The organism is Mesorhizobium sp. P2_B5, from assembly GCF_056404775.1.
The window spans coordinates 1-57,671 of sequence record NZ_JBFUDJ010000011.1 but is presented as its reverse complement, the minus strand read 5'-3'; the positions used below and the strand labels follow the sequence as shown (position 1 = coordinate 57,671).

Annotated in this window: 48 protein-coding genes; 33 read left to right on the top strand and 15 right to left on the bottom strand. The window is 63.9% G+C overall.

Annotated features, from left to right (window positions below):
* Nucleotides 1–74: 74 nt before the first annotated feature.
* Together AC1D1N_RS26485 and efp are read right to left on the bottom strand one after the other, a co-directional pair.
* Nucleotides 75–1,535, bottom strand: coding sequence for a phospholipase D-like domain-containing protein (locus AC1D1N_RS26485; protein WP_477351990.1), 1,461 nt, complete (start codon nucleotides 1,533–1,535; stop codon nucleotides 75–77).
* 70 nt (nucleotides 1,536–1,605) lie between these two features.
* Nucleotides 1,606–2,175 carry an elongation factor P gene (efp, locus tag AC1D1N_RS26480; RefSeq protein WP_112565024.1) on the bottom strand — a complete coding sequence of 190 codons (570 nt, stop codon included), beginning with the start codon at nucleotides 2,173–2,175 and terminating at the stop codon, nucleotides 1,606–1,608.
* A 129-nt stretch (nucleotides 2,176–2,304) separates the two neighbouring features.
* Here efp and epmA point away from each other — a divergent pair, with 129 nt between their 5' ends.
* From epmA to lpxK, 7 genes are all read left to right on the top strand, one after another.
* Entirely contained in the window at nucleotides 2,305–3,345 is a 1,041-nt protein-coding gene (gene epmA, locus AC1D1N_RS26475; protein WP_477351988.1) for an EF-P lysine aminoacylase EpmA, read from the top strand.
* Between the two features lie 410 nt (nucleotides 3,346–3,755).
* Complete coding sequence (locus AC1D1N_RS26470) at nucleotides 3,756–5,099, top strand: TldD/PmbA family protein (protein WP_477351986.1); 1,344 nt, start codon at nucleotides 3,756–3,758, stop codon at nucleotides 5,097–5,099.
* Complete coding sequence (locus AC1D1N_RS26465) at nucleotides 5,086–5,886, top strand: 3'(2'),5'-bisphosphate nucleotidase CysQ (RefSeq protein ID WP_477351984.1); 801 nt, start codon at nucleotides 5,086–5,088, stop codon at nucleotides 5,884–5,886. Before AC1D1N_RS26470 ends, AC1D1N_RS26465 begins: the two co-directional genes overlap by 14 nt.
* A 67-nt stretch (nucleotides 5,887–5,953) precedes the next feature.
* A complete protein-coding gene (locus tag AC1D1N_RS26460) occupies nucleotides 5,954–6,199 on the top strand; it encodes a DUF4170 domain-containing protein (protein WP_112564945.1) in 246 nt (81 codons plus the stop codon).
* 5 nt (nucleotides 6,200–6,204) lie between these two features.
* Nucleotides 6,205–6,993, top strand: a complete 789-nt coding sequence (locus AC1D1N_RS26455; protein ID WP_352592571.1) for a lysophospholipid acyltransferase family protein — start codon at nucleotides 6,205–6,207, stop codon at nucleotides 6,991–6,993.
* Complete coding sequence (gene waaA / locus AC1D1N_RS26450; protein ID WP_192252905.1) at nucleotides 6,990–8,306, top strand: lipid IV(A) 3-deoxy-D-manno-octulosonic acid transferase; 1,317 nt, start codon at nucleotides 6,990–6,992, stop codon at nucleotides 8,304–8,306. The genes AC1D1N_RS26455 and waaA overlap by 4 nt, the downstream gene beginning before the upstream one ends.
* Before the next feature lies 1 nt (nucleotide 8,307).
* Complete coding sequence (gene lpxK / locus AC1D1N_RS26445) at nucleotides 8,308–9,336, top strand: tetraacyldisaccharide 4'-kinase (protein ID WP_477351982.1); 1,029 nt, start codon at nucleotides 8,308–8,310, stop codon at nucleotides 9,334–9,336.
* Between the two features lie 31 nt (nucleotides 9,337–9,367).
* On the opposite strand, the gene AC1D1N_RS26440 is transcribed toward lpxK, so the two are convergent.
* Nucleotides 9,368–9,601 (bottom strand): DUF2093 domain-containing protein, encoded by a 234-nt coding sequence (locus tag AC1D1N_RS26440; RefSeq protein ID WP_112564953.1) that lies wholly within the window; start codon nucleotides 9,599–9,601, stop codon nucleotides 9,368–9,370.
* A 114-nt stretch (nucleotides 9,602–9,715) separates the two neighbouring features.
* On the opposite strand from AC1D1N_RS26440, the gene AC1D1N_RS26435 reads away from it, so the two are divergent.
* Nucleotides 9,716–10,318 carry a hypothetical protein gene (locus AC1D1N_RS26435; protein WP_436259509.1) on the top strand — a complete coding sequence of 201 codons (603 nt, stop codon included), beginning with the start codon at nucleotides 9,716–9,718 and terminating at the stop codon, nucleotides 10,316–10,318.
* A gap of 17 nt (nucleotides 10,319–10,335) precedes the next feature.
* Here the strand turns inward: AC1D1N_RS26435 and AC1D1N_RS26430 are convergent, their stop codons facing one another.
* A complete protein-coding gene (locus AC1D1N_RS26430) occupies nucleotides 10,336–11,262 on the bottom strand; it encodes a LysR family transcriptional regulator (RefSeq protein ID WP_477351979.1) in 927 nt (308 codons plus the stop codon).
* 92 nt (nucleotides 11,263–11,354) lie between these two features.
* On the opposite strand from AC1D1N_RS26430, the gene AC1D1N_RS26425 reads away from it, so the two are divergent.
* Together AC1D1N_RS26425 and AC1D1N_RS26420 are read left to right on the top strand one after the other, a co-directional pair.
* The gene (locus tag AC1D1N_RS26425) at nucleotides 11,355–12,248 is read left to right on the top strand and encodes a DMT family transporter (protein ID WP_436259511.1); all 894 of its coding nucleotides are present in this window, start codon (nucleotides 11,355–11,357) and stop codon (nucleotides 12,246–12,248) included.
* Between the two features lie 145 nt (nucleotides 12,249–12,393).
* Nucleotides 12,394–13,149, top strand: a complete 756-nt coding sequence (locus AC1D1N_RS26420) for a hypothetical protein (protein ID WP_477351977.1) — start codon at nucleotides 12,394–12,396, stop codon at nucleotides 13,147–13,149.
* A gap of 35 nt (nucleotides 13,150–13,184) precedes the next feature.
* Here AC1D1N_RS26420 and AC1D1N_RS26415 read toward each other — a convergent pair whose 3' ends face one another.
* From AC1D1N_RS26415 to AC1D1N_RS26405, 3 genes are all read right to left on the bottom strand, one after another.
* Nucleotides 13,185–13,499 (bottom strand): DUF1905 domain-containing protein, encoded by a 315-nt coding sequence (locus AC1D1N_RS26415; RefSeq protein WP_436259513.1) that lies wholly within the window; start codon nucleotides 13,497–13,499, stop codon nucleotides 13,185–13,187.
* A gap of 4 nt (nucleotides 13,500–13,503) precedes the next feature.
* The gene (mutL, locus tag AC1D1N_RS26410; RefSeq protein ID WP_477351975.1) at nucleotides 13,504–15,378 is read right to left on the bottom strand and encodes a DNA mismatch repair endonuclease MutL; all 1,875 of its coding nucleotides are present in this window, start codon (nucleotides 15,376–15,378) and stop codon (nucleotides 13,504–13,506) included.
* A 265-nt stretch (nucleotides 15,379–15,643) separates the two neighbouring features.
* Complete coding sequence (locus AC1D1N_RS26405; RefSeq protein WP_477351973.1) at nucleotides 15,644–16,546, bottom strand: LysR substrate-binding domain-containing protein; 903 nt, start codon at nucleotides 16,544–16,546, stop codon at nucleotides 15,644–15,646.
* Nucleotides 16,547–16,638: 92 nt separating this feature from the next.
* Here AC1D1N_RS26405 and AC1D1N_RS26400 point away from each other — a divergent pair, with 92 nt between their 5' ends.
* The 5 genes from AC1D1N_RS26400 to AC1D1N_RS26380 all read left to right on the top strand — a co-directional run bounded on the left by AC1D1N_RS26400 (nucleotide 16,639) and on the right by AC1D1N_RS26380 (nucleotide 21,974).
* Nucleotides 16,639–18,189 carry a trimethylamine methyltransferase family protein gene (locus AC1D1N_RS26400; protein WP_477351971.1) on the top strand — a complete coding sequence of 517 codons (1,551 nt, stop codon included), beginning with the start codon at nucleotides 16,639–16,641 and terminating at the stop codon, nucleotides 18,187–18,189.
* 61 nt (nucleotides 18,190–18,250) lie between these two features.
* Nucleotides 18,251–19,900, top strand: coding sequence for an ABC transporter substrate-binding protein (locus AC1D1N_RS26395; RefSeq protein WP_477351969.1), 1,650 nt, complete (start codon nucleotides 18,251–18,253; stop codon nucleotides 19,898–19,900).
* A gap of 95 nt (nucleotides 19,901–19,995) precedes the next feature.
* Complete coding sequence (locus tag AC1D1N_RS26390; protein WP_112564970.1) at nucleotides 19,996–20,475, top strand: DUF3828 domain-containing protein; 480 nt, start codon at nucleotides 19,996–19,998, stop codon at nucleotides 20,473–20,475.
* 4 nt (nucleotides 20,476–20,479) lie between these two features.
* Nucleotides 20,480–21,082, top strand: a complete 603-nt coding sequence (locus AC1D1N_RS26385) for a YqhG/Tai3 family protein (protein WP_436259519.1) — start codon at nucleotides 20,480–20,482, stop codon at nucleotides 21,080–21,082.
* Nucleotides 21,083–21,098: 16 nt separating this feature from the next.
* Nucleotides 21,099–21,974, top strand: a complete 876-nt coding sequence (locus AC1D1N_RS26380) for an alpha/beta hydrolase (RefSeq protein ID WP_477351967.1) — start codon at nucleotides 21,099–21,101, stop codon at nucleotides 21,972–21,974.
* Nucleotides 21,975–21,981: 7 nt separating this feature from the next.
* On the opposite strand, the gene queF is transcribed toward AC1D1N_RS26380, so the two are convergent.
* Nucleotides 21,982–22,443, bottom strand: a complete 462-nt coding sequence (gene queF, locus AC1D1N_RS26375; RefSeq protein ID WP_112564976.1) for a preQ(1) synthase — start codon at nucleotides 22,441–22,443, stop codon at nucleotides 21,982–21,984.
* A gap of 140 nt (nucleotides 22,444–22,583) precedes the next feature.
* On the opposite strand from queF, the gene AC1D1N_RS26370 reads away from it, so the two are divergent.
* Entirely contained in the window at nucleotides 22,584–24,629 is a 2,046-nt protein-coding gene (locus AC1D1N_RS26370) for an oxidoreductase (protein WP_477351965.1), read from the top strand.
* 154 nt (nucleotides 24,630–24,783) lie between these two features.
* On the opposite strand, the gene AC1D1N_RS26365 is transcribed toward AC1D1N_RS26370, so the two are convergent.
* Nucleotides 24,784–25,191, bottom strand: coding sequence for a hypothetical protein (locus tag AC1D1N_RS26365; RefSeq protein ID WP_477351963.1), 408 nt, complete (start codon nucleotides 25,189–25,191; stop codon nucleotides 24,784–24,786).
* 203 nt (nucleotides 25,192–25,394) lie between these two features.
* On the opposite strand from AC1D1N_RS26365, the gene AC1D1N_RS26360 reads away from it, so the two are divergent.
* Nucleotides 25,395–25,799, top strand: coding sequence for a MarR family winged helix-turn-helix transcriptional regulator (locus tag AC1D1N_RS26360; RefSeq protein WP_436259523.1), 405 nt, complete (start codon nucleotides 25,395–25,397; stop codon nucleotides 25,797–25,799).
* A 22-nt stretch (nucleotides 25,800–25,821) separates the two neighbouring features.
* On the opposite strand, the gene AC1D1N_RS26355 is transcribed toward AC1D1N_RS26360, so the two are convergent.
* Entirely contained in the window at nucleotides 25,822–27,888 is a 2,067-nt protein-coding gene (locus tag AC1D1N_RS26355) for a putative bifunctional diguanylate cyclase/phosphodiesterase (RefSeq protein WP_477351960.1), read from the bottom strand.
* Between the two features lie 310 nt (nucleotides 27,889–28,198).
* Between AC1D1N_RS26355 and AC1D1N_RS26350 the strand changes: the two genes are divergently transcribed.
* Nucleotides 28,199–29,386 (top strand): glycine C-acetyltransferase, encoded by a 1,188-nt coding sequence (locus tag AC1D1N_RS26350; RefSeq protein ID WP_477351958.1) that lies wholly within the window; start codon nucleotides 28,199–28,201, stop codon nucleotides 29,384–29,386.
* 45 nt (nucleotides 29,387–29,431) lie between these two features.
* Entirely contained in the window at nucleotides 29,432–30,466 is a 1,035-nt protein-coding gene (gene tdh / locus AC1D1N_RS26345) for an L-threonine 3-dehydrogenase (protein WP_477351957.1), read from the top strand.
* 211 nt (nucleotides 30,467–30,677) lie between these two features.
* On the opposite strand, the gene AC1D1N_RS26340 is transcribed toward tdh, so the two are convergent.
* Nucleotides 30,678–31,121 carry a MarR family winged helix-turn-helix transcriptional regulator gene (locus AC1D1N_RS26340; RefSeq protein ID WP_477351955.1) on the bottom strand — a complete coding sequence of 148 codons (444 nt, stop codon included), beginning with the start codon at nucleotides 31,119–31,121 and terminating at the stop codon, nucleotides 30,678–30,680.
* A 123-nt stretch (nucleotides 31,122–31,244) separates the two neighbouring features.
* Here AC1D1N_RS26340 and hmgA point away from each other — a divergent pair, with 123 nt between their 5' ends.
* From hmgA to AC1D1N_RS26315, 5 genes are read left to right on the top strand one after another with little or no spacing between them, the layout of a single operon-like run.
* Nucleotides 31,245–32,558: a homogentisate 1,2-dioxygenase gene (hmgA, locus tag AC1D1N_RS26335; protein ID WP_477351952.1), complete on the top strand. Its 1,314-nt coding sequence runs from the start codon at nucleotides 31,245–31,247 to the stop codon at nucleotides 32,556–32,558.
* A 10-nt stretch (nucleotides 32,559–32,568) separates the two neighbouring features.
* Nucleotides 32,569–33,456, top strand: coding sequence for an MBL fold metallo-hydrolase (locus AC1D1N_RS26330; protein WP_477351950.1), 888 nt, complete (start codon nucleotides 32,569–32,571; stop codon nucleotides 33,454–33,456).
* Nucleotides 33,453–34,466 (top strand): fumarylacetoacetate hydrolase family protein, encoded by a 1,014-nt coding sequence (locus tag AC1D1N_RS26325; protein WP_477351948.1) that lies wholly within the window; start codon nucleotides 33,453–33,455, stop codon nucleotides 34,464–34,466. Before AC1D1N_RS26330 ends, AC1D1N_RS26325 begins: the two co-directional genes overlap by 4 nt.
* Nucleotides 34,467–34,480: 14 nt before the next feature.
* Nucleotides 34,481–34,777: a hypothetical protein gene (locus AC1D1N_RS26320; RefSeq protein WP_352559438.1), complete on the top strand. Its 297-nt coding sequence runs from the start codon at nucleotides 34,481–34,483 to the stop codon at nucleotides 34,775–34,777.
* Nucleotides 34,774–35,310, top strand: coding sequence for a DinB family protein (locus AC1D1N_RS26315; RefSeq protein WP_477351946.1), 537 nt, complete (start codon nucleotides 34,774–34,776; stop codon nucleotides 35,308–35,310). Before AC1D1N_RS26320 ends, AC1D1N_RS26315 begins: the two co-directional genes overlap by 4 nt.
* Before the next feature lie 213 nt (nucleotides 35,311–35,523).
* Here AC1D1N_RS26315 and hppD read toward each other — a convergent pair whose 3' ends face one another.
* Nucleotides 35,524–36,639, bottom strand: coding sequence for a 4-hydroxyphenylpyruvate dioxygenase (gene hppD / locus AC1D1N_RS26310; RefSeq protein ID WP_477351944.1), 1,116 nt, complete (start codon nucleotides 36,637–36,639; stop codon nucleotides 35,524–35,526).
* 139 nt (nucleotides 36,640–36,778) lie between these two features.
* On the opposite strand from hppD, the gene AC1D1N_RS26305 reads away from it, so the two are divergent.
* On the top strand, nucleotides 36,779–37,246 hold the full coding sequence (locus AC1D1N_RS26305) for an Lrp/AsnC family transcriptional regulator (protein WP_181061738.1): 468 nt from the start codon (nucleotides 36,779–36,781) through the stop codon (nucleotides 37,244–37,246).
* A gap of 95 nt (nucleotides 37,247–37,341) precedes the next feature.
* Here AC1D1N_RS26305 and AC1D1N_RS26300 read toward each other — a convergent pair whose 3' ends face one another.
* The gene (locus AC1D1N_RS26300) at nucleotides 37,342–37,680 is read right to left on the bottom strand and encodes a protein tyrosine phosphatase family protein (RefSeq protein ID WP_112565008.1); all 339 of its coding nucleotides are present in this window, start codon (nucleotides 37,678–37,680) and stop codon (nucleotides 37,342–37,344) included.
* A gap of 205 nt (nucleotides 37,681–37,885) precedes the next feature.
* Between AC1D1N_RS26300 and AC1D1N_RS26295 the strand changes: the two genes are divergently transcribed.
* Nucleotides 37,886–38,230 carry a RidA family protein gene (locus AC1D1N_RS26295; RefSeq protein WP_192252993.1) on the top strand — a complete coding sequence of 115 codons (345 nt, stop codon included), beginning with the start codon at nucleotides 37,886–37,888 and terminating at the stop codon, nucleotides 38,228–38,230.
* 116 nt (nucleotides 38,231–38,346) lie between these two features.
* Here the strand turns inward: AC1D1N_RS26295 and hutC are convergent, their stop codons facing one another.
* Together hutC and AC1D1N_RS26285 are read right to left on the bottom strand one after the other, a co-directional pair.
* Nucleotides 38,347–39,087 carry a histidine utilization repressor gene (gene hutC / locus AC1D1N_RS26290; protein WP_477351942.1) on the bottom strand — a complete coding sequence of 247 codons (741 nt, stop codon included), beginning with the start codon at nucleotides 39,085–39,087 and terminating at the stop codon, nucleotides 38,347–38,349.
* Complete coding sequence (locus tag AC1D1N_RS26285) at nucleotides 39,084–40,436, bottom strand: formimidoylglutamate deiminase (RefSeq protein WP_477351941.1); 1,353 nt, start codon at nucleotides 40,434–40,436, stop codon at nucleotides 39,084–39,086. Before AC1D1N_RS26285 ends, hutC begins: the two co-directional genes overlap by 4 nt.
* 97 nt (nucleotides 40,437–40,533) lie before the next feature.
* On the opposite strand from AC1D1N_RS26285, the gene hutI reads away from it, so the two are divergent.
* From hutI to AC1D1N_RS26250, 7 genes are all read left to right on the top strand, one after another.
* Nucleotides 40,534–41,763, top strand: a complete 1,230-nt coding sequence (gene hutI, locus AC1D1N_RS26280) for an imidazolonepropionase (protein ID WP_477351939.1) — start codon at nucleotides 40,534–40,536, stop codon at nucleotides 41,761–41,763.
* Nucleotides 41,760–43,298, top strand: a complete 1,539-nt coding sequence (gene hutH, locus AC1D1N_RS26275) for a histidine ammonia-lyase (RefSeq protein WP_436259538.1) — start codon at nucleotides 41,760–41,762, stop codon at nucleotides 43,296–43,298. The genes hutI and hutH overlap by 4 nt, the downstream gene beginning before the upstream one ends.
* Before the next feature lies 1 nt (nucleotide 43,299).
* Nucleotides 43,300–44,112 carry an N-formylglutamate deformylase gene (hutG, locus tag AC1D1N_RS26270; protein WP_477351937.1) on the top strand — a complete coding sequence of 271 codons (813 nt, stop codon included), beginning with the start codon at nucleotides 43,300–43,302 and terminating at the stop codon, nucleotides 44,110–44,112.
* A gap of 28 nt (nucleotides 44,113–44,140) precedes the next feature.
* Nucleotides 44,141–45,811: a urocanate hydratase gene (gene hutU / locus AC1D1N_RS26265; protein WP_477352166.1), complete on the top strand. Its 1,671-nt coding sequence runs from the start codon at nucleotides 44,141–44,143 to the stop codon at nucleotides 45,809–45,811.
* 11 nt (nucleotides 45,812–45,822) lie between these two features.
* On the top strand, nucleotides 45,823–46,401 hold the full coding sequence (locus tag AC1D1N_RS26260; RefSeq protein WP_477351935.1) for a HutD/Ves family protein: 579 nt from the start codon (nucleotides 45,823–45,825) through the stop codon (nucleotides 46,399–46,401).
* A 312-nt stretch (nucleotides 46,402–46,713) separates the two neighbouring features.
* Nucleotides 46,714–55,293, top strand: coding sequence for a glycoside hydrolase family 94 protein (locus tag AC1D1N_RS26255; RefSeq protein WP_477351933.1), 8,580 nt, complete (start codon nucleotides 46,714–46,716; stop codon nucleotides 55,291–55,293).
* Nucleotides 55,294–55,637: 344 nt separating this feature from the next.
* Nucleotides 55,638–57,410 carry a glucan ABC transporter ATP-binding protein/ permease gene (locus tag AC1D1N_RS26250; protein ID WP_477351931.1) on the top strand — a complete coding sequence of 591 codons (1,773 nt, stop codon included), beginning with the start codon at nucleotides 55,638–55,640 and terminating at the stop codon, nucleotides 57,408–57,410.
* The last annotated feature ends 261 nt before the right edge of the window (nucleotides 57,411–57,671 follow it).

The following is a 57,671-nucleotide window of genomic DNA, read 5'->3' as shown; positions in this document are numbered from 1 at the left end:
GTTCAATCTGTCCTGATTCCTTGTTTTATGCATATCGTTCTCTCAAAACCGGGACCACTTTTGAGCGATATGCATTAAAGATAGGGCGATCCCAGCCATAGCAACCGGTCAAAGACACGGATGACAAATGACCGCGCTTTCAAGGTTGCGAGTGTGACGGGTTTGGCGGAAGCGATTGCGGCTCCGATGCGTGCTTCGATCTCGGTGGCAAAGCCTGCATCCAGCACCTCCAGGTCGATTTCGAAATTCAGCCGCAGCGACCGGGCGTCGAGGTTGGAGGAGCCGACATAGGCCCATACGCCATCGACCGACAGCAGCTTCGAATGGTCGAACGATCCTTCATGGCGCCAGACACGGCAATAATGCTTCAGCACCTGGTCGTATTGCGCCGTCATGGCGCGGCCGACCAGGAAGAGATTGTTGACCGCCGGCACGACGATATCGATCTCGACGCCGCGCCGGGCCGCCGTGGTCAGCGCGCTGATGAATTCCCGGTCCGGCAGGAAATAGGGCGACATGATGCGGATCGATTTGCGGGCGACGGAAAATGCGCCCATCAGCAATTTGTGGTTGGTTTCGATGCTGGCGTCCGGCCCCGACGCCACGGCCCGCACCAGGATCGGCTGACCGGGCGGCGGCGAGGGTTTTTCGACGTGCCAGACCTCGTCCTTGAGGACCTCGTTGCCGGCAAAGCGCCAGTCCTCGACGGCAACCGCAAACAGGTCGGCCACGACCGGTCCAGTGACCTGGAAATGCGTATCCGCCGAACTGGCGGTTCCCGCGAATTCGGCCGAGAATCCCTTGCGGATGTTCATGCCTCCCGTGAATGCGACCGCACCGTCGACGATCAGGATCTTCCTGTGCGTTCTGAGGTTCGCATAGGGAAGTCTCAGGCCCATGACGATGTTGCCGTTGAAGAGGTCGACGGTGACGCCGGCTTCCCGGAGAGTCGTCAGGATGCTGGGCACGGAGTAGCGCACGCCGACGGCATCGATCAGCACGCGCACCGTGACGCCGCGCCGAACCGCGCCGGCAAGCGAATCGACGAAACGCTGCCCGATCTCGTCATTGTCGAAGATATAGGTCTCGAGCAGGACGCTGCGCTGTGCCTCGTCGATCGCCTTGCGCATGGCCGCGTAAGCATCGTCGCCCGTCCTCAGGATGGTGATTGCGTTTCCCGAAAGCAGCCCGCGTCGCGCCACCCTGTCGCCCAATGTCTTCAGGCCGGCAAAGCGTTGGCCGAATTCGGCTGAGATCAGCGCTTCGAGCGCAATGTCGCGGTCGTGTTTGGCCGTCTCGGCTTCGCCCGCCACGGGCCTCATGGCGCTGATCGTGGCGCGGCGGATGCGGTTGATGCCGGCGATGGCGTAGATGATGGCGCCCAGGAACGGCGACAAAATCATCACGCCCACCCAGCCTGTGGCGGCGCGCACGTCTTCCTTCGTCATGATGGCGTGGACGATGCCGATAGCGGCCATCAGCATCGGAATGATCACGAGGATCAGGGGCCAGTAGGTCACAAAGGTCTGCCACATCGGCAGGACTATCGAGCCAGCCGCCGCAGAAGGCAATGGAAGGGATTGACGAGGACTGGGGCTTGGCGCCTCAGTCCTTCGCCCGCTCCACATAGGAGCCATCGGCCGTCATCACCACCACACGGGTGCCGGCGCTGATGTGCGGCGGCACTGCGGTGCGCACGCCGTTGGACAGCACGGCCGGCTTGTAGGAGGACGAGGCCGTCTGGCCCTTGGTCACCGGCTCGGTCTCGACCACCTCGAAGGTGGCGCGCTGCGGCAGCACGAGGGCAATGGCGATGCCGTTGAACTGCGAGATCTGCACCGCCATGCCTTCGAGCAAATAGGGCGCCATGTCGCCGACGACGCTTTCCGACACCGCGACCTGATCGTAGCTCTCCGGGTTCATGAAATGATAGCCTTCGCTATCGGCGTAGAGGAAGGTGTGCTCGCGGTCCTCGACATAGGCGCGCTCGACCTGCTCGGTGGTGCGGTAGCGCTCCGAAACCTTCACCCCGTCCGAGATGCGGCGCATGTCGAGCTGGGTGACCGGCGTGCCCTTGCCAGGGTGGATGTTTTCGGCAAAGAGGATCACGTAAAGCTTGCCGTCCTTGTCGACGACGTTGCCTTTACGCAGGGAACTGGCGATGACCTTCACCACGGTTTTCAATCCTAGACTTCGTTGGCCTGAAACGATTGTTCGGCGCAAATCGGCTGCGAGAGCCGTCGCCGTAGCGCATCTTGGCGCGAACCGCCAGCCCTGTCAGCAATTCCGTTGCCCGGCAAAGCCATGACCGAGGCCTCGCCCTGGTGGACGCCGGATGTTCACGCCGACCGCCGGCCGCGGCTGATCGCCCGCAACGCCATCGCGGCCGCGATGCGTGACTGGTTTGGCGAGCGCGATTTCATCGAGGTCGAGACGGCGGCCCTGCAAATCTCGCCTGGCAATGAGGCGCATCTTTCGGCTTTCGCCACCGAGGCAATTGCTTCTGACGGCGCACGCCGGCCGCTTTATCTCCACACCTCGCCGGAGTTCGCTTGCAAGAAGCTGCTGGCCGCTGGCGAACAGCGCATTTTCACTCTGGGTGCGGTCTGGCGCAACCGCGAGCGCGGCCCTTTGCACCATCCGGAATTCACCATGCTCGAATGGTACCGGGTCGGCGAGACATATGAGAGCCTGATGGCCGATTGCGCCGAGATGCTCAAGCTGGCGGCTGAGCGGGCCGGCGCTAAAACCTTCCGCTTTCGTGGCCGCGAGGCCGATCCGTTCGCCGAGCCGGAAAGGCTGAGCGTGGCCGAAGCGTTTACGCGTTATGCGGGCATTGACCTTCTTGCCACGGTGGCCGCCGATGGCAGCACCGACCGCGCCGCGCTCCAGGAAGCGTTGATCAGAGCTGGCCTTCGCACCGCTGAGGATGACAATTGGGCCGATTTGTTCAGTCGAGTGATGGTCGAAAAGGTCGAGCCGATACTGGGGCAGGGGCGCGCCACCATCCTATACGGCTATCCGATCTCGGAGGCAGCCCTTGCCCGGCGGAGCGCCGAGGACCCGCGCGTTGCCGAGCGCTTCGAGCTCTATTGCTGTGGCGTCGAGCTCGCCAACGCTTTCGGCGAACTCACCGATGCTGCCGAGCAGCGACGGCGCTTCGCCGCCGAGATGGACGAGAAGGAGCGCGTCTATGGCGAGCGCTATCCGCTGGACGAGGATTTTCTTGCAGCGCTGGCCACCATGCCACAAGCCAGCGGCTCGGCGCTCGGTTTCGACCGGCTGGTGATGCTGGCGACGGGGGCAACCAGGGTCGACGATGTGATTTGGACGCCGGTCGCCTAAGAGGCGGGCGGGGGCGGCTATACGCCTCCGCGGCCGCTTTTGGCTGCCGTGGCGCCAGCAGGTTGGCGACGAAAAGCGGGACTATCGGATCTACACAGTTCGTTCTGAAATGGATGCGATCCGGCCGCGCTGGAATCCGTGCGCAATAAATTAAATCAACTTGATCTCTTAAAGCTGCGTTCTGTGGAAAGGGGTTGCTGTTTCGAGAAAGTTCGGAGCCTTGCCTCCGCGCAGTCGGCTTACCATCACCACCGCCTTGGCCTGGCGCTGCTGATGGGCTTTCGCGGCTCGCTCGGGCGCTATGCCGCAGCGGCGCAATTGCCCATGCGCCATTGCACAAGCCGCAGCGGGACAATAGATGGTGCAGCAGCCGCTACCGCCCGGCGCGGCTTGAAGCCAGGACCATGCGCATGACCGATACATCAGACGCAGCGAAATTGACCGACCGCGTCGCGGCTCTGGTCGAGGCTGCCAAGCGGGCCGGCGCCGACGCCGCAGATGCGGTTGCCGTGCGCGGCCGCTCGACCGGCGTGTCGGTGCGGCTGGGCAAGGTCGAGAGCACCGAGGCCTCCGAGGGCGACGATGTCTCGTTGCGCGTCTTTGTCGGCAACCGGGTGGCGAGCGTATCGGCGACGGCGGCATCGGACCCCAAGGCGTTGGCCGAGCGCGCCGTGGCGATGGCGAAAGTTTCGCCGGAGGACCCCTACCAGGGTCTTGCCGATCCGGCTTTGCTCGTCGGCAAGGTGCGCGACCTCGATTTGTTCGACGCCACCGAGGTTTCGGCCGATCAGTTGAAGGAAGCGGCCCTGGCTGCCGAGGAAGCAGCCCTTGCCGTAAAAGGCGTCACCAATTCGGCCGGCAGCGGCGCCAGCGCCGGGCTGGGCGGGCTGGTGCTCGCGACGTCGAACGGCTTTGTCGGCCACTATGTCGCCTCGCGCTTTTCGCGCTCGGCCAGCGTCATTGCGGGCGAGGGCACCGGCATGGAGCGCGATTATGAATATTCCTCGCACCAGCATTTTTCCGATCTCGATGCGCCCGAACTGATCGGCCGCAAGGCCGGTGAACGCGCCGTGCGCCGCCTCGGTGCCCGCAAGGCGGCGACCGGTCCGGTCAACGTGGTGTTCGATCCGCGCGTCGCGCGCGGCATTGCCGGCCACCTTGCCGGCGCCATCAACGGCGGCTCGGTGGCGCGCAAGACCAGTTTTTTGCGCGAGATGATGGGCAAGCAGGTCGCCTCGGCTGACATCACCGTCACCGATGAGCCGCTGCGGCGCCGCGGCCAGGCCTCGCGTCCATTCGATGGCGAAGGCGTCGAGGGTGAAAAGCTGCTGATGGTCGAAAACGGCGTGCTGAAGCACTGGTTCCTGTCGACGTCCGCCGCGCGGGAATTGGGACTGACCACCAACGGACGCGGTGCGCGCAGCGGCTCCTCGGTGTCGCCGTCATCGACCAATCTCGCTATCGAGCCGGGCGACAGGACGCCGGAAGATCTGATCAAGTCGCTGAAATCAGGCTTTTACGTCACCGAAGTGTTCGGCCAGGGCGTCGACATGGTGACCGGCGAATACAGCCGCGGCGCGTCCGGCTTCTGGATCGACAATGGCGAGCTTGCCTATCCGGTGGCCGAGGTGACTATCGCCTCCAATCTGAAGACGATGTTCCTCAACATGGTGCCGGCGAGCGATCTCGACCGCAATTTCGGCACCGCCGCACCGACGCTGCTGATCGAAGGCATGACCCTTGCCGGCGCGTGACCCGGTCATATCGGCTGCAGAAGACCTTGAGCTTTTGCGCGATGCCGCCCGCGAGGCCGGCGCCATCGCCATGCGCTATTTCGGCAAAAACCCGCAAGTATGGATGAAGGGCGGCACCTCGCCGGTCAGCGAGGCCGACCATGCGGCTGATGCCTATCTGCGCGAGACCCTGCTCGCCGCTCGGCCGGATTATGGCTGGCTGTCGGAGGAAACCACCGATGATCCGGCGCGGCTGCTGACGCGGCGCACCTTTGTCGTCGATCCCATCGACGGCACCCGCGGCTTCCTCGAAGGTCTGCGCTCCTGGTGCGTCAGCGTCGCCGTGGTCGAGGATGGCCGCACGCTCACCGGCGTGCTCGAATGCCCGGCCAAGGACGAAACCTATTGGGCGCTGCCCGGACAGGGCGCATTCCTTAATGGCAAGTCCATTGCCGTGCGTCGCTTGGGCGAGACGGTCGAGATCGGCGGTCTGAAACAGCTGATCGACCGGATGCCGGCCGAATGGCTGCGCCGGGTGCAGCGCGCTGCCCATATTCCCTCGCTCGCCTACCGGCTGGCGATGGTCGCCAACGGCACGCTCGACGCCACCTTCGTCAAGCCCAACGCGCATGACTGGGATATTGCCGCCGCCGATCTCATCTTGCGCGAGGCCGGCGGCGCCGTGCTCGACGGGCAAGGCCGTGCGCCGGTTTATGCCGGCGAGATCATCCGCCACGGGGCGCTGGTCGCCGGCAGCGGCGAGCTGCTGACCGTGCTTGCCGGCGTCATTGCCGGTACGGAAGCGTGATCGAGGTTCCAAAGTCGACGGCTTTGGTCTAGACCTGTCACAAACTCACAATATGTGAAGGACCGAAATGCCCGCGGAAGACGGAAAGAAACAGCTTTTGCACCTGGTGTTTGGCGGCGAGCTGAAGAAGCTGGGTGGCACCGAGTTCCGCGATCTCGACGCGCTCGACATCGTCGGCGTCTATCCGGACTACCAAACCGCGCACAGCGCGTGGAAAGCCAAGGCGCAAGCCAGCGTGGACAATGCCCATATGCGTTATTTCGTCGTTCATCTGCATCGGCTGCTCGACCCTGAAAGCAAGGCCGGCAGTTGACAGCGATGGAGCATGAAGCGGTGAAAGGGCAGCCCACCGGCGCCGCGGTCAGAAGAAGACGCGGCGGCAGCACGAAGACGTTCTGGCGCAAGATCCGCGAGCCATTGGCGCAGTCGCGAATCGTCAAGAGCATCATCGTGAGCCTGCTCGCCTGGTTTGTCCGCCTGGTGCGCCTGACCAACCGCATGGTCGAAGGCTCGGCGCAGTTTTCGGGCGGCGCCTACGCCAAGTTCGAGCCTGGCATCATCGCGCTCTGGCATGGCCAGCATCTGCTCACCCCGGCCTATTATCCCAAGGGACGGCCGCTGGTCGCCATGGTCTCGCGCAGTGCCGATGCCGAACTCAACGCGCTGATGATCGAGAAATTCGGCATCGAGGCGGTGCGCGGCTCCGGCGGCCGCGAAAGCTCGAAGCACCTCGACAAGGGCGGCGCCAAGGCGCTCATTGCCCTGAAAAAGTCACTCGTCGCCGGCAAGAACGTCGCCATGATCGCCGACATTCCCCACGGCACGCCGCGCGACGCGGGGCTTGGCATCGTTCTCCTGGCGCGGCTTTCGGGCCGGCCGATCATGCCTGCCGCCATCGCCACCAGCCGCCGCAAGGTGCTGGAACGGAGCTGGGACAAGACAACCATCAACCTGCCGTTCGGCCGCTCCTCGATCGTCATTGGAACGCCGGTGTTTGTGCCGGCCAATGCCGACGAGGCCGAAATGGAGCGCAAGCGCCAGGAAGTCACGGCCGCGCTCAATGCCGCAACCGCCGAGGCCTATCGCCTCGTGGACGGCAATCCATGAGCGAGCGCTGGGCGCGCGCCTTCCTGACGGCGTATCGCTTCGCCGGCGCGGCCGCCTATCCGCTGATAGGCCCCTATGTCGCCTGGCGGACATCGCAGGGCAAGGAAGATCGTAGTCGCAGTCGCGAGCGCTACGGCGTCGCCGGGCGGCCGCGTCCCGAAGGCCCGGTGATCTGGATCCATGCCGCAAGCGTCGGCGAGACCATTGCCGTCGTGCCGCTGGTGCAAAGCATCCTCGATTACGGCGTCAACATCGTGCTGACGACGGGCACGGTGACTTCGGCGCAGGTCGCCGACGAACGGCTCGGCGACCGCATCATCCATCAATATGTGCCGCTCGACCTCAAGCCGGCGGTAAGCCGCTTCCTCGATCACTGGCGGCCGGACCTGGCGATCATCGCCGAATCCGAGATCTGGCCGATGACCATCCTCGAACTCGGCGCACGTCGCGTGCCGCAGGTGCTGGTCAATGGCCGGCTGTCCGACCGCTCGTTCAAATCCTGGAAGAAGCGCGCCAACATCGCCGAGGCGCTGTTCGAGAACCTCGCCCATGTCGTTGCCCAGTCTGATGTTGATGGCGAACGGTTTCGCGCGCTTGGCGCCCGGCCGGTCACCGTGTCCGGCAACCTCAAGGTCGACACGTTGCCGCCGCCGGTCGACGAAAGGACTCTGGCGACGCTGAAGCGCCAGATCGCCGGCCGCCCGACCTGGGCGGCGATCTCGACCCATGACGGCGAAGAGGTGGTCGCCGCCGAGGTCCACGCCATGCTCTACAAGCGCCACCATGGCCTGCTGACGATCATCGTTCCGCGCCATCCCGACCGCGCCGAAGCGCTTGCCGCGCAGATTTCCGGCATGGGCCTGAAGCTGGCGCGGCGCAGCAAGGGCGACCGGATCACCGCCGACACCGATATCCTGCTTGGCGACACGATCGGCGAGATGGGGCTTTATCTCCGGCTGACGGAAATCGCCTTTGTCGGCCGCTCGCTGACCTCGGAAGGCGGCCAGAACCCGCTGGAGCCGGCCATGCTCGACACCGCGGTGCTTGCCGGCCGCAACGTCCAGAATTTCCGCGAAGCCTATCAGCGTCTGCTCGACAGTGGCGGCGCCAAGCTGGTGCGCGACCGCGACATGCTGGCCGGCGCCGTCAATTTCCTGCTGAGCAATGAAGTAGCCCGCCATGAGATGATGGCGGCCGGTGCCGCCACCGTCGACCAGATGCGCGGTGCGCTGGCGCACACACTGAAGTCGCTCGAGCCTTATATCCAGCCGCTGATCGTCAAGTCGCGCCTGAAGGGCGCCGACGGGCGCTAGGGTGGCGTCCGAAGCGCCACCTTTCTGGTGGGAAGCGCCGGACTGGCGGGTCTTCGCGCTGTCGCCGCTGTCAGCGGTCTACGGCATGGTCGCCGGCCGCCGCATGCGCCGCGCGCCGCGCGAAAAGATCGACGCGCCAGTGCTTTGCGTCGGCAATTTCACCGTCGGCGGCAGCGGCAAGACGCCGGTGGCCATCGCGCTGGCAAAGCAGGCCAGGCGCATGCAGCTCAATCCCGGCTTCCTGTCGCGCGGCCATGGCGGCTCGTTCGCGCAGCCGCATGTCGTCGACATCAATCACGACGCCGCCAAACATGTCGGCGACGAGCCGCTGCTGTTGGCCGAGCATGCGCCGGTTGCGGTGAGCCCCAACCGCGCCGCCGGCGCCAAACTGCTCCTGGAAGCCCATGGCTGCGATTTCCTGATCATGGATGACGGCTTTCAGAGCGCGCGCATCCATATCGATTACGCGCTGGTCGTCGTCGACGCCCGCTACGGCATCGGCAATGGCTGCGTCATTCCGGGTGGGCCGCTGCGCGCCAACATCGTCGATCAACTGGTCTTCACCGACGGGCTGCTGAAGATGGGCGAGGGCACCGCCGCCGACCAGGTGGTGCGCCAGGCCGCGCGCGCCGGCAGGCCGATCTTCGAGGCGCATGCCGAGCCCGGCGGCAAGCAACGCTTCGCCGGTCGGCGTTTCCTCGCCTTTGCCGGGATCGGCCATCCCGAAAAATTCTTCGACACGCTGCGCGACGCAGGCGCGGAGGTGGCGCTGAGCCGGTCGTTTCCGGACCATCATTTCTATGCCCCTGACGAGCTCACTGAGCTGGCGGCAACCGCCCGCCGCGAGGGACTGGGCCTCGTCACCACCGCCAAGGACGCCGCCCGGCTGCGCCATGGTGCAGCCTCGGCCGAATTCCTTGGCCAACTCGACGTGCTGGAGATCGACGCCATGTTCGAGCTCGACAACGTGCCCGAACGCATCATCGACGAGACGCTGGACGCGTGGAGGCAGCGCAAGCTGCGGGGCTGAGTTCGGTCCGGTCCGGCAGGAGTGGCTGGCGTCAGCGCCGGCTGCGCAGTTCCGGATGCGTTTCGATCTCGCGGCGCAGCGAGGCGGCGGCGCTGACATAGGGTTCCTGCCTGGCGACGCTCCAGTATTTCAGCTCGTCCAGCGGGATGCTCTCGCCGGTCACCGCGCAGCGCACGAATGCGCCGGGGCTGGTGACCTGGAAATCGCCGTCGAGATAGCGGATCCGGGCTTCCTTGCCGCCAGGGCCTTCGAAACGGTTCATCATCGGGTGGTGCCAGAGTTCATGCTGATTTCATCGCCATAAATTGCCGGCAAGGTCAAGCTTGACGCAATGCTGAGGCTCTATTGTCGCGCCGCAAACCATTCTCATGGGACCGGCATGGACATTTCATCGGCCCGCCTGACCGCTCTGCTGCGCGAAGCCATGGTATTGGCGGCGGTGCCGTCGGCGAACGCCGACCCGGCGAAAACGGGCCTTGTCAAGGCGCTGGCGCAACCGCCGGCGCCATCCGGTGCTCCATTGCAGCCGGCGGCGGTGCCAGCGCTGCAGGCCCAGTTGTCCGCCACCCCTGCCAAGGCGCAGCAGACAGGATCTGCCGAAATCCTGCAGGCCTATCTGGCAATTGCCGAACCAGGCGCCGGGGCGCCAGATGCTGCGGGGCGGCCGATACGGGCCGTGGCGGCAGCACCGGCAAACGACGACGCACAGCATGGTTTGCCGGCGTTGCCGCCAAGGACCGACGATGGCGCTGCCGCGAAACCCGCAGGCCTGCCATGGCTTGCCTTTCTCGTCCCTGAAGTTTCGCCGCAGTCTCGTGCCTCCGCAACCAATGCAGCGGCGAAACGAGGGCAGGCGACGCCTCGATCGAATGGCGCAGTCCAGCCCGAAAGCCAGCAAGAGATGCGTATCGGGCTGATGGCGGTGGGGACCGGGTTTTTGGCTGTCGCGATTATCGGGTTCGTCCTGCTGGTGCTTCGCTGAGCACCGAACGATCGTCGCTAGCGTTCGGCTTCGAGGAACGCTTCCATCTTTTCCATCGCCAGCCCCGCCTCGACGGCGATGCGGCGTGAAAGTTCGGCGGCAGCAGCACGCGGCCGCCCCAGCGGCCGGTCGAGCCAGTATGACACCGGGTTCAGCGCCGTGCGTTCATCGACAGCGACGATGCGGCCCGCCTCCAGCTGTTGCCCGGTCAATGGCGGCCGCGCCAGCGCGATGCCGAGCCCATAAGCGGCGGCATCGAGCACCAGATTGTAGTCCTCGAAGCGGCGGTCCTGCGGGCGCGGGCGGTAATCCATGCCATGAGCGGCAAACCAGGCGCGCCAGCCCGATGCGTCGGAATCGTTGATCAGCGGAAATTTGAGCAGCCGGGCAGGGTCGCCACGGCCGATCTCGCGGGCAAGGCCAGGTGCGGCGACGGGAAAGACGTATTCCTCGAACAGCTGCACCGAGATCCGGCCCGGAATGCCGCCGCGCCCGCAGCGGATCGACAGGTCGATGCCTTCATCGGCAAGGTCGGCCTGGCGGATGTCGACGTCGAGCACAATACGCAGCTTGCTGGGATTGTTCTCAAGCGCCGCCATGCGCGGCATCAGCCACAGCCCGCTGACCGAGGGGATCGAGGTCAGCCGCACCACGGCGGTGCCGCGCGGCTCGACCCAACGGTCGGAATGGCTGGAGATCAGCGCAAAGGCTTCCGCCGTGCGCAGATGCAGACGGTTGCCCTCGATGGTCAGCGAGACGCCGCGCGCGCCGCGGTCGAACACTTTCAGGCCCAGCCAGTCCTCCAGCTTGGCGATTTGCCGGCTGACGGCGCCATGCGTGATGTTGAGCTTCTCGGCGGCGGCCGAAAAGCTCCCGGTGCGCGCCGCCGCATCGAAGGCGCGCAGAGTCTCGAGCGGCATCATTGTGTCTGAGCTGTGATCCATAGTCACAGGTGATCCTCGATTTGATCGTTTGTCAACGGCGTCGAAAAGGCGCTTTCTGGCTTTCGAGACCCAAGAACACGGAGGACAGTGAGATGAGCGCAACGACCAGCACGTCGAATCCGACACAGCGGATGGACGCCACGGCAGCCATCGCCGTGGCGCTGACGGTGGTCGGCTGGGCGTCCGCCTTTCCCGCGATCCGCGCCGGCCTCGCCGCCTTCGGGCCGCTGGAACTCGGTGCGCTGCGCTTTGCCATCGCCGCGGTACCGGCGGCGATCTTCCTTGCCGTCAAGCGCCCGGCGCTGCCGCGGCTCGACGAAGTGTGGCGGCTCGCCTTTGGCGGCGCGATTTTCGTCGCGCTCTACACGGTCATGCTCAACTACGGCGAACTGACCGTATCGGCAGGTGCGGCCGGCTTCATCATCAATGTCAGCCCAATCTTTACCGCCATCATGGCAATGGCATTGCTGGGCGAACGCTTCTCAGGGTGGGCCTGGTTCGGCACGGCGATTTCTTTCGCCGGTATCGGCATCATCGCCGTGGCCGACGGGAATGGCTTGCACTTCGACACCGGTGCGCTGCTGGTTCTTGGTTCCGCGCTGTGCTCGGCCGTCAACACAATCGTTCAAAAGCCGCTTTTTGCCCGCCATCACCCGCTAACCATCTCGGCCTCGAACATGATCCTTGGCGCACTTTGTTTAGCGCCCTTTCTGCCAAGCGGCTTTGCGCAGGCAGCGGTCGCCAATACAGCCGGGATCGGCGCCGTGATCTTTCTTGGCATCGTGCCCAGCCTGATCGCCTATGGCGCCTGGGCAACCGCTCTGTCGCGTCTGCCGGCCGCCCGCGCTTCAAACTTCCTCTATCTGGTCTCGCCGATGTCGGCCCTGATCGGCTTCTTCTGGCTCGGCGAAGTGCCGACGCTGCTCGGCATCGTCGGCGGTGCGCTGGCGCTTGGCGGTGTCATCGTGGTGAATTTGAAGCGCTAGATCAGAGGGTTGGACGCTTTTCCCGAATCAAAATGAGAGCCGTTCCGGAGTTTCACAGCTCACGAGACGGCCGGCTGTCGCTGCGGTGCAGACATGACCCCACCGGCTGGCTATGGTGAGTTGAAATTCACACGGGGGGGTCGGGATGGTCAGGCAGTTCGTATCGGCCGTTTTTTGCTTGCTGCTGCTCAGCGGCAAGGCCACGGCTGGTTGGTATCACGTGGAAAACTACGAAGGTTCCATCGGTCCCGATCCCGTCCATCTCTCCTTGCAGACCTACAGTTTCGGCAGCGGCATCACTGTCCAGGGCAGCTACTTCTATGACGCGAAGCAAAGTCCGATCGCGCTCTACGGCAAAGCCAGTGGCGCCGGCCTTGCGCTTTGCGCGATTGCGGATGACGAGGAGTTCGAGCGCGTCATCGTCATGGGCAAAAAAACGGGCCTTGATACCGCTGGATGCCCGTTTTCTCTCGAGCTTGGTGACGGTGTCTTGACGGGCAGCTGGAGCAAGGGCGCCGATAAATTCCCCGTCAATCTCAGGAAGGTCGCGGGCCTGGACGACACCGGCGAGGGGAAGGTCGAAGGAACCGTCGAGATTCCCTTCTGGGCGCAGACGGCCACCGACCGGTTTGCCGGGATCTACACGAAAACCGACAACGGGATCTGCATGACGAAAATGCAGGTCATCAACAAGAAGCGGAAGGAGGCCATACAGACCATCAAATTCGGCGGCGACCTTTGCAATGCGGGCATGCTGATGACACCCATCTACTGGAACGTGCAGAAGCAGACAGAACGCGGCAAGGACATCATATCCGTGAATTTCTACGACGGCCGCGCCGGGTATGAGGAGGAGTATGTCTCTGACCGCAAGACCAAGAAGTATCGCCTGAAGAAGTGAACGCCTGTCAACATCATCGCCCACAGGCGGCATCATTATCGTCCGCGAAGGTGTATCGCCACGGAAGCGGAAATCGAATCGCCTGCCGTTAGATTGCACTTGCGCCGGACGTCATCCTTCAACGGCAAAAGATAGCTGCCGTCCTTGGGAAACAGCGATGTGCCGAACGTGACGCCATTGATGGTGGCCTCGACAGGTATCACCCCCCAGCCATAGGTCGCGAACTTCGCCACCTTTTTGATCTCTTCGCCATACTGCTCGGGGATTGGCGCGAAGAAGTATGGCGAAGGGCCCCGCCAGTAGATCACCTCGGCTTCGAACTGGAACCGGAGCGTCGTCTCGCCACTCACGGGCCTATCGCCGCCCGAACAGCCGCTCGATATCGGCGAGCTTGAGCTCGATATAGGTCGGGCGGCCATGGTTGCATGTGCCGGATCCCGGCGTCGCCTCCATCTGGCGCAGCAGCGCGTTCATCTCTTCGGGTTTGAGCAGGCGGCCGGAGCGCACCGAGCCATGGCAGGCCATGGTCGCCGCAATCTTGTCCAGGCGCTCCTTCAGCGTCTCGACCGTGTCATTGTCGACGATCTCGTCGGCGAGGTCGCGCACCAGTTGCTGGACATTGGTTTCGCCCAGCATCGACGGCGTCTCGCGCACCGCCACCGCGCCGGGGCCGAAGCGCTCTATGCCGAGGCCGAAGCGGGCCAGCGTCTCGGAATGCAGGGCCAGGCGCTCGGCGTCCTCTTCCGGCAGGTCGACGATTTCAGGCAAGAGCAGCATTTGCGAGGGCACGGCGCGGGAATGCAGCGCATTCTTCAGTGCTTCGTAGACCAGCCGTTCATGCGCCGCGTGCTGGTCGACGATGACAAGCGAATCCCTGGTTTGCGCGACGATGTAGTTCTCGTGTACCTGCGCGCGGGCCGCACCCAGCGCCGTGCCGAGCAGCGTCTCGGCCGCGTCGGCTGAGCCGGCACGCGCATCGGCGCTGGCAAGCGGCCCGGCATCGAACGCCGCCTGGTCGTTGTCAGCAAAGCCGTTTCGTTGCGCCCTTGCTTCGCCGTGACCCATATCCAGCGGTCGCTGTGGCGAGCGCGATGGGTCGAAGCCGCCGGAGCCAGACGGCCGGTAGGCCGCGTCATAGCTGCGGTGGCCGTTGGCCGGGCCGGCATGGGCATAGGACGCAGCGCCCGGCCGGAACGCCGCCATCATGCCGGCAGCGCCCGATGTGGCGGCGCGGATGCCGGCATTGGCCAGCGCCTCGCGAATGGCGCCGACGATCAGCCCGCGCACCAGGCCGGGATCGCGGAAGCGCACATCGGCCTTGGCCGGATGGACGTTGACATCGACGGTCGCCGGATCGAGCGTCAGGAACAGCACGGTGACCGCGTGCCGGTCGCGCGGCAGCACATCGGCAAAGGCGCCGCGGATGGCGCCGGCGATCAGCTTGTCGCGCACCGGCCGGCCGTTGACATAGGCATATTGCTGCAGCGCGTTGGCGCGGGTGAAGGAGGGGATCGAGACATGGCCGGTCAGATGCACGCCGTCACGGCTGGCATCGATGGCGATGGAATTGTCGGGGAACTCGGCGCCCATCACCTGGGCGACGCGGCGCAGGCTGCCTTCCGCGCTGTCGTCGGTGGCTGGCAATTCCAGCGTCGAGCGGTCGGAGCCGGCGAGCGTGAAGCGCACGGCGGGGAAGGCGATGGCAATGCGCTTGACCACGTCGCTGGTGGCCGAGCTTTCCGCCCTCTCGCCCTTCATGAATTTGAGCCGGGCGGGCGTGGCGAAGAACAGGTCGCGCACCTCGACCGTGGTGCCTCGGTTGGCCGCCGCCGGTTTGACCGCCGAAACCCGGCCGCCTTCGATGCCGATCTCGGCGGCAGCGTCGCCGGTGGCCGTGCGCGAGCGGATCGACAGCCGCGCCACCGAGCCGATCGACGGCAGCGCCTCGCCGCGAAAACCGAGCGAGCGGATGTCGTGGATGTTGTCGGCTAGCTTGGAGGTGCAATGGCGCGCGATCGCCAGCGACAGCTCCGGTTGGGGGATGCCTGAGCCGTCGTCGGTGACGCGGATCAGATTCAGTCCGCCGCCAGCGGTGACGATCTCGACGCGGGAGGCGCCGGCGTCGAGCGCGTTTTCGACCAGTTCCTTCACCACGCTCGCCGGACGCTCGATGACTTCGCCGGCGGCGATCTGGTTGATCATCGTTTCGGAAAGCTGGCGAATGGGCATGGGGCACTATAGGCGGATTCGAGGGGTGTGCGGAAGCATTCAGTGCATGCCGAACATCGGAGACGCCAGCGGGACAGCCCCCCCTCTGGCCTGCCGGCCATTTCCCCCGCAAGGAGGGAGATTGGCAGCTGCACCGCTTCCGCCAGCCTTTCGACGTTGAAAATTGGCGAAGGTCGAGGCGATATCCGATCTCCCCCTTGCGGGGGAGATGTCCGGCAGGACAGAGGGGGTGTGCAGGAACGCCGCCCTCATGTGTGCGCCGAACTCAAGCCTGCGCAGCCAGCCAGTCCCTGACCTTGCGCGCATTCTCGCTCAATTCGCGGTTCTTCGGCCAGACCACATAGAACGCCTTGCCGGTCTTCAGCACGTGATCCGTCACCGGCACCAGCAGGCCTGTTGCCAGCAGCCGTTCGGCCAGATGCCGCCAGCCGAGCGCGATGCCCTGGCCCTCCATGACGCCCTGGATCACCAGGCCGTAATCGTTGATGCGCAGGCCGCGTGCGGTGTCGCCGAGGCTGCCGCCGGCCGACTGGAACCATTCGTCCCAGCTTGCCGCCTCGCGGTAGGGTTCCTCGAGGTGGATCAGCCGGTGCGTGGCCAGTTCCTCGACGGTTTTCGGCATGCCGAACTTCGCGAGATAGCTGGCGCCAACGACCGGGAAGATTTCCTCGTCGGCCAGCGGCAGCGAATGATAATCGGCCCAGTCGCGCGGTTCGCCGCCGCGCACGGCAAGTGGAATGCCCTCTGCGATGATGTCGAGGTCGCGGTCGGCGGTCTGGATTCTGAGATCAATGCCCGGCAGTTCATCGCGGAACTGCTGCAGGCGCGGCATCATCCAGAACGAGCCGAAGGCGGTCGACGCCGCCAGCGTGACGTGACCGCCGGTCACCTGCAGGCGCAGATCCTCCGCCGACTTGCGGATGTGCGATAGCCCCAGCGAGACATCGGCATGGAAACGCCCGCCGGCTTCCGTCAGGATGACCTGGCGGTGACGGCGCTGGAACAGCTGGGCGCCAAGCTGCTCCTCCAGCCCGCGCACCGCATAGGAGACGGCGGCCTGCGTCATACCGAGCTCACGCCCGGCGGCGGTGAAGCTCGACAGCCGGCCCGCCGCCTCGAAGACGATCAGGCTGCCGGCCGAGGGCAGGAGGTGGCGCAGGCTTCGCATAAGCTGAGCTTATACAAGCGATCAGGATTTTCCAGCGTCACATCCATATTTCATCTCGCTAACGTGGCTGGAGAAGACGCAAGGGAGGTTCCATGAACGCACCGGCCGCTGAACTGACCGAGCAAACCCACCGCCGTGGTGGCGGCCGCCTTGGACGCAAGGCGCTGAGGAGCGCCCCCGTCACCTCGTTCCCGACGCTGGTCCGCGAGATCCCCACCTATCAGATGGTCCCGGACGAGGCGGTGGAGCTTATCCACCAGGAGTCGCTCGCCATCCTCGAAGAGGTCGGTTGCGAATTCCGCGACGACGAGGCGATCGCCATGTGGAAGGCGGCCGGCGCCGATGTGTCCGAGACACGTGTCCGCATCGACCGCGGCCTGTTGATGGAACTGGTCTCGAAGGTCCCGCCGGAATTCACCCTCAATGCGCGCAATCCCGAGCGCACCGTGCGCGTCGGCGGCAAGAACTGCATTTTCGTGCCGATGTATGGCGCACCCTACGTGCGCGACCTCGACAACAACAGGCGCTACGGCTCGCTCGCCGACCTCAACAATTTTCACAAGCTAGCCTATATGGCGCCGGCGCTGCACTCGTCGAGCTCGGTCATCTGCGAGCCGATGGAAATTGCGGTCCCGAAGCGTCATCTGCACATCATCCATTCGGCGCTGAAGCATTCCGACAAGCCGTTCATGGGCATCGTCACCTCTAAGGAACGCGCCGAGGACACGATGGCGATGGCGGGCATCGTCTTTGGCGAGGAGTTTGTCCGCGACAATCCCGTGCTGGTGTCGATCACCAACTGCAATTCGCCGCTGGTGTGGGACGCCACCATGCTGGACGCGATGAAGGTTTATGCGCGCAGCAACCAGCCGTTGATCCTGGCGCCCTTTGCGCTGTGCGGCGCCTCGACCTCGGCGTCCGCCGTCGGCGCGGTGGCGCAGGTCAATGCCGAAGCACTGGCCGGCGTCGCCTTCACCCAGCTGCTGCGGCCGGGTTCGCCGCAGATCTACGGCCAGTTCATGGTGACCGTCGACATGAAGACCGGCGCGCCGATGGGCGGCACGCCGGAAGCGGCACAGATGATGTATCTGATGGGCGCGCTGGCGCGGAAATACAAATTGCCCTGGCGCACCTCCGGCTTCCATGTCGGCTCCAAGCTCAACGACGCCCAGGCAGGCTACGAATCCAACATGCTGATGCATGCCGCGATCCTCGCCGGCGCCAATTACATCTGGCATTCCGCCGGCTGGCTCGAGGCGGGGCTCACGTGCGGCTATTCGAAATTCGCCACCGACTGCGAGCAACTTGTCGGCTGGTACAAATATGCCGGCGGCCTGCCGTTCGACGATTTCAAGGAGGCGATGGCTGCGATCCGTGAGGTCGGGCCGCAGGGTCATTTCCTTGGCACCCAACATACGCTCGAGCATTTCGAGTCCGCCTTCTTCATGCCCACCATCATGGACTTCAACTCCTACGAACAGTGGAAGGCCGAAGGCGCGAAGGACCACGACACGCGCGGCCGCGAGAAAGCTCGCAACATGCTCGCCGACTATGAGGAGCCGAAGCTGGATGAGGGCGTCGCCGAGGGCCTCAGGGAATTTATCGCGCAGCGCGAGGAGAGGCTGCCGGACAGCGTCAGCTGACAGGAAACAACGTCAATCGATAACGGGCAAAGACCCGACGGGAACCGCAAGGGAGAAAGACATGGCACTTTTCAGGAGCAACGGCGATCGCGTGCCTGATACCATCGAGACGATGGCGCAAGAGACGCGTGCGGGCCGTGTGGACCGGCGCGAATTCCTGGCGCTGGCAAGTGCGTTCGGCGCCTCGACGGCGCTGGCCTACGGCATGATCGGCCTCGCCGCGCCGGGACAGGCCTTTGCCGAGGAGCCGAAGAAGGGCGGCACGCTGCATATATCGATGTCGGTCAAGGCGCAGAAAGATCCACGCACCTATGACTGGGTGGAGCTCGCCAATATTTCACGCTGCTGGCTGGAGCCGCTGGTCCGCTACACCAGGGAATTCACCTTCGAGCCGGTGCTGCTCGAAAGCTGGGACGTCAATGACGACGCCACCGAATACACGCTGCATGTGCGCAAGGGCATCACCTGGAACAATGGCGATGCCTTCAACGCCGATGACGTGGTCTTCAACGTGACCCGCTGGTGCGAGAAGGCCGTCGCCGGCAATTCCATGGCCGCGCGCGTCGGCGGGCTGATCGATGAAAAGTCGGGCAAGGCGAGGGACGGCGCAATCACCAAGGTCGACGACTTCTCGGTCAAGCTGACGCTCGGAGCGCCCGACATTTCGCTGATCCCCAACCTCACCGACTATCCCGCGCTCGTCGTCCACCGCAATTTCGATGCCGACGGCGCCGATCCGGTCAAGAAGCCGATTGGCACCGGGCCCTTCGAATTGGTGTCTTACGATGTCGGCCAGAAAGCGGTGGTCAAGCGCCGCGAGAACGGCAAATGGTGGGGCGGCGAAGCGCCGCTCGATAGCGTCGAATTCATCGACTACGGCACCGACTTCAACGCTTCCGTGAACGCATTCGAATCCGGCGAGATCGACCTCAACTTCGAATCGCCGGCTGACTTCATCGATATCCTCGACAAGATGGGGCTGCAGAAGTCTGAGGTCGCAACGGCGACCACGCTGGTTGCCCGCACCAACGTCACCCACAAGCCCTATGACGACCAGCGTGTGCGCAACGCGCTGCAGATGGCGGTCGACAACCAGGCGGTGCTGGAACTCGGCTATGCCGGGCGCGGCACCGTCGGTGAGAATCACCATGTCAGCCCGATCCATCCGGAGTATTTTGCGCTGCCCAAGAAGGCGCGCGACGCCGCCGGCGCCAAGAAGCTGATGGCCGATGCCGGCCAAGCCGATTTCGAGCACGAGCTGATCACCGTCGAGGACGATTGGCAGAAGAATACCGGCGACGCGATTGCCGGACAGCTGCGCGACGCCGGCATCAAGGTGAAGCGCACCGTGCTGCCGGGCTCGACCTTCTGGAACGACTGGACGAAATACCCATACTCGATGACCATTTGGTACATGCGCCCGCTCGGCGTCCAGGTGCTGGCGCTTGGCTACCGCACTGGCGAAGCCTGGAATGAATCGGCCTATTCCAACCCGGACTTCGATGCCAAGCTGAAGCAGGCGCTGTCGCTGATCGATGTCGAGAAACGGCGCGAGGTGATGAAGGATGTCGAGCAGATCTTGCAGGATTCCGGTGTGATCATTCAGCCGTTCTGGCAGAAGCTCTACAGCCACATGAACAAGAAGGTGAAGAACTACGGCGTCCACCAGACCTTCGAGATGGACCTGCAAAACGTCTGGCTGGACGGCTGAGACGGCACACACCAGGACTTCATGAGCCGCAAAAAAGCCGATATGCAGGATGTGTGGTATTGCCACCTTGCCGCCAAACATCCGGAGATTCCTGCATGAGACCGATAGTGCTGGCCGCTGCCCTTTGGATGGCCTTGCCCGCCGCAGCCGCGGCCGGGCCGGCTTCGAACGCCGTGAAGTTCTTTTATGTGCCTGAAGTGAAATTCGAAGGGGACGCCAAATACCGCGACCGCTTCACCGAGCCGGTGACGAAACTCTTCGATCTCAACGACCAGGCGCAGAAGAACAAGCCTGATGAGGTCGCCTGCCTCGACTTCGATCCCGGCCTCGACGCCCAGGATTTCGACCAGAAGACGATTGCCAAGACATTGAAGCTGGCCGAGTCCGTCAACGGCGATACAGCCGAGGTGACGGCGACGTTCAGCCTTTTTGCGGAAGGCGATGAGTCCAAACGCGAAATGCTGTGGTCGTTGAAGAAAATCGACGGCAAATGGAAGATCGCCGACATCACTTCGAAGACCAGCAACTGGACGCTGAGCGCGCTCGAATGCATGCCCGACAAAGCGCCGGAGTGATCCAGTGTTCCGCCGTCTCGCCTTGGCGCTGCCTACTCTGTGCCTGCTGGCGGTGGGTATGAGCAGCGCCGCCGCTCAAGGGCTGCTGGGTCCGCCACCCGCAAATGCCCCGGCTGAGACAGTGCCGGGCGGCGCACCGCCTGCAAATCCACCCGGGGTTGCGGTGGAGCCGACAACGCCACCCCTGGCATGGCCGCCATCCGAGCCAGCAGCGCCCGTCCTGCCGGGCTCGCCGACGGCAGTCGTCAAGCCGTTCTACGAACATCTCGGGCTGGAGCTCGATCCGACCGAGCGCAAGAACTTCGTCGATCCGGCCAAGACCGTGCTCGACAAGAGCGATGCGCTGCGGGCATCGGGGCAGGGCGAATGTCTCGACCCCAACATGGCGCTCGACAATGCCGATTACGACAAGCTTGCAATCGACAAGAGCCTGAAGAGTATCGAGGCCGTCAATGGCGATCAGGCCAAGGTGGTGGTCGCCTTCGTCGTCGAAGGCAATCAGCATCGGCTGGAGTGGAAACTGAAGAAGGTCGACGGCGCCTGGAAGATATCCGACCTGCTCTCGGTGACCGGCGAATGGGCGCTCAGCCAGTATCAGTGCGAATGAGCCGGGGTGAGCGGCAATGACGCTTCGCGTTTTGCTCGCGATCGTGCTGGTCGGGCTCGGCGCTGCCGCCTGCGTCGTCTACTGGCACATCGGCACCATGCTGATCGCCCGCGAGCTCCGGCAAGCTCTGGCGGAGCCGGGTGACCTGCCGGTTGCGCGCGTCGTACTCGACCAAGCCGGCGCGCCCGAGCTTGTCGGCTGGGTGGCAGATCGAAAAGGCAGTTGCGGCTCGATCGTCCTGCTGCATGGGCGCGGCGCCAACAGGCTGGCCCTGGTTCAACGAGCGAAACTATTGTTCGATGCCGGCTATTCCATCGTCCTGTTCGACCTGTCGGGGCACGGCGAGAGCGGCGGCGCCATCCAGGGCTTTGGCTACACAGAAGGGCAGGACGCCGCCCGCATCATTGCCTTTGCCAGGCAACGTTTTCCCGGCGAGAGGCTTGGCGCTGTCGGCTCGTCACTGGGCGCCGCTGCCTTTGTCTTCGCAGCACAGCAAGCGCCTGCCGATGCCTATGTGCTGGAGCAGCTCTATGCGAGTTTGCGCGAGACAACGGCATGGCGCATGCCTTTCCACTTCTGGCGCGGGTTCCAGGCCGATGTGCTTTTGGCGCAGATGCCGCTCCGTCTCGGCTTGAGCGCCGACAACGCCAAGCCGGTCGACCGCCTCGGCAAGATCGGTGAACCGCTGATGTTGCTCGCCGGCAGCATCGATCCCTTCATCGATCGCGGGCAGGTGCTGGCGCTGCAGAATGCTGCCGTCGGCTCTGAATTGGTCTGGTTCGAAGGGGCAGGCCATGTCGACCTCTTGCGCTACGACCAGCCGCGCTATCGCGATGTGGTCCTTCCGTTCCTCGCAACGAAGCTGTGCCGGACCGGCGCCGCCAATGGCTGACGCCCGTTCAGCCTCGGCCGCGATAGGGGGCAACACCGGTGTCGGGCAGCCAGGCGCCTTCAGGCGGCGCCCCCGTCTGCCAGAAGACATCGATCGGAATGCCGCCGCGCGGATACCAATAGCCGCCTATGCGCAACCACAGCGGCTTGGTCGCCGCCACAATGCGGCGGCCGATCATCACCGTGCAGTCTTCATGGAAAGCGCCATGGTTGCGAAACGAGGTCATGAACAGTTTGAGCGACTTCGATTCCACCAGGGCGGCATCGGGTGCGTAGTCGATGACGATATGGGCAAAGTCCGGCTGGCCGGTGACCGGGCAGAGCGAGGTGAATTCCGGACAGGTGAAGCGCACGATCGCCGGTGGCCCGTCGCCGCGCTGGAACGGCACGGTTTCGAGGACCGCAGTTTCAGGGCTCTGTGGCGTCTCGACGTGCGCGCCGAGCTGGGTAAGGGTTTTTGTATCGATCATAAGCGGTTGTCCTTGGATTTTCCGCGCTCATTAGCATCGGACCGAAAAATGTGCAGCGGTTTTCGGATAGATCCGATGCTTAAAATAAGAACTGGAGCAGCGCATGCTGCTCCGACACAAAATGAAAATGCAGGAAGACGATGACCTCCAACGATCCGCTTCTCCAGCCCTATCAGCTCAAGCACCTGACGCTGAAGAACCGGGTGATGTCTACCAGCCATGAGCCGGCCTATTCCGAGGACGGCATGCCGAAACAGCGCTATCGGCTCTACCATGCCGAAAAGGCCAAGGGCGGCATGGCGCTGACCATGACCGCCGGCTCGGCCATCGTCTCGCGCGACAGCCCGGCCGCCTTCGGCAATCTGCATGTCTATGACGACCGCATCGTGCCGTGGCTGGCCGAACTGGCGGACGCATGCCACGAGCATGATTGCAAGGTGATGATCCAGATCACCCACCTTGGCCGCCGCACCGGTTGGAACAAGGCCGACTGGCTGCCGGTGCTGTCAGCTTCGCCGGTGCGCGAGCCGGCGCATCGCGCTTTTCCAAAAACCATCGAGGACTGGGACATCGAGCGCATCGTCGCCGACTATGCGTCGGCGGCCCAGCGCTGCCAGGCGGCCGGCCTCGACGGCATCGAGTTCGAATCCTACGGCCATCTGATGGACGGTTTCTGGTCACCGGCCACCAACCACCGCGACGACGAGTTCGGCGGTTCGCTCGACAACCGGCTGCGCTTCACCGACATGGTGCTGGATGCGGTGCGGGCTGCGGTCGGCGAAAAATTCGTCGTCGGCATCCGCATGGTCGCCGACGAGGATTTTGAAAAGGGCCTGTCGAAAGCGGAGGGCATCGAGATCGCCAGGCGGCTCGCTGGCTCCGGCAAGGTCGACTTCCTCAACATCATCCGCGGCTCGATCGAGACCGATGCGGCACTGACCAAGGTCATCCCGGTGACCGGTATGCGGTCTTCGCCGCATCTCGATTTCGCCGGCGAGGTGAGGGCGGCGACGAAATTCCCGACCTTCCACGCGGCGCGCATTTCCGATGTCGCCACCGCGCGCCATGCCATCGCGACGGGAAAACTCGACATGGTAGGCATGACCCGCGCCCACATCGCCGATCCGCACATCATCAGGAAGGTCATGGAAGGCCGCGAGCACGAGATCCGCCCTTGCGTCGGCGCCACCTATTGCCTCGACCGCATCTATGAAGGCGGCGAGGCGCTGTGCGTCCACAATGCCGCGACCGGCCGCGAGGCCGAAATTCCACACATCATCGTCAAGACCGAAGGTCCCAGGCGGAAAGTCGTCGTCGTCGGCGCGGGGGCAGGTGGGCTGGAGGCTGCCCGCGTCATGGCCGAACGCGGCCATGACGTCACGGTGCTCGAAGCCTCCGCTCAGGCCGGCGGGCAGGTTCGGCTGGCGACGCAGAACCCGCGCCGCAAGGAGCTGATCGGCATCATCGACTGGCGGCTGGCCGAACTCGACCGGCTCGGCGTCGAGATCCGCTACGATACATGGGCCGAGCAGGACGATGTGCTGGCGCTGTCGCCCGACGTGGTGGTGATCGCCACCGGCGGCCTGCCGCAAAACCCGCCGCTGACAGCGGGCGACAATCTCGTCACGTCGAGCTGGGACATCATGGCCGGCAGCGTCAAGCCCGCCGAGAACGTGCTGCTCTTTGACGACAATGGCGGCCACCAGGGCATGGGCGCAGCGGAACTGATCGCCAATGCCGGGTCAAAGCTGGAACTGGTTTCGCCGGAGCGGTTCTTCGCCCCGGAAATGGGCGGCATGAACCACGTGCCCTATATGCGCGCCTTCCAGGAAAAGGGCGTCACCATCACCATCAACACCAGGCTGCGCTCGGTGCAGCGCGACGGCAACCAGCTGGTCGCCGAATTGGCCTCCGATTTTGCCGATGGCTGGCGCGGCGAAAGGCGGGTCGACCAGGTCGTGGTCGAGCATGGCACCGCCCCCCTCGACGATCTCTATCTGGCGCTGAAGCCGCTGTCGAAAAACGGTGGCGCGATCGACTACGAGCGGCTCGTCGGCGGCGGCGACATTTTTCCGCAGCGCAACCCGCAGGGCAGCTTCGTGCTGTTGCGCATCGGCGATGCCGTCGCCTCGCGCAACATCCACGCCGCCATCTATGACGGCATCAGGTTCGGCTTGCGGATCTGAGCCCGTTCCCGGCCCGGCTGTTGGCGCGCAGTCGAGCCTCTGTGCGGAGAGCCACCTTGCACATCGGTTCGATCTGCGCGCCGCGCACGTCGCCGGCCTGGAGCCAAGCGACATGCGATGCGGAAAGCTTCAAGCTGACGTGGCGCGGCAGGGCTCAAATCATCCTGGCGGTGGCCATGCACAGGACGGTGAGCACCAGCAGCCACGCGGCGACCCGCTCGCCGCCAGCCATTTTGGCGCGCAGCGCCGTTTCCGTGGCGGCGTCCGCCCCGGAAAGCTGCCGGCTGGTCTTGTGAACCACAGCGCTGAGAACGCCGGCTGCGGCAAAGGCGGCCAGGATGCCCAGCGCCAGCACCATTTCCATCGAGCCGAAATAGGCGCCATGGAAGAAATACCAAAGCAGCGCGCCCGTCAGGAATACCACGCCGGCCGAGCCCATCTGCGGATGAATGAAGCGCTCCGCCTTGATCTCGGGATCGCGGGCCAGCGTGATGGTGGTGCCGGCCCAGAACACGCCGGCCATAACATGAAGGCCGATAATGACGATGTAGACATATTGCACGGTTCCTCCTTGCCCCACCGCCAATGAACGTCGCCAAAACCGGCCCTCGGTCCGGCTCAAGGCGACGCGAATAACGTTAGCAACGACAGGTGATATAGTTAGACATCGAATGATTCGATGTCAATGAATAATGCTGCGTTCCCTCGCTCGGTGCCTTGTTCTACTGTCGGCTCATGACTCCCTTTGACCGCCCGCCCGTCGGCATGAATCTCGCGCGTACCTCCAAGCTGGTAGCGCAAGCTTTTGACGCCGCTTTGGTCGAGGCCGGCGGCACGCTGCCGGTGTGGCTGACCCTGCTTTCGGTCAAGTCGAGCGAGCTTGCCAATCAGCGCGAGCTTGCCGGCATGATCGGCATCCAGGGCGCCACGCTCACCCACCATCTCAATGCCATGGAGGCGCAAGGTCTGCTGACGCGCCGCCGCGATCCCGATAACCGCCGGGTTCATCTGGTCGAGCTGACCGCAGCAGGCGAGGCAATGTTCGTGAAACTGCGCGCGGCGGCTCTCGTTTTCGACAAGCGGCTGCGCACCGGATTACCGGACGACCGGCTGGCGGAGTTCGCCGAGGTGCTGGCGGTGTTGCGGGCCAATGCCGCGCCCGCCAAATGACCGGCACCGGTGTGGCAATAGTCTAGGCTAAATTGCCCTGCAGCACCTTCAGCTTGGCTTTCTTCGGGCTGCGCGCCAGGAGCCATTCGCGTGCCTTGTCCTGCGGCATCGGGAAGGCGATGGAATAGCCCTGCACCTGGTCGCAGCCGATCGCCATCAGCGAATCGAGTTCGGCCTCGGTTTCCGCACCCTCGGCGACGATCGAGATGCCGAGGCCGCGCGCCAGCTCGGTGATGGCGCGCACGATCTTGGTGTTGTCGCCATTCTCGTTGATGTTCTGGACGAAGCGGCGATCGATCTTCAACCGGTCGATCTCGTTCGGGTTGACATGGCTGAGCGAGGCATAGCCGGTGCCGAAATCGTCGAGTTCGAGATGAACGCCGGCGGCTCGGATGTGGCGCAGCTTGGCCGCGATGCCGGTCTTCTCGTCGTCGAGAATGACGGATTCGACGATCTCCAGCGACAGTTTGTCGGGCGACAGCCCAGCCTTCTCCAGCGTCGCGAACAAGAAGCGGTCGAAGTCGGGTTCGCGCAGCTCGGTGCCCGACACGTTGACGGCAAGCCGCCCGAAGGCAATGCCGGCGCGGTCCCATTCGGCTGCCTGCTCGATCGCCTTGGCAAAGACGATGCGGCCGATCTCGGGCATGAAGCCGCATTTTTCGGCGACGGGAATGAACTCGCCTGGCGAGATCATGCCGCGCTCGGCATGTTTCCAGCGCACCAGCGCCTCGATGCCGCTGATGGCGCCATTGGTCAGCGACACCTGCGGCTGGAAATAGACCTGGAAGGCATTCTCAGAGATGGCGATCCTGATGTCGTGCTCGAGCTGCTTGCGGTAATCGAGCTCGCGCCTGAGCTCCTCGGAGAAGAACGAGAAACTGCCGCCGCCAAGCTTCTTGGCGGAATAGAGCGCGAGGTCGGCATGGACGAGCAAATCCGCCGCATTGTCGGCGTCGATGGGATAGACGGCAATGCCGGCGCTGGCGCCCGGAAGGACGGTCGTGCCCTGGAACATGATCGGCTCGTTGATCTGCTCGAGGATGCGCCTGGCCAGCATGTTGATGTCCTCGGTGCCGCCGGCGCCATTGAGGATCATCACGAATTCGTCGCCGCCAAGACGCGCGCACAGATCCGAGGCGCGACAGGAATCGCGCATGCGTTGCGCGGTGACCACCAGCACATAGTCGCCGGCGGCGTGGCCGAGCGTGTCGTTGATCTGCTTGAACCGGTCGAGATCGAGCTGGATCACCGCCAGCCTTTCACGCCGGCGATGCGCGCCCTTGATCAGCGTTTCGAAGTGATCGGTCAGGAAGGTGCGGTTGTGCAGGCCGGTCAGCCCGTCATGCACGGCGATGAAGGCCATCGAATTGCGGGCGTCGATAAGCTCATGCGTCTTGCGCAGGATCGCCTTCGACATTGGCCGGAAGATGAAAAGTGCGACCAGCACGATGACGCCGATAGTGGCGTAGAACAATGTGCGGTGCAGATCGAGCAACTTTTCCGACCGTTCGTCGGCGAAGGCGTTGATGCGCTGGCCAAGGGCGGCATAGCCCGACAGCGTCGCGTTGGCGACGGAGGCGTCGAGATTGACGCGCTCGCCGCCACCCTTGTAGGCGGCCTTGCCGGAGAGCTGGGACTCAAAGGACGAGATCAGCCTTTCGCCATTGGCGATAAGTCCGACCGAGAAATAGTCAAGGTGGAACGGCTTGGCGAACAGCACGTTTTCGATCGATTTTGGGTCGGACCGCGCCGGTGACAGGGGATCGGCCCCGGTCTGCTCGAGCAGTAGGTCGTAATTCGTCTCGAACTCGGTGGTCGCCTGCTTCAGCGCAGAAACCAGGGCCGGCTGCTTGTCGCGCGAGGCGGAGCCGGTTGCACTTGCCAGGAAGACGATGCGCTGCGACAGCGCCTTCTGGGTGCTGACGATATCGAGCAGAGTGTTGTTGTGCTGCTGGGCCGCCATCATCTGCTGCAGCAGGATGAAGGAGGCCATCACCATAGCCGCGATGATCAGCAGCGCCAGCCAGTAGCCGGTCTTGATCAGCAGGATGAGTTTCCCCGAGATGGTTTGCACCGGCTGCTGCGACATATTCTAGGTGACCCCTCGGTCAAACGATTTCCGCCACGGATTCATGGCGAGAAGACCATTGGCTTGAAAGGGTTAACAGGTCTCGAAGCCGGCGGAATTGTTGCTTCAGCAGTGAACGAAAGCTGCCGAAATGGTTATCATGTTCTTTCGCGGCGTGGCCGTATTTGCACGCTTGCTACTCCAACATGCTGGTTTTGCGATCGGATCGCGCCAAGGTTGAGCTTGCCGCGCCACCGAAGCGGTCGCATTTGCGGTGGATTTTTCATTCAGGGGGCGCGACAGTCGCCGCCAATCTCAATAGGACCTGATCATGAGCGCGGCATTCCTCTCCCATATCGACAATGAACTGCAAGGGTTGAAATCGGCCGGGCTCTACAAATCCGAGCGGGTGATCACCTCGACACAGTCGGCTGAGATCGAGGTCGGCGGCGACAAGGTGCTGAACTTCTGCGCCAACAACTATCTCGGCCTCGCCGACAGCGCCGAATTGCGCACGGCGGCCAAAGGCGCGCTCGACCGCTACGGCTACGGCATGGCCTCGGTGCGCTTTATCTGCGGCACGCAGGAAGAGCACAAGCAGCTTGAGGCGACGATTTCTTCCTTCCTCGGCCTGGACGACACCATCCTTTACGGCTCGTGCTTCGACGCCAATGGCGGCCTGTTCGAAACGCTGCTCGGCGAGGAGGATGCGATCATCTCCGATGCGCTGAACCATGCCTCGATCATCGACGGAGTGCGGCTGTCGAAGGCAAAGCGCTTCCGCTACGCCAACAACGACATGGCCGACCTTGAAGCCCGGCTGAAGGAAGCCAAGGATTGCCGCTTCCGGCTGATCGCCACCGACGGCGTGTTTTCCATGGACGGCATCATCGCCAATCTGAAAGGTGTCTGCGATCTAGCGGAAAAGTATGACGCCATGGTGATGGTCGATGACAGCCACGCGGTCGGCTTCGTCGGCAAAAACGGCCGCGGCTCGGCCGAATATTGCGGCGTCGAGGGCAGGGTGGACATCATCACCGGCACGCTCGGCAAGGCGCTGGGCGGTGCCTCCGGTGGCTACACCTCCGGCAAAAGCCAAGTGGTCGACTGGCTGCGCCAGCGTTCGCGGCCCTATCTCTTTTCCAACACGCTGATGCCGGCGATCGCCGGCGCCTCCATCAAGGTGTTCGAGCTGATCCGCAATGGCGACGCCTTGCGCGAGCGCCTATATGCCAATGCGGCGCGGTTCAGGTCCGAAATGGGCAAGCTCGGCTTCACGCTTGCCGGTGCTGATCATCCTATCATCCCGGTGATGCTGGGCGATGCCAGCCTGGCGCAGGAGATGGCACAGCGCATGCTGAAGCGCGGCATCTATGTCATCGGCTTTTCCTTCCCGGTGGTGCCGAAAGGCCAGGCGCGCATCCGCACGCAAATGTCGGCGGCGCATTCCAGCGCTGACATCGACCGCGCCGTGGCGGCATTCGCGGCGGTCGGCCGGGAACTGGGCGTCATCTCCTGAGCCGCCAAAAGCGATTCCGGATCAAAGGATTCAAGGGACAAAAGAATGTCGAACATGATGAAGGCGCTGGTGAAGGCCAAGGCCGAGCCGGGCATCTGGATGGAAGAGGTGCCGGTGCCGGACATCGGCCCCAACGATGTGCTGATCAAGGTTAAGAAGACGGCGATCTGCGGCACTGACGTGCACATCTACAATTGGGACCAGTGGGCACAGAAGACCGTGCCGGTGCCGATGGTGACCGGCCATGAGTTTGTCGGCACGGTTGCCGATTTCGGCGCCGCGGTCACCGAATACAAGATCGGCCAGCGCGTCTCAGGCGAAGGTCACATCGTCTGCGGCCATTGCCGCAACTGCCGCGCTGGGCGAGGGCATCTGTGCCGTAACACGCTCGGCGTCGGCGTCAACCGTCCCGGCGCCTTCGGCGAATATCTGGCGATCCCGCAGCACAATGTCGTGCCGATCCCCGACGATGTGCCCGACGAGATCGCCGCCATCTTCGATCCCCTGGGCAATGCCGTGCATACCGCTCTGTCCTTCGATCTGGTCGGCGAGGACGTGCTTGTCACCGGCGCCGGGCCGATCGGCATCATGGGCGCGCTGGTGGCGCAATGCGTCGGTGCCAGAAAAGTCGTCATCACCGACATCAATCCGGTCCGGCTGGCGCTGGCCAAAAAGCTCGGCGTCCAACATGTCGTCGACGCCTCCAAGGAAAAGCTTAGGGATGTCATGCCCGCGCTCGGCATGACCGAGGGGTTTGACGTCGGTCTCGAAATGTCGGGCGCCGCGCCCGCCTTCCGCGACATGATCGACACCATGAACAATGGCGGCAAGATCGCCATTCTGGGAATTGCGCCGACCGGTTTCGAGATCGACTGGAACAAGGTCATCTTCAAGATGCTGCACCTCAAGGGCATCTACGGCCGCGAGATGTTCGAGACCTGGTACAAGATGATCGCCTTGGTGCAGGGCCCGTTGGACGTGTCGGGCCTGATCACGCACCGCATCGGCATTGATGATTTCCAGACAGGGTTTGACGCGATGAGGAGCGGCAGTTCGGGCAAGGTGGTGATGGATTGGTAGGCGGGCAGAGTCGCGCCTCCTATTGGAGACGATGGAGGGACGGCACCCCCCTCTGGCCTGCCGGCCATCTCCCCCGCAAGGAGGGAGATTAGCAGCTTCGTCGTCTTGTTGATTTCTGCAACGTTCGAGATTGGCGAAAGCCTTCGTGACATCTGATCTCCCCCCTTGCGGGGGAGATGTCCGGCAGGACAGAGGGGGGTGTGAAGGATCGCTACGGAACGGACAACGCCGTCTCCAGCGCCGCCACCCCGTTCACAATCGCCGCTCGTTCCGCCGCGCTGAGCCTAGCCAAAAGCTCGCGTTCAAACGCCTTCGCCAGCGGCACCATTTCGCGATAGGCGGCCAGCCCCGTTTTGGTCAGCGTCAGATGCTCCACGCGTCGATCATTCTCGTCCGGCGTGCGTGTCAGCCAGCGCCTTCGCTCAAGCTCGGCCACCGCTCGCGAAACCTTGGTCTTGTGCATGGCCGATTGTTCGCCGAGCGCTGTCGCCGTCATCGTGCCGCGCTGGCCCAGCCCCGAAAGCGTGCGCCATTCCGGCCGCGTCAGGCCGTGACGGTCGCGGTAGATACTAGAGAATTCGCGGCTGACGGCGTCCGCTAGCCGGTAAAGCCGATAGGGCAGGAAGCGTTCAAGCTCTAAGACTTCAGGTTCCATCTGCGCACCGTGGAAGCGGCGTTTGCCGTTGATAGTTACATTTTCAATGGTTACAAATGAAACCAGTTTGGTCAACATCGCCGGCAAGCAGCGTTTCGCGAGGCCGGGATCAGGGAGGATCGGATGGCCTTTTCCTACATGCCAGGCTTCGGCAATGATTTTGAGACCGAAACCTTGCCCGGCTCGCTGCCGCAAGGGCGCAACTCGCCGCAGCGGCCGGCTTACGGGCTCTACGCCGAGCAGCTGTCGGGATCTCCCTTCACCGCGCCGCGCGGCACCAATGAGCGCTCCTGGCTTTACCGCATCCGGCCGAGCGTCAAGCACACCGGGCGTTTCAAGGCGGCGAGCTATCCCTTGTGGAAGACCGCTCCCAATGTCGGCGACCACGAGTTGGCGCTCGGCCAGTACCGCTGGAACCCGGTGCCGATGCCGAAGGAGCCGACCGATTTCATCGCCGGCATGCGCACCATCACCACCGCCGGCGACGTGCTGGGGCAAAGCGGCATGGCGGCGCATGTCTATGTCGCCAACCGTTCAATGGTCGACGACCATTTCTTCAACGCTGACGGCGAGTTGCTGGTCGTGCCCCAGGTTGGCGCCTTGCGCTTCGTCACCGAGATGGGCGTCATTGAGCTGCGGCCCGGCGAGATCGCCGTGCTACCGCGTGGGCTGGTGTTCAAGGTCGAACTGGTTGACGCCGAAGTGCGCGGCTATGTCTGCGAGAATTATGGCGCCAAGCTGACCATGCCCGACCGCGGCCCGATCGGCGCCAATTGCCTGGCAAATCCGCGCGACTTCAAGACGCCCTGCGCCTGGTTCGAGGAGAAGGAGACGCCGTGCCGGCTGACGGTGAAATGGTGCGGCAATTTCCATGTCACCGAGATCGGCCATTCGCCGCTCGACGTCGTCGCCTGGCACGGCAACTATGCGCCCTATAAATATGATCTGGCGACGTTTTCGCCCGTCGGCGCCATCCTGTTCGACCACCCGGACCCGTCGATCTTCACCGTGCTGACGGCGCCGAGCGGCGAGGAGGGCACCGCCAACATCGACTTCGTCATCTTCCCGCCGCGTTGGCTGGTGGCGGAGGATACGTTCCGGCCGCCCTGGTATCACCGCAACATCATGAGCGAGTTCATGGGCCTGATCCACGGCCAGTACGACGCCAAGGAGGAAGGTTTCGTGCCCGGCGGCATCAGCCTGCACAATTTGATGCTGGCCCACGGCCCCGACGCGCCTGGCTTCGAAAAGGCCTCGCGTGTCGAACTGAAACCGGTCAAGCTCGACAACACCATGGCGTTCATGTTCGAGACCCGATTCCCGCAGATGCTGACCCGTTACGGCGCCGAGCTGGAAACAAGACAGGACAATTACATCGACTGCTGGTCCGATCTGAAGAAGCGTTTCAACGGCACGCCGGAGGGCGACTGGTCTTGAGGCTCGCCCTATGAGCGACCGGCTAGTGCTCCTCGGTTCCAAGGGCGGCCCGGCATTGCGGCCGGGCGGGCCATGGCCGAGCTCATCGCTGCTGGAGCTCGGCGGGCGAACCATCGTCGTCGATTGCGGGCTGGGCGTCACGCGCGGCCTTGTCGATGCCGGCGTCGGCCTGAAAGCGCTCGACCTGATTTTCATCACCCATCTGCATTCCGACCATGTGCTGGAACTCGGGCCACTGCTGCACACCGCCTGGACCGCCGGTCTGGCCAAGCCGGTGACGCTGTTCGGACCGCCCGGCACCGGCCATTACTGGCGCCGTTTCTGCCAGGCGATGGAGTTCGACATCGAAATCCGCATCGTCGATGAAGGCAGGCCGGACATTCGCGAGCTGGTTTCGATCGCCGAGTTCGGTGAAGGCGACATTTTCGAACAGCGCGGCCTGAAGGTCTCGGCGCTGCGCGTCGATCATCCGCCGGTAACCGACTGTTTTGCGCTGCGTTTCGACCATGATGGCAAAAGCGTCGTGTTCTCGGCTGACACCGCCTTCTTCCCGCCGCTCGCCGGTTTTGCCAAAAATGCCGACATCCTCGTCCATGAAGCCATGCTCGAGGAGGGCATCGAGCGGCTGGTCGCCAGGACTGGCAACGGCGTGCGGCTCAGGGAACACCTGCTTGCCAGCCACTCCTTTGCCGAGGAAGCCGGGCGCATCGCCACTGAAGCTGCGGTAAAAAGGCTGGTGCTCAATCACCTCATTCCGGCCGACGATCCCGCGATCGTGGAGATCGATTGGGAGGCCGCTGTCAGGAAATCGTGGGTGGGTGACTTGACGATTGCCCGCGACGGCCTTGTTGTGAACGTAGACGGCGCCAAAGCCGCATCAGGAGAGGAAACCGCATGAAGCTTGCCACATTGAAGGACGGGACGCGCGACGGAAAACTCGTCGTCGTCTCGCGCGACCTGACGCGCTTCACCGACGCCTCGTTCCTGGCGCGAACGCTGCAGGCCGCGCTCGACGACTGGCAGCGGATTTCGCCGCATCTGGCGACCATCGCTGAATCGCTGGAAAACAATGCAGTGCCGTCGGCACGCTTTCATGAGCATGACGCGCATTCACCGCTGCCGCGCGCCTATCAATGGGCCGACGGTTCGGCCTATGTGAACCATGTCGAGCTGGTGCGCAAAGCCCGTGGCGCCGAGATGCCCGCAAGCTTCTGGACCGATCCGCTGATCTATCAGGGCGGCTCGGATTCCTTCATCGCGCCGCGCGAGCCGATCCGCATGGCCGATGAGGCCTTCGGCATCGACATGGAGGCGGAAGTCGCCGTCATCGTCGATGATGTGCCGATGGGCGCCAGTCCCGACCGGGCGCGTGCCGCGATCCGGCTGGTCATGCTGGTCAATGACGTCACGCTGCGCGCGCTGACCGGGCCTGAACTTGCCAAAGGGTTCGGCTTCTTCCAGTCAAAGCCGTCCTCGGCATTTTCGCCGGTCGCGGTAACGCCGGACGAGCTCGGCGACGCCTGGGATGGCGGCAAGGTCAGCCTGCCGCTGCTCGCCGATCTCAACGGCAAGCCGTTCGGCCGCGCCAATGCCGGCGTCGACATGACCTTCGATTTTCCGGCGCTGATCGCTCATGCCGCAAGGACGAGGCCGCTGATAGCCGGCACGATCATCGGTTCCGGCACCGTCTCCAACAAGCTGGATGGCGGGCCGGGCAAGCCGGTGTCGGCCGGCGGCGCCGGCTATTCCTGCATTGCCGAATTGCGCATGATCGAGACCATCGAGTCGGGCGAGCCCAAGACGCCCTTCCTGCGCTTCGGCGACACGGTGCGTATCGAGATGAAGGACAAGACCGGCCATTCGATCTTCGGCGCCATCGAGCAGAAGGTCGAGAAATACCAGGCATAACAGGGGGCAATGCAATGACGGGCGAGGCGTTCTATCTGCTGTGCGGCGTCTGGGCGCTTGGCATATTGGTGGTGTTCATTCAGGCGATCCGGCTGAGCTACCGCATCGAGGCGCGCTCGCCCGATCTGACCAACCGCAGCGGCTACCCGCGCAAGGCGATGATGTTCCACACCATCACCAACACGAATGTGGCGCGCGACGAGGAAACGCAGGCCATGCGCCGGCGCATGAACCGGCTGCTGCTGATCGTTGTCGCCGGTTTCGCGGTCATGGCGGCAGGCATCGGCCTAGTCAGGCGAATGAACTCGTGACCTTGCTCGATCATCTGCGCCGCATGGCCGGCAACAATCTCTGGTCGAACGATCGACTCTACCGCGCCGTGCTTGCGCTGAAGCCCGGCGAATTCGAAGCCGAACGCACCAGCTTCTTCCCGTCGATCAAGGCGACGCTCAACCACATCCTCGCGGTCGACCATCTCTATCTCGATTTCCTGGAAGAGGGCGGCGTCGGCGCTGCCGCCTATGACGACTACGTGCCGTTCGATGAGCCGCAAGCGCTGTTTGCTGCCCAGACCGCGGCCGACCGGCGGCTAATCGCTTTTTGCGGCAAGCTGTCGGAGGCCGATCTCGACCGCCGCGTCATCACCGACCGGCGCGAGGACGGCATGATCCCCGAAAAGATCGGCGATATCCTCGCTCATGTCTTCCTGCACGACATCCACCATCGCGGCCAGGTGCATGCGATGCTCTCGGGTACGTCAGTAGCGCCGCCACAGCTCGACGAGTTTTTGCTCGACTATGATTTGAAGGTGAGGAGGGAAGAGGTCGAGCGTCTGGGATTGTGATCGAACAATTCCCGATGGCGGCGCGGCCCCTCATTGCCCTGCCGGGCATTTCTCCCCGTAAACGGGGAGAAAGAGGCTGGCCGCAACGCCGACGCCATCTTCTGCAACGCCGGTAATTGGCGAAGGCATCGGCGATAGCGTCCCTCGCCCCGTTTACCGGGAGAGGATGCCGGCAGGCAGGTGAGGGGCAGCTCGACGTTAGTAGTTTCGTCGTTACGCCGCCTTGCCGTCCACCTTGATCACCCCGCGCTTGATCTGGTCCTGCTCGATCGACTCGAACAGCGCGCGGAAATTGCCTTCGCCAAAGCCTTCGTCGCCCTTCCTCTGGATGAATTCGAAGAAGATCGGCCCGATCACGGTTTTGGAGAAAATCTGCAGCAGGATCTTGGTCGTGCCGCCATCGACCACGCCTTCGCCATCGATCAGGATGCCGTGTTTCTTCATCCACTCGATCGGCTCGTCATGGCCGTTCACGCGGGCATACGACATGTCGTAATAGGTCTCCGGCGGGCCGGGCATGAATTTCAGCCCATTGTCGGCAAGCTTGTCGGTGGCGGCATAGATATCGTCGGTGCCAACGGCGATGTGCTGGATGCCTTCGCCATTGTACTTCTTGAGATACTCGGCGATCTGGCTGGTCTCGTCCTTGGACTCGTTCAGCGGAATGCGGATCTTGCCGCAGGGCGAGGTAATGGCGCGGCTGACCAGGCCGGTGATCTTGCCATCAATGTCAAAGAAATGGATCTGCTTGAAGCCGAACAGTTCGCGGTAAAAATCCCACCATTTGTCCATCTGGCCGCGATAGACATTGTGGGTGAGGTGGTCGAGGAAATAGAAGCCGACGCCTTGCGGCCGCGGGTCGCGCGCGCCCAGCCACTCGAACTCGGCGTCATAGGCCGAGCCCTTCTTGCCGTAGGCGTCGATGAAATAGAGCAGCGAGCCGCCAATGCCGACAATGGCCGGCACGTCGAGCGCCTTGTCGTCGCCTTCGTAAGGCGTCGCGCCTTTCGACACCGCATGGTCGAAGGCATGTTTTGCGTCGACAACACGCCAGGCCATCGACGCCGCACAGGGGCCATGCTTGTCGACGAACTTCATCGCATGCGAGCCCGGCTCGGCATTGACGACATAGTTGATGTCGCCCTGGCGCCAGACGGTGATGTCTTTCGTACGATGCCTGGCCACCGCGACATAGCCCATGCGGGTGAACAGTTCGGCGAGCTTCTGCGGCTCCGCATGCGCGAACTCGACAAACTCGAATCCGTCCGTGCCGGCGGGGTTTTCCTTGCTGATCTTTGCGGGCGGGGCGTCGTGCGGGAAGGGACCCATGGCATTCCTCCAAACGGATGGTGGCCGCATCGGGCCACGAGATGACGCATCATAGCGCGAAGTGGCCGCACGGTGCTTGCATTCAAACGCTTGAAATGATCATCTCGTGCGTAATTCATGCATGATTGGAGATAAATCCATGGATGATGCGCGCATCGATCAATTCGACCGCAAGATAATGGCTCTTTTGCAGGGCGACGCGCGGCTCACCAACAACGACCTCTCGGAACGCGTGAACCTGTCGGCGTCGCAATGCTCGCGCCGCCGCCAGCGGTTGGAGGAAGACGGCTATATCAAGGGCTATCGCGCCGTGCTCGACCGCGACAAGCTCGGCTTCTCGCTGGTCAACGTCATCTCGGTGACCTTGGCCACCCACAACCGCGACAACGCCAGGCGCTTCGGCGAATTGCTGGCGCGTCTGCCGGAGGTGCAGGAAGCGCACGCGCTGACCGGCGAAATGGATTACATCTTGAAGGTGGTAACGCCCGATCTCAAATCATTGTCGGAGTTCGTCAACGGCGTGCTGCTGCCGCATGAATCGGTGCAGCATGTAAAGACAGCGATCGTGCTGGAGACGCTGAAGGAGACCGGCGCGCTACCGATTTGATTTTCCTGGATCCTATCGGATGAGCCGGCAGGACAGAGGGGGGCGCGAAGGGTTGCCAACTTTGTGGAAGTGGCCTTCGCAATCGCGCTAACCCTTCACCCCTTCGACTGCTGAATAAGCCCATACAAATTCGTGCACCGCGCTCCAGATCGGCAATAGGCAAACACCGGCCCTTCGAGCGCGTCGAGCGCCTCGGCCTGATCCTCGACATTCTCGGCCGTGATCTGGCCGCTGATCACCGGGATGTAGCGGAAGGCCAGCCCGGCGGCTTCGACCGCCGCCTTGACGCTGTCGGCCGAAGGCTGGCCGGGCTGCTCGTCGTCCGGCCGGTTGCAGATCACGCTCTTGAAGCCGGCGGCCTTGATGGCGGCGGCATCTTCGGGCTGGATCTGGCCCGAGACCGAATAGTCCTCGCTGATTTCGCGATATTCCATGGCTCTCATCCTCGCAATCTGGTTTGGCCGGAGTCTTGCCACTCTCGTACGAGATCGGCAATCCGCGCCGGAAAGAAATCCCTCGGCGCAGATAGACATTTGCGGCCTAAGATCCAACCAGGCTCAAGAGGTTTCGCGCTGTTGGCCTTGCCCGGAGCCGGCGCCAACTCTAAACAGGCCCTCCGACAACAGGAAGGAACCTCCCATGAGCATTCGTCGCATCGATGTTGGCCCGCGCATGAGCCAGATCGTCATTCACGGCAACACCGTTTACCTCGCCGGCCAGGTCGGGACGCCTGGCGCCAGCGTCGGCGAACAGACCAAGTCGATCTTGGCCACCATCGACGAATTGCTGGCCAAGGCCGGCACCGACAAGACCAAGATACTGCAAGCGATCATCTGGCTGGCCGACATGGGCACCTTTGCCGAGATGAACAAGGAGTGGGACAAGTGGGTGCCGCAAGGCAACACGCCCGCCCGCGCCACCGGTGAGGCCAAGCTCGCAGGGCCGGAATACACGGTCGAGATTATCATTACGGCTGCGATCTAGGGTTTACTTCCCCCTTGTGGGGAGGTCGGACCGAAAGGTCCTAGTGGGGGTGCGGCGCCGACCCCCACCCCGCTGCTTCGCAGCGACCCTCCCCACAAGGGGGAGGGTAGAAAGCGCTACCCCTGCGAAGGCCTGAACCGCGCCACCAGCGTGTGGCTCTCCGCCGCATAAGTGAACCTCACCTGCGTCACCGGGTGCTCGGCACTCCAGGTCCGGCGCTCGACCACCAGGCATGGCGCGCCGGTTGCGATGTCGAGGGCTTCGGCAATGTGCCTGTCCGCCGCCACCGCGCGGATGCGGTGCTCGGCCTCGCTCCATGGCACGCGACCGATCAGCCAGGGGCCGGGGGCGATGTCGAGAAACTCTTCCTCGCCGGCTCCCGCAACGGCGGCGAGATTGATCAGCCGCTGCTCATGCGCGAATGGCCGCTTGCCGGCAAAATGCCGGCATTCGAGCGCCAGCACGTGTCCGGCAGCGCCGAGTTCCAGCAAGCCACGATCCTCGGCGCTGCTGCGCCTTTTCTGCCGCGTCACGCGCTCGTAGCGATAGGCCAGGCCGAGCGCCTCGACCTCGATCCTTATGTCATGGATTTCCAGCACCGCCGCCTGCGACTGCGGCTGGCGGACAAAACTGCCTGAACGGCGGCGGCGCTCGATCAGCCCGGCCTTGGCCAGTTGCGACAGCGCCTTGTTCACCGTCATGCGCGAACAATTGTATTCGGCCGTCAGTTCGTGCTCGAACGGGATGCGGAAGCCCGGCGCCCAAACGCCGGACAGAATCTTTTCGCTGATGTCGGACAGGATGCGCTGGTGCAGCGAACCGCCGCCTTCCACCGCCGTTGTCTCGATCATGCTCATGCCAAAAGCGCCATCATCACTTGGCGAAAACGCTCGGCGATTGCCTCGCGCCTGGCATGCCGGCCGCCGCTGACCTGCTTTTTACCATGCACCCAGACGCAATCGACCTTGCTGCCATTGGCAAAAATCCAGGCATCGAGAATGGCATCGCCGCTCTTGCCGGCAAGCGAGGGATGGTTCTGGTCGAGCGAGACGAAATCGGCCGGACCGCCGGCGGCGATCCGCGACGGACCGGCGCCCAGCGCCACGCTGCCACCGTCGAGGGCTGCGTCGAACAAAGCGCGCCCGGTCGAGCCGCCAGCCACCGCCAGAACATTGCGGGCGCGATGCGCCAGGCGCTGCGAATATTCGAGCTGGCGCAATTCGTCCGGCAGGCCGATCAGCACGTTGGAATCGGAGCCGACGCCGAAGCGGCCGCCATGTTCGGTGAACAGCGACGCGGCGAAAGTGCCGTCGCCGAGATTGGCCTCGGTGATCGGGCACAGGCCGGCAATGGCGCCGCTTTTCGCCATGCCGATGATCTCAGTCTCGGTCATATGGGTGGCATGGATCAGGCACCAGCTTTTGTCGATCCCGGCATTGGCGAGCAGCCATTCGACCGGCCGCGCGCCCGACCAGGCCAGGCAGTCCTCGACCTCCTTCACCTGCTCGGCGACATGGATGTGGGTCGGCCCGTCCGGCGCCATCGCCGCAACTGCAAGGAGTTCATCCGGTGTCGCGGCGCGCAGGCTGTGCGGGGCAACGCCGACGACAGCCTGATTCAACGCGCGAACGGATTCGCGGCTTTTCTCAAGCAAGCGACCGAAGCGATTCACATCGTTGATGAATCGCCGCTGGCCTTCGTTGGGTGCGGCGCCGCCGAACGAAGAATGCGCATAAAACACCGGCAACAGCGTCAGGCCTATGCCCGTCTCAGCCGATGCGGCGGCAATGCGCTCGGCCATCTCGGCAAGGTTGGCATAGGGTTTTCCGTCGCGGTCGTGATGCAGATAGTGGAATTCGCCGACGCGCGAAAAACCGGCCTCCAGCATCTCGACATAGAGCTGCGCGGCAACCGCCTCGACCTGATCCGGCGTCATCGACAGCGCGAAGCGGTACATGACCTCGCGCCAGCTCCAGAAACTGTCGGCCGAGGGGCCGCGCAGTTCAGCCAGCCCTGCCATGCCGCGCTGGAAGGCGTGGCTGTGCAGGTTCGGCATGCCTGGTACTACAATGGCGTGCCGCTCGTCGCCGGCCTGCGGCGAAGAACCCGGCTCGACCTTCGCGATCTGACCGCCACTCAGCGAGATCCGCACCTTGTCATGCCAGCCATCGGCCAGCAGCGCCTGTTCCGCAAAGATCGTTGTCACGTTTTTCTCCGAATCCGAATTTCCGATGACAATAGCACTTGCAGTGCGTTCCAATATGTATATACATAATCGCCATCCAATCAAACGGAAAAAGATGATGGCGGCACAGAACAAAAGCCGGGCAGGGGACCTTCACCTTTGGCGCAATGCGCGCCTGGCGACCATGGCCGAAGCCGGACTGGGTATCGTCGAGAAGGGCGCGATCGCAGCCCGCGACGGCGTCATCGTCTATGCCGGGCCGGAAGCAGACATGCCGTCAGCCCTGGCTCAGGGCAGCGAGACCACCGACTGCGAAGGCCGCTGGATCACCCCCGGCCTGATCGATTGCCACACCCATCTCGTCCATGCCGGCAACCGCGCCAACGAGTTCGAGATGCGGCTGGCCGGCGCGACCTATGAAGAGGTGGCGAGAGCCGGCGGCGGCATCGTCTCCTCGGTCAAATCCTTGCGCGCTGCCAGCGAAGACGAGCTCGTTACGCAGACGCTGCCGCGCCTCGATGCGCTGATGGCAGAGGGCGTCACGACGGTGGAGGTAAAGTCGGGCTACGGGCTCGATCTCGAAAATGAACAGAAGTCGCTGCGCGCGGCCCGGCGTCTCGACAAGGAGCGGCCGGTGACGGTTCGCACCACCTTCCTCGGCGCGCATGCGTTGCCGCCGGAAGCCAAGGGCGACAAGGACGCGTTTGTCGATCTGGTCGCCAACACGATTCTGCCGGCCATCGCCGCCGAAGGCCTGGCGGACGCCGTCGACGGTTTCTGCGAAGGCATCGCCTTTTCGCCGGAGCAGATCGCCCGCGTCTTCGACAAGGCCGCAGCACTCGGCCTGCCGGTCAAACTCCATGCCGACCAACTGTCCAACCTTCACGGCGCCGAACTCGCCGCCCGCTATGGCGCGCTGTCGGCCGACCATCTCGAATATACAGACGACGCCGGTGCTGCGGCGATGGCCAAGGCCGGCACCGTGGCGACGATCCTGCCCGGCGCCTACTATTTCATTCGCGAAACCAAGAAGCCGCCGATCGGCCTGTTTCGCCAGCACGGCGTCAAGATGGCCGTCGCCACCGACAACAATCCCGGCACCTCGCCGCTGACCTCGCTGCTCTTGACCATGAACATGGCCGCGACATTGTTCGGCCTGACCGTCGAGGAATGCCTGGCCGGCACCACCCGCGAGGCCGCCCGCGCGCTCGGACTGCTCGGCCAGACCGGCACGCTCGAGGCAGGCAAATCCGCCGATCTGGCGATCTGGAACATCGAGCGCCCGGCCGAACTCGTCTACCGCATGGGGTTCAACCCGCTTCATGCCCGCATCTGGAGAGGACAATGACCGAACTCAACCTGAAGCCCGGCAATGCGGCGCTGGCCGACTGGCGCGCGATCTACCGTGGCGCCGTGCCGAAGCTCGACGCTGCCTGTCGCCCGAAGATTAAGGCCAGCGCCGAGGCAGTCGCTCGCATCGTCGCCAAGGGTGAGCCGGTCTATGGCATCAACACCGGCTTCGGCAAACTGGCCAGCGTCCGTATTCCGGCCGCCGACCTCGAAACCCTGCAGCGCAACATCGTTCTGTCGCATGCCGCCGGCGTCGGCGAGCCGATGCCGGTCGCGGTGGTCCGGCTGATGATGGCGCTAAAACTCGCCAGCCTGGCGCAGGGCGCTTCCGGCGTTCGGCCGCAAACCATCGAATTGCTGGAAGCAATGCTAGCCAACGACGTCATCCCCGTCGTTCCGGCGCAAGGCTCGGTCGGCGCCTCCGGCGACCTTGCGCCGCTGTCGCACATGACGGCGGTGATGATCGGCGTCGGCGAATGCTTTACTCCGCATGGCCGCTTTCCGGCCAAGGTTGCTTTCGTCTCGCACGGCCTGGAGCCGGTGACGCTCGGCGCCAAGGAGGGTCTTGCACTGCTCAACGGCACTCAATTCTCGACCGCCTATGCGTTGGCCGCTTTGTTCGAGGCCGAGGTGCTTTACCAGTCGGCGCTGGTCGCCGGTGCGCTGTCGACCGACGCCGCCAAGGGTTCGGACGCACCCTTCGATCCGCGCATCCATCTCCTGAGAAGGCACCCCGGCCAGATCGAGACGGCTGCGGCGCTGCGCAATCTGATGGCCGGCAGCTCCATCCGTGAATCGCACCGCGTTGGCGACGAGCGCGTGCAGGACCCGTACTGCCTGCGCTGCCAGCCGCAGGTGATGGGTGCAGCCCTCAGCGTGCTGCGTCAGGCCGCCGATACGCTCGGCACCGAAGCCAATGGCGTCACCGACAATCCGCTGATCTTCGCCGAGGACGATACGGCGCTCTCCGGCGGCAATTTCCACGCCGAGCCGGTGGCTTTCGCCGCCGACATGATCGCGCTCGCCGTCTGCGAGATCGGCTCGCTGTCGGAACGCCGTATCGCCATGCTGGTTGACCCCGCGCTGTCCGGCATGCCGGCATTCCTGACGCCGAAGCCCGGCCTGAACTCCGGCTTCATGATCCCGCAGGTGACGGCGGCGGCGCTGGTTTCCGAGAACAAGCAGAAGGCCTATCCGGCCAGCGTCGATTCCATCCCGACCTCGGCCAACCAGGAAGACCATGTCTCGATGGCGGCGCACGGCGCCCGCCGGCTGATCGGCATGGTGGAGAATGCCACGGCCGTCATCGGCATCGAACTTTTGGCCGCCGCGCAAGGCTGTGATTTTCATGCGCCGCTGGCGTCGAGCGCGGCCCTTGAAGCCGTGCGCAAGCTGGTCCGCTCCGAGGTGCCGCATCTCGACACGGATCGGCATTTCCACCCGGACATGGAAAAGGCCATCGCCATGGTGCGCAGCGGCGCCACCATCAAGGCTGCCGGCGCGGTAACACTGCCTTCGATCTCGGGAGCCTGACATGACCGACTGGCTGACAGTCACGGAAGGCACCGCACCTCTTCTGGTGTCGATCCCGCACACCGGCATCGATCTCGCCGGCATCGACAACCGGCTGGTCTCGCCCTGGCTCGGCCGCCGCGATTGCGACTGGTGGATCGACAATCTCTATGATTTTGCCGCCGGCCTCGGTGCGACGGTTGTGCATACGTCGATCTCGCGCACCGTCATCGACGTCAACCGCGATCCCTCCGGCGCCTCGCTCTATCCCGGGCAGACGACGACCACGCTTTGCCCCACCGAGACCTTCGACGGCGATCCACTCTATTTGCCCGGCGCGGAACCGACGCCGTCGGAGATAGACCAGCGCCGCATATCCTATTTCGTGCCCTACCATGAAATGCTGGCGGCCCAGGCCGTCAGGCTGCGCGGCCTGCACGAAAAAATCGTCATCTACGATTGCCACTCGATCCGATCGGTGCTGCCGCGCCTGTTCTATGGCACGCTGCCGGTGTTCAACCTCGGCACCAATGACGGCCAGACCGCCGACCCGACGCTGCAGGCGCTAGTCGGCCAGATCATGGCCGAAAGCGGTGAAAGCAATGTCATCAACGGCCGTTTCAAGGGCGGCTGGATCACGCGCTATTTCGGCAACCCGCAAGGCGGCTACCATGCGTTGCAGATGGAACTTGCCGATCGCGGCTATTTGCGCGAGCCCGCGGGCAAGGGTGAACCGGACAATTGGCCGGTGCCCTATGATGCCGAGTTCGCCGCACCGATGCGCGCCACGCTGACGAAAATCCTCCAAACCGCCATTGACTGGGCCGGGCGCTGAGCCGCCGCCTTACTCGAAAGGGACAATGATGAATAATCCTCGCCACAACATCCGCGAAGTGCGTGCGCCGCGCGGCGACAAGCTCAACGCCAAATACTGGACGACCGAAGCGCCGCTGCGCATGCTGATGAACAATCTCGATCCGGACGTCGCCGAAAACCCCAACGAGCTGGTCGTTTATGGCGGTATCGGCCGGGCCGCGCGCACCTGGAACGATTTCGACAGCATCGTCGCGTCGCTGAAGACACTCAATGAGGACGAGACGCTGCTGGTGCAGTCGGGCAAGCCGGTCGGCGTCTTCCGGACGCACACCGACGCGCCGCGCGTGCTCATCGCCAACTCCAACATCGTGCCGCACTGGGCGACCTGGGATAAATTCAACGAGCTCGATAAGAAGGGCCTGATGATGTACGGCCAGATGACGGCCGGCTCCTGGATCTATATCGGCACGCAAGGCATTGTGCAGGGAACTTACGAGACCTTCGTAGAAGCCGGCCGACAGCACTACAACGGCAACCTCAAAGGGAAGTGGATCCTGACCGGCGGCCTCGGCGGCATGGGCGGCGCCCAGCCGCTTGCCGCCGTCATGGCCGGCGCCTGTTGCCTCGCTATCGAATGCAATCCGGACTCGATCGATTTCCGCTTGCGCACTCGCTATGTCGACGAGAAGGCCGAGACGCTGGACGAAGCGATGGAAATGATCGAGCGCTGGACCAAGGCCGGCGAAGCGAAATCCGTCGGCCTGCTCGGCAACGCTGCCGAGATCGTGCCGGAAATGTTCAAGCGCGGCATTCGCCCCGACATGGTCACCGACCAGACCTCGGCGCATGACCCCATCAACGGCTATCTGCCCAAGGGCTGGACGATGGCTGAATGGCGCGAGAAGCGCGTCAGCGACCCCAAGGCTGTCGAGAAGGCGGCGCGCGCGTCGATGCGCGAGCATGTCGAGGCGATGGTCGCCTTCTGGAACGCCGGCGTGCCGACGCTGGACTACGGCAACAACATCCGCCAGGTCGCCAAGGACGAGGGTTTCGAAAACGCCTTTGCGTTCCCGGGCTTCGTGCCGGCCTACATCAGGCCGCTGTTCTGCCGGGGCATCGGCCCGTTCCGCTGGGCGGCACTGTCTGGCGATCCCGAGGATATCTACAAGACCGATGCCAAGGTGCGCGAGCTCACCCCCGGCAACACCCATCTGCACAACTGGCTGGACATGGCGCGCGAGCGCATCTCGTTCCAGGGCCTGCCGGCGCGCATCTGCTGGGTCGGCCTTGGCGACCGCCACCGCCTCGGCCTCGCCTTCAACGAGATGGTCGCCAAGGGCGAACTCAAGGCGCCCGTCGTCATTGGACGCGACCACCTCGATTCCGGCTCGGTCGCTTCGCCGAACCGCGAGACGGAAGCGATGAAGGACGGCTCCGACGCCGTGTCCGACTGGCCGCTGCTCAACGCCCTGCTCAACACCGCGTCGGGCGCCACCTGGGTATCGCTGCACCATGGCGGCGGCGTCGGCATGGGCTTTTCGCAGCATTCCGGCATGGTCATCGTCGCCGACGGCACACCGGACGCCGCAAGGCGCCTGGAGCGCGTGCTGTGGAACGACCCGGCGACCGGCGTCATGCGCCACGCCGATGCCGGCTATGACATCGCCATTGCCTGCGCGAAGGAGCACCAGCTCAATCTGCCCGGCATTCTCGGCTGATTGGCTGAACGATGCGCATCCTTCGTGCCGCCGACTACCGCGTCATGCCGTGGAAGAATGGCGGCGGCACGACGACCGAAATCGCCGTCGTGCCTGACGGTGCCGGGCTTGACGACTTCGACTGGCGCGTCTCGATGGCGCGCGTCGAAGGCGGCGGCCCGTTCTCCGGCTTTGCCGGCGTCGACCGCACGCTTGCCGTGCTGGAAGGCGAGGGCATCATCCTTGACATTGCCGGCCGGCCGCCTGCCGAGGTGACCGGAGCCTCCGCCCCGCTGTCCTTCCCCGCCGATGTGGCGACCACGGCTGCGCTGATCTCCGGCCCGATCACCGACCTCAATGTTATGACCCGCCGCGGGCGGGCGACCCATACGGTCGAGCGCCTCATGGTTTCAGCCCCGACCGATATCCGTCCGACGAACGCAACGACCCTTATCCTGCCCCTCGACGGCGAGGTCGGCGTGACCGACCCGACACCGTCCCGGCTTGGACCTCGTGACACGCTCATGATCGGCCCAGACGTCGCCCAGTTGCACGTGGAACCGGTGCGGCCGACGACCCTGTTCGTGATCCGGATCGCCAGCCTGGGCTAGCTGCACCGCCAGCAACGATTAACGCCTGTTGCCAAACATGATCGCACGCCGGAGAAATCTGGCGTAAGCTGTTGCCTGGATCACGAAAAAGCCTGAATCCTTCCGTCGTTCCAAGGCGGACGGGAGGGCAGGGGTGCTCGTCCTTGAGTTGTCGAAAGCCCCTCCTTGAAATGTCGAAGGGATAACGCCCCTGGCGCGGTGCGAAGCAAAACTTTCGGCCAGTGTAATCATGCAACCAATTGCATTTGAATCGGTTTTAGGGACATTGCCGTGGCGGTGACGCCGCATCGCGTCCCCCATGCGGAATTTTCAATGAATATCCAGACAAATCCTGCCCAGATCGAAAAGACCAGCGCCAGCTTCCCGGCCATCACCGAAGAGCCGATACGCTCCAATTTCCTGCCAGAAGAGCGTCTGCGCGCGCTGGGCGACAGCCTCGCCAAGGGCGACGTCAAGGACCTGTTCGGCCTGACGCCGTTCGATTTCCAGGCCCGCATCCGCGACAGTGCCAAGAAAATCCTCGAAGTCTACCGCTCGACCAATGCCGCCCAGGCCAAGGGCGAAACCATTACGCCTGCCGCACAATGGCTGCTCGACAACAATTATCTGGTCGAGGAGACCATCTTTCAGGTCAAGCGCGACCTGCCGCGCCGTTTCTACCGGCAGTTGCCGACCCTGAAACTGTCCGATGGCGAGGCCGTGCCGCGCGCGCTGGCCTTGGCCTGGAGCTATGTCGCCCATTCCGACAGTTCGGTCTCGGCGACCATGTTCAAGGCCATCGTCGAAGGTTTTCAGTCGGTCGAGCCGCTGAAGATCGGCGAACTCTGGGCGCTGCCGTCGCTGCTGCGCTTCGTGCTGATCGAAAACCTGCGCCGCATCGCCGTGCGCGTCGACCGCACCAGGCAGATGCGCCACATCGCCAACGAGGTCGCCGACCGGGTTCTGGCGACCGACGACAATGCCGACCGGCAGAAGATCCTGTCGAGCTATGGCGCCCATGCCCAGGACACCACCTTTGCCACGCAGTTGCTCTACCGCCTGCGCGACGGCTCGCAAAATGCCGGCAGGGCGCTGGAATGGCTGGAGGTCGAGCTCGAGAAGACCGGCTCCGACGCCGAGGAAATCATCATTTCCGAGCATCGCACGCTGTCCAGCGGCAATGTCACCACCGGCAACATCATCCGCGGCCTGCGGCTTATCAACGACGTCGACTGGACGGTCTGGTTCGAAGGCGTCAGCCGCATCGACACGCTGCTGCGCGAGCGCACCGATTTCGCCGCGCTCGATTTCTTTTCGCGTGACCAGTACCGCACGTCGATCGAGCAACTGGCGCGCCGCTCGGATCTCTCCGAATTCCGCGTCGCCGAAAAGGCGATCGAGCTTGCCGGCCATGTCCCCGGCGTCACCGATGCCTCCGGCGTGCCGGATGCATCAGCCGATCCGACCATGCATACCGATGTCGGCTTCTTTCTGGTCGGCCCGCGCCGGCCGGATCTGGAAAAGGCGATCGGCTACCGGCCGCCTTTCTATGTGACTGTCAAGCGCGCCTTCACCAGCACCGGCTGGCTGGGCATCGTGGTGCCCGTCTTCCTGCTGACGGTGCTGCTGCTGGTTGTCTCAGGCAATGCGCTTGCCCATCTGGGGCTCTCGGTTCCCTCGATCACGTTGATGCTGGCGCTGTTTGCTGTGCCGGCCAGCGAAGGTGCGCTCGCCTTTTTCAACACTGTCGTTTCGCTGTTCCTGAAGCCGACGCGGCTGGTTGGTTATGACTACAAGCACGGCATCCCGGCCGCCTCACGCACGCTGGTCGTTGTTCCGTCGCTGATCGGCTCGCGCGACGATGTCGAGGAAAACATCCGCAACATCGAGGTGCATCACCTCGCCAATACCGCGGACGAAATCCATTTCGCGCTGCTATCCGATTGGCCGGATTCCAAGACCGAGATCGATGCCGCCGACATCGAGATCCTGCAATATGCGCGCGACGAGATCGCCAGGCTCAATGCCCGCTACCCCTCCGAGGGCGCGCCGCGTTTTTATATCCTGCATCGCCGCCGGCTCTACAACCAGGCGCAGGGCGCCTGGATGGGCTGGGAGCGCAAGCGCGGCAAGCTGCACGAGCTGAACCTTCTCTTGCGCGGCGACAGCGACACGACCTTCCTGCCGCTCGACGTGCCGCTGCCGGAAAAGGTCGTCTACGTCATGACGCTGGACGCCGACACGCGCACCACGCGCGACGCCGTGTCGTCTCTGGTCGGCAAGCTCGCCCATCCGCTCAACCGACCGCATTTCGACGCGGCAAAGCGTGTCGTCACCGCCGGCTACACCATCCTCCAGCCGCGCATCACGGCATCGCTCACCAGCGGCGACGACGCCTCTTTCTTCCAGCGCGTTTTTTCGTCCAACAGCGGTCTCGACCCTTACGTCTTTGCAGTGTCGGATCTCTACCAGGACGTCTTCAGCGACGGCTCCTTCACCGGCAAGGGTCTCTATCACGTCGACGCCTTCGAGGCGGCGCTGAAGGGACGCATCGAGGAAAACACTATCCTCAGCCACGACCTGCTCGAAGGTGCGCTGGCGCGCGCGGCGCTCGTCACCGACGTCGAACTGGTCGAGGACTATCCGACCCGCTATTCGGTCGACGCCTCGCGTCATCACCGCTGGGCGCGTGGCGACTGGCAGTTGCTGCGCTTCATCTTCAGCCCGCGTTCCGGGGTGCCGGCGCTGTCGCGCTGGAAGATGATCGACAATCTGCGCCGTTCGCTGACCCCGATCTTCTGGGTGATGGCGGCGATCGCCGGCTGGACGCTGCTGCCCTTCACGCAGGCCGCGCAATGGCAGGCGCTGCTCATCCTCTCGCTGTTCATGGCGCCGACTTTCGATGTCATCAACGCCATCTTGCCCAAGAGCGGGGACCAGACGCCGCGCGGCCATTTCTCGGCGCTGGCGCGCGACACCGTCTTCGGCACGGCGCTGGTGGCGCTGAAAGTGCTTTTGATGGCGCACAATGCCTGGATGATGGGCGACGCCATCGTGCGCACGCTCTACCGCCTGTTCGTCAGCCGCCAGAACCTTTTGGAATGGCGCACGGCGTCGCAGGCGCACAAGGGCGGCGACAACGACCTCGGCTCCTATTACAGCATGATGTATGGCGCCGTGATTATCGGCGTCGTCGGTCTCGCTATCCCCGTGCTGGCCGATTCCACCGGCGCCTTTGTCGCCTTCTTCTTCGCTCTGTTCTGGATCGGCTCGCCGGCCGTTGCCTGCTGGATCAGCCGCTCGGCCGAGACCGAGGACCGTCTGCGCATATCGCAGGCCGATATCCATGCGCTGCGCACCGTGGCGCGCCGCACCTGGCACTATTTCGAAACCTTCGTCACCGCCGAGCACCACAACCTGCCGCCCGACAATTTCCAGGAAAGCCCGGCGCCGGTGGTGGCGCCGCGCACGTCACCGACCAATATCGGCGTCTATCTCCTGTCGGTGGTGTCGGCACGCGATTTCGGCTGGATTGCGCTGTCCGATGCCATTACCCGCATCGACGCGACGATGACGACCATCGAGAGCATGCCGCGCAACCGCGGTCACCTCTTCAACTGGTACGACACCACGACTCTGAAGCCGCTTTATCCGCTCTACATCTCGGCGGTCGACAGCGGCAATCTCGCGGGGCATCTGGTGGCGGTGGCGGCTGCTTGCGCCGAGTGGGCGGAAGCTCCGTCCGTCCACCTGCAGGGCGATTTTGAAGGCGTCCTCGACACGGTGACCATCCTCGACGAGAGCCTCGAGGACCTGCCCGATGACCGCCGTCAGCTCAGGCCGCTGCGCCAGCGACTGGCCGACCGCCTCGACGGCATGCGGCGCGCCGTCATGACCATCAAGGCGCAGCCGGAGATGGCTTCGATCCGGACCATCAATCTGGCCGTGCTGGCCGGCGAGATCCGCAAGCTCGCCACCGCCATCCACACTGAGGCTGGGTCGCAGCGCAGCGACGTCATCGCCGACTGGGCGGCGCGGCTGGAAGCGACCTGCGAGGCGCATGTGCATGACTCGCACAGCGACGAGAACGCCGTCGAGGCCTTGCGCGCCAAGCTCTTGGCGCTGCGCGAGCGCTGCCGCCGCTATGCCTTCGAGATGGATTTCTCCTTCCTGATGCGGCAGGAAAGAAAACTGCTCTCGATCGGCTACCGGGTCGAGGAACACCAGCTCGACGAAAGCTGCTACGACCTGCTGGCGTCCGAGGCGCGGCTGACCAGCCTGTTTGCCATCGCCAAGGGCGATCTGCCGACCGAGCACTGGTTCCGGCTCGGACGACCGATTGTCGAAATAGGCTTCCAGGGCGCGCTGATGTCCTGGTCGGGCTCGATGTTCGAGTATCTGATGCCGCCGCTGGTGATGAAGGAGCCGCAGGGCTCGATCCTCAACCAGACCAGCAAGCTGATCATCAAGCGCCAGATCCAGTATGCGCGCTCGAAGAACGTGCCGTGGGGCATTTCGGAAGCGGCCTACAACGCCCGCGACCGCGAACTGACCTACCAGTACACCAATTTCGGCGTGCCCGGACTTGGCCTCAAGCGCGGCCTTGGTCAGAACACGGTGATCGCGCCCTACGCCACGATCCTTGCAGCGCAGTTCACACCGCGCGAATCCGTCCAGAATCTCGCCAGGCTGCGCTCTATCGGCGCGATGGGCCGGCACGGCTATTATGACGCCGTCGATTTCACGCCGCAGCGCGTGCCGGAAGGCACCGACCACGCCGTCGTGCTGAACTACATGGCCCACCATTCCGGCATGTCGATCGCCGCCGTTGCCGACGCCATCTTCGAAGGCCGGCTGCGTGACCGCTTCCACAGCGATCCGGTGATCGAGTCTGCCGAACTCCTGCTGCAGGAGAGGGCGCCGCGGGACATCCCGACCGCCACCGTCAGGACCGAAGCCGACGAACGCTCGAAGGACGAGACCGAGGTCGAAAGCCCGGACTCGCGCATTATCCTCGATCCGCTGAAGGCGCTGCGCGCCACCAGCGTCATGTCCAACGGCCGTTACTCCGTCATGGTCTCGGCAACCGGCTCCGGCTACAGCCGCTGGGGCGAACTCGCCGTCACCCGCTGGCAGCCCGATCCGACCGAAGACCGGCTCGGTTCCTACATCTTCCTTAGGGATGCCGGCACCGGCGACTGGTGGTCGGCCACCGCCGAGCCGAGGCAGGCGACCGGAGAGAGAGTGCAGACGCTGTTTTCCGACGACAAGGCGAGCTTCGTCAAAACGGTCGGCTCGTTGCGTTCGGAGGTCGAGTGCATCGTCATCTCGGAAGGCAATGGCGAAGGACGGCGCGTCACCCTTTACAATGACGGCGCTACCGACCGGCATATCGAGGTGACCTCCTTTGCCGAACTGGTGCTCGGCAACGAAGCTTCGGACAACGCCCATCCGGCATTCTCGAAAATGTTCATCGAGACCGAGATCGCTGCCAACAACGGCGCCATCTTCGCCACCAGGCGCAAGCGCGACAAGAACGAGCCCGACCTCACCATGGTGCATTTCGTCACCGATCCGTCGGGATCGGCACGCGATGCCGAGGCCGAGACCGACCGCCGCGCCTTTATCGGCCGTGGCCGCACCATCGCCGAGGCTGCCGCTTTCGATCCGGGCGCCAAACTTGGCGGCCATCATGGCTTCACGCTCGATCCGGTCGCGGCGCTGCGCCGCCAGGTGCGGGTGCCGGCCAACAAGAAGATCTCGCTGACCTTCTGGACCGCCGTTGGTGCCAACCGCGCCGAACTCGACGAAGCCATCGCCAGGCTCGACCATCCCGAAAGCTTCGCTCGCCAGGCGATGCTCGCCTGGACGCGTTCGCAGGTGCAGACCCGCCACCTTGGCCTCAGCCTGACCGACGCCGCCAATGTGCAGAAGCTGGCACGCTATCTGATCTATCCCGATCCGTTCCTGCGCCTGCCGGCCGAATCCATTGCTTCGGGGCTGGGCAAGCAGTCCAGCCTGTGGCCGACCAGCATCTCCGGCGATTTCCCGATCTTCCTGGTCCGCATCGGCGACGTCGCCGACCTTGAAATCGTCGCCCAGGCGCTGCGCTTCCAGGAGTATATGCGCGCCCGCGGCATGATGATCGACTTCGTCGTCGTCAATGAGCAGGCCTCGTCCTATGTGCAGGACCTGCAGCGCGCGGTCGAGACGCTGTGCGAAAACAGCCGCTTGCGCGGCAAGGAGCTCGGGCCGCGCCAGCATATCTTCGCGGTGCGCCGCGACCTGATGGACGAAGCGACCTACAAGACGTTGCTGGCCGTCGCCCGCGTCGTGCTGCACACCCGCAATGGCACCATCTTCGACCAGATCGAGCGCGCCGAGGCGGCAGCCTTGCAGGCCCGCGATGCCTTGCAGCCGGCGGGTGCTGCGACCCTTCGCGAAACGGCTCTGCCAGTGCCGGTGGCGCCTGCATACCATGCTGCGTCTGACGCCAGTGCCGACGGCAGCGGCCTCAGCCAATGGAACGGCTTCGGCGGTTTCGAAGGCGATGGCCGCCACTACGTCACCCGCCTTGCCGGCCGGCGCACGACGCCGCAGCCGTGGATCAACGTCGTCTCCAACGCCTCGTTCGGCTTCCATGTCTCGGCTGAGGGGGCCGCCTTCACCTGGAGCCGCAACAGCCGCGACTACCAGCTGACGCCGTGGTCGAACGATCCGGTCACCAACCGACCGGGCGAGGGCGTCTACATCTACGACTATGCAAGCGGCAAGTCGTTCTCGCCGCTTGCCGCTGTAGTGCGCGATCCCTCGATGACTTACGAGACATGGCACGGCCAGGGCTTTTCGACCTTCCGGTCGAAGCGCGGCCCGCTGTCGATGGATCTGACGCATGTGGTCGATCCCACCGATCCGGTGAAGATCACGCGGCTGCGCATCCAGAACTCGGGCTCGGCACCGGCGCGGCTGCGCGTCTATGCCTATGTCGAATGGGTTCTCGGCAGCCATCGTTCGAGCACGGCGGCCACCATCATCCCGTCGAGGGATTCGGCGACCGGCGCACTTCTGGCGCAAAACCCCTACGGGCTCGATTTCGGCGACCGGGTGGCCTTCCTGGCCGCTGCCGGGCCGGTGCATTCGGTGACAGCCGATCGCGGCGAGTTCATCGGCAGACAGGGCACCAGCGCCTTCCCGCACGCCGTGGTCAGCGGCGCCGGCCTGTCGGGCCGCGTCGAGGCAGGCGATGATCCTTGCGCGGCTGTCGCCAGCGACGTCGACATCCCCGCCGGCGGCGACGTCACGCTCGTCTGGCTGCTCGGCGATGCCGCCAATCCGGCCGAAGCGAGCGCGCTGGTGCAGACCCATTCGGGCAAGGATTTTGACCAGCGGCTTGCCGACAATGAACGCGTCTGGCGCGGCTTCCTCGACACCATCCAGGTCGAGACGCCGGACAAGGCGCTCGACGTCATGGTCAACCACTGGCTGCCGTATCAGAGCCTGGCCTGCCGCATCCGCGCCCGCTCGGCCTTCTACCAGGCGAGCGGCGCCTTCGGCTTCCGCGACCAGCTGCAGGACACTCTGGCCCTGCTGGCGCATGATCCGAAGCTGGCGCGCGACCAGATCCTCAACGCGGCGCGCCGGCAGTTCCCCGAAGGCGACGTCCAGCATTGGTGGCTGCCGCGCACCGACGCCGGCGTGCGCACCCTGATCTCGGACGACGTGGTCTGGCTGGCGCACGCCACCAACAGGTATATCGAGGTGACTGGCGATACGGGGATACTCAAGGAGCAGCTGCCCTTCATCGACGGGCAGGTTCTGGGCGAGGGCGAGCATGATGCTTTCTTCACCCCCGAGATCTCCAAGACGCATGCCTCGCTCTACGAGCATTGCGCGCGGGCGCTCGACCTTGCCGTCAAGCGCAGCAGTCCGGCCGGGCTGCCGCTGATCCTCGGCGGCGACTGGAACGACGGAATGAACCGCGTCGGCGAGCAAGGCAAAGGCGAGAGCGTATGGCTTGGCTGGTTCCTGCTGAAGACGCTTGGCGACTTTGCCGCTGTCGCCAAGGGGCAAAGCGACACCAAGCGGGCGCAGGCCTGGACAAAACACGCCGACGTGCTGAAGCGAGCACTGGAAAGCACCGCCTGGGACGGCCAATGGTACCGGCGCGGCAGCTACGATGACGGCACGCCGCTCGGCTCGCACAATTCGGACGAGTGCAAGATCGACTCGATCGCGCAGTCGTGGAGCGTGCTCTCCGGCGAGGGCGACCCGGCGCGCTCGACCACGGCGATGCAGCAGGCGACGAACTTGCTGGTCGACGACAAGCTCAAGATCGTCAAGCTGTTCACCCCGGCCTTCCAGAACACGCAAAAGGACCCCGGCTACATCAAGAGCTACCCGCCTGGCGTGCGCGAGAACGGCGGCCAGTACACCCATGCAGCGACCTGGTTCGTCATCGCGCTCGCCGAAATGGGCCGCACCGACGATGCCTATCGCTGCTTCTCGATGCTGAACCCGGTCAACCATGCGCTCGACGATGCGTCGGCCGAGCACTACCGGGTCGAGCCCTACGTCGTCGCCGCCGACATCTATTCGGGTGAAGGCAAGGGCGGTCGGGGTGGCTGGACCTGGTACACGGGCTCAGCCGGATGGCTCTACCGTGCCGCCGTCGAAGGCATTCTGGGCATCGAGCGGCGCGGCAAGCAGATCACGTTCCGGCCCAAACTGCCCAGCCACTGGGACGGTTACTCGGCAACGCTCAAGATGCTGGGGGCCGAGGTCCAAGTTCGCGTCATCCGCGACAAAAAGGCCAAGACCATCTCGCTCGAAGTCAATGGAACCAAGACAAAGTCTTCCGGCTTTGAGCCGAAAGCCGGTGACAAGACCGAGGTGGTCGTCAAGATACCCGCGTAAAATCAAAGGCTTGAACTAATTTGCGCGCGCCTTTCAGGGCGCGCGTTTCTATTTGGTCATGCGCATGGCGCAAGGCAGCCCTGCTTCTTATGTATTGGCGCTGCCGGGCGTGGGTGATTAAAAATGTGGCAGCCTTGGGCACGTGCCACGATTTTGCCGCAAGACTGACATTTCACCTTTTATCTCAAACCGTTAGGTGATCACGGCAGATTTCGCAGCGTCGTCATCTTTTGTTCGCAGAATGGGAACGGAAGAGGTAGACGGGCATTGTTTTGCGACCCGTTAACCGATACGTGTCAAGAAATGGTGCAGTGCACAATGAATGTTTGGGCGGAGTAGCTGAAGTGTCACTTCTGCAAATCTACTGGAGAGCGCTGGGTTATCTCGCAGCCGACAGGAAACGCGTTGCGTTGATCTGCGGTGCGAATGTCGCGCTTGCCATCATCGCCATCCTCGAGCCGATCATGTTCGGTCGGGTGATCGACGCCATCTCCGATAAGGGTTCGGTGTTTTCGACGCTGGCTCTCTGGGCCGGCCTCGGCGCCTTCAACATCATTGCCTTCGTGCTGGTGGCGCGTGGCGCTGACCGTTTTGCCCACAAGCGCCGCAGCGAGGTGCTGTGCCAGTCGTTCGAGCGCGTGATCACCATGCCGCTTGCCTGGCACCATCAGCGCGGCACCTCCAACGCGCTGCACACGCTGCTGCGCGCTGTCGAGACGTTGTTCAGCCTGTGGCTTGAATTCATGCGCCAGCATCTGTCGACGGCCGTTGCGCTTGCTCTGCTGATCCCCACCGCGATCAGCATGGATCTGCGCATGTCCATGGTGCTGATGGGCCTTGGCGTTCTCTATGTAGGTATCGGCCGCCTGGTGATGAAGCGCACCAAGGCAGGCCAGGCCGCCGTCGAGCGCCACTATCACAAGGTGTTTGCGCATGTGACCGACTCGGTCAGCAACGTCGCCGTGCTGCAGAGCTACAACCGTCTCGGCCATGAGGCCGATACGCTGCGCCGCTACGTCAAGAACCTGCTCGATGCGCAGAACCCCGTGCTCGACTGGTGGGCGATGGCCAATGCGCTGCATCGCCTGTCGTCGACCATTTCGATGATGGTCGTGCTGCTGATCGGCGCTTATCTCGTCACCCATGGCCAGCTCAAGATCGGCGACGTCATCGCCTTCACCGGCTTTGCCACGCTGCTGATCGCTCGTCTCGACCAGATGTCGGCTTTCGCCAACCAGATTTCGGAAGCCCGCGCCAAGCTCGAGGACTTCTACCATCTCGAGGACTCTGCCGCCGACGCCGCCGAGCCGGATGGCCTCCGCGATCTCACCAATGTCACCGGCCATATCCGCTTCGAGAATGTCGGCTTCGAGTTCGGCAATTCGGGGCAGGGCATCGATGACGTCTCGTTCGAGGTCCAGGCTGGCCAGACCGTTGCCATCGTCGGCCCGACCGGCGCCGGCAAGACGACGCTGATCAATCTGTTGCAGCGCGTTTTCTCGCCGTCCCACGGCCGTATCCTGATCGACGGCATCGACACCCGCACGGTGACCCGCAAGTCGCTGCGCCACTCGATCGCCACCGTCTTCCAGGATGCCGGCCTGCTCAACCGTTCGATCGAGGACAACATCCGCGTTGGCCGCGCCGAGGCGACCTATGACGAAGTGCATGCCGCAGCCCATGCTGCCGCGGCGCAGGACTTCATCCTGGCCAAGAGCGCCGGCTACGACACCGTCGTCGGCGAGCGTGGCGGCCAGCTTTCGGGCGGCGAGCGTCAGCGTATCGCGATTGCCCGCGCCGTGCTGAAGGACGCACCGATCCTGGTGCTCGACGAGGCGACCAGCGCGCTCGACGTCGAGACCGAGGACCGCGTCAAGGAAGCGATCGACGAATTGAGGCGCAACCGCACCACCTTCATCATCGCCCACCGCCTGACCACCGTTCGCGACGCCGATCTTGTCGTGTTCATGGACAAGGGCAAGGTGGTCGAGATGGGCGGCTTCGCCGAACTGTCGCTGCGTAACGGCCGTTTCGCCAGCCTGCTGCGCGCCGGCGGCCTGCTCAACGACGAGGAAGTCCGCCGCCTCAGCCGCACGGTGAATATCGAAGCGGCTTAATCTCAAGGTCTTTCCTTCTCCCCTTGTGGGCCTGTTGCGTTATCGGGCTTTGGATGCCTGGAGAGACGGCAGGGGCGCATCGAGGTGCTTTCCGGCGCGGGTTTGCGGCCGGATAGGGTAGGAGTTGGCGTATTCGGTGGGTTTCGGGCGCAGTGCGACCCAGGCTCAGGTGGCCAGCGTTACCCAGCGGCGCATGTTGAAGGCCATGGCCGCGATGAGGACCTGTCCTGCCGCCTTGGCCAGGCCGCGATAGCGGGGATG

Coding starts and splice junctions, on each gene's coding strand:
- waaA (WP_192252905.1), top strand. CDS start 6,990: ATGAGCGAGCGCTGGGCGCGCGCCTTCCTGACGGCGTATCGCTTCGCC.
- AC1D1N_RS26255 (WP_477351933.1), top strand. CDS start 46,714: ATGAATATCCAGACAAATCCTGCCCAGATCGAAAAGACCAGCGCCAGC.
- AC1D1N_RS26390 (WP_112564970.1), top strand. CDS start 19,996: ATGAGACCGATAGTGCTGGCCGCTGCCCTTTGGATGGCCTTGCCCGCC.
- AC1D1N_RS26360 (WP_436259523.1), top strand. CDS start 25,395: ATGAATCTCGCGCGTACCTCCAAGCTGGTAGCGCAAGCTTTTGACGCC.
- AC1D1N_RS26295 (WP_192252993.1), top strand. CDS start 37,886: ATGAGCATTCGTCGCATCGATGTTGGCCCGCGCATGAGCCAGATCGTC.
- tdh (WP_477351957.1), top strand. CDS start 29,432: ATGTCGAACATGATGAAGGCGCTGGTGAAGGCCAAGGCCGAGCCGGGC.
- hutC (WP_477351942.1), bottom strand. CDS start 39,087: ATGAGCATGATCGAGACAACGGCGGTGGAAGGCGGCGGTTCGCTGCAC.
- AC1D1N_RS26330 (WP_477351950.1), top strand. CDS start 32,569: ATGAGCGACCGGCTAGTGCTCCTCGGTTCCAAGGGCGGCCCGGCATTG.
- AC1D1N_RS26260 (WP_477351935.1), top strand. CDS start 45,823: ATGCGCATCCTTCGTGCCGCCGACTACCGCGTCATGCCGTGGAAGAAT.
- epmA (WP_477351988.1), top strand. CDS start 2,305: ATGACCGAGGCCTCGCCCTGGTGGACGCCGGATGTTCACGCCGACCGC.
- AC1D1N_RS26455 (WP_352592571.1), top strand. CDS start 6,205: ATGGAGCATGAAGCGGTGAAAGGGCAGCCCACCGGCGCCGCGGTCAGA.
- AC1D1N_RS26485 (WP_477351990.1), bottom strand. CDS start 1,535: ATGTGGCAGACCTTTGTGACCTACTGGCCCCTGATCCTCGTGATCATT.
- AC1D1N_RS26425 (WP_436259511.1), top strand. CDS start 11,355: ATGAGCGCAACGACCAGCACGTCGAATCCGACACAGCGGATGGACGCC.
- AC1D1N_RS26435 (WP_436259509.1), top strand. CDS start 9,716: ATGGACATTTCATCGGCCCGCCTGACCGCTCTGCTGCGCGAAGCCATG.
- AC1D1N_RS26370 (WP_477351965.1), top strand. CDS start 22,584: ATGACCTCCAACGATCCGCTTCTCCAGCCCTATCAGCTCAAGCACCTG.
- AC1D1N_RS26420 (WP_477351977.1), top strand. CDS start 12,394: ATGGTCAGGCAGTTCGTATCGGCCGTTTTTTGCTTGCTGCTGCTCAGC.
- AC1D1N_RS26305 (WP_181061738.1), top strand. CDS start 36,779: ATGGATGATGCGCGCATCGATCAATTCGACCGCAAGATAATGGCTCTT.
- AC1D1N_RS26460 (WP_112564945.1), top strand. CDS start 5,954: ATGCCCGCGGAAGACGGAAAGAAACAGCTTTTGCACCTGGTGTTTGGC.
- mutL (WP_477351975.1), bottom strand. CDS start 15,378: ATGCCCATTCGCCAGCTTTCCGAAACGATGATCAACCAGATCGCCGCC.
- AC1D1N_RS26350 (WP_477351958.1), top strand. CDS start 28,199: ATGAGCGCGGCATTCCTCTCCCATATCGACAATGAACTGCAAGGGTTG.
- AC1D1N_RS26430 (WP_477351979.1), bottom strand. CDS start 11,262: ATGGATCACAGCTCAGACACAATGATGCCGCTCGAGACTCTGCGCGCC.
- AC1D1N_RS26400 (WP_477351971.1), top strand. CDS start 16,639: ATGAACGCACCGGCCGCTGAACTGACCGAGCAAACCCACCGCCGTGGT.
- AC1D1N_RS26395 (WP_477351969.1), top strand. CDS start 18,251: ATGGCACTTTTCAGGAGCAACGGCGATCGCGTGCCTGATACCATCGAG.
- hppD (WP_477351944.1), bottom strand. CDS start 36,639: ATGGGTCCCTTCCCGCACGACGCCCCGCCCGCAAAGATCAGCAAGGAA.
- queF (WP_112564976.1), bottom strand. CDS start 22,443: ATGATCGATACAAAAACCCTTACCCAGCTCGGCGCGCACGTCGAGACG.
- AC1D1N_RS26320 (WP_352559438.1), top strand. CDS start 34,481: ATGACGGGCGAGGCGTTCTATCTGCTGTGCGGCGTCTGGGCGCTTGGC.
- hutG (WP_477351937.1), top strand. CDS start 43,300: ATGACCGACTGGCTGACAGTCACGGAAGGCACCGCACCTCTTCTGGTG.
- AC1D1N_RS26440 (WP_112564953.1), bottom strand. CDS start 9,601: ATGATGAACCGTTTCGAAGGCCCTGGCGGCAAGGAAGCCCGGATCCGC.
- AC1D1N_RS26355 (WP_477351960.1), bottom strand. CDS start 27,888: ATGTCGCAGCAGCCGGTGCAAACCATCTCGGGGAAACTCATCCTGCTG.
- AC1D1N_RS26340 (WP_477351955.1), bottom strand. CDS start 31,121: ATGGAACCTGAAGTCTTAGAGCTTGAACGCTTCCTGCCCTATCGGCTT.
- AC1D1N_RS26470 (WP_477351986.1), top strand. CDS start 3,756: ATGACCGATACATCAGACGCAGCGAAATTGACCGACCGCGTCGCGGCT.
- AC1D1N_RS26325 (WP_477351948.1), top strand. CDS start 33,453: ATGAAGCTTGCCACATTGAAGGACGGGACGCGCGACGGAAAACTCGTC.
- hutH (WP_436259538.1), top strand. CDS start 41,760: ATGACCGAACTCAACCTGAAGCCCGGCAATGCGGCGCTGGCCGACTGG.
- AC1D1N_RS26405 (WP_477351973.1), bottom strand. CDS start 16,546: ATGCGAAGCCTGCGCCACCTCCTGCCCTCGGCCGGCAGCCTGATCGTC.
- hmgA (WP_477351952.1), top strand. CDS start 31,245: ATGGCCTTTTCCTACATGCCAGGCTTCGGCAATGATTTTGAGACCGAA.
- hutU (WP_477352166.1), top strand. CDS start 44,141: ATGAATAATCCTCGCCACAACATCCGCGAAGTGCGTGCGCCGCGCGGC.
- hutI (WP_477351939.1), top strand. CDS start 40,534: ATGGCGGCACAGAACAAAAGCCGGGCAGGGGACCTTCACCTTTGGCGC.
- AC1D1N_RS26300 (WP_112565008.1), bottom strand. CDS start 37,680: ATGGAATATCGCGAAATCAGCGAGGACTATTCGGTCTCGGGCCAGATC.
- AC1D1N_RS26380 (WP_477351967.1), top strand. CDS start 21,099: ATGACGCTTCGCGTTTTGCTCGCGATCGTGCTGGTCGGGCTCGGCGCT.